Source organism: Pseudomonas sp. GD04015 (assembly GCF_029837675.1).
Lineage (GTDB): Bacteria > Pseudomonadota > Gammaproteobacteria > Pseudomonadales > Pseudomonadaceae > Aquipseudomonas > Aquipseudomonas paralcaligenes.
In genome coordinates, this window is record NZ_JAOEEE010000015.1 from 1 (window position 1) to 55,450 (window position 55,450).

Sequence of the window (55,450 nt, forward strand, 5' to 3'; positions counted from 1 at the left end):
TGCCGTGCCGGTTCCATCCAAGCGCCCGCAACAGCGCCGAAACCACCAGTCGTCTGGTGACTGTGGCGCTAGTCCAGATCCAGATGCTGAGCGATGTGCTCGACCAGCTTCAGGGGCTCGCGACTGTTTACAACAGTAAACATGAGGTCGCGTTTGCTGCGGGAGAGACGTTGGGAACAACGCTTGGCGGTGGCTTGCACTGCTGCATCCGTGCCGTGAATCTTGGCTGCAAGCAGTAGTGCTATCGTTGCGTCAGTGAGGTTCACAGGCGTCTCATTGAACTGGGGAAAGGCGCCCGCATTCTACGGCAGCCATGTTTGACGCGAAGGATTCATCGTCCAGAATTTCTACCGCATGACGTTGATGCTCAGGAGGTCGCGGAGTCTGGATGGGGGTGTGCAAGGTGCTTTACCCGGGGCGGCAAGGCACATGATATCGCCGCTTTTGACCTGAGGTCGCTGTTGAGACAGGCAGCAACCGGCCAAAGTCGGTCCGTAAATGGCGGCTATTGGCTGGCAGCTACCGTTACGCTTCGGAATGTGCGTACGTCTCAGAAACGGCAAGGGCCGCTTTCGCGGCCCTTCGGTATAGGCTGGAAAAGCTTATTGAAGCCAGCTTTCCACTTTCTCGGCACCGTACTGCTCTTTCCAGGCTTTCAGCACCTTGTGGTTGCCGCCTTTGGTTTCCACTATTTCACCGTTGTTCGGGTTTTTGTAGCGCTTGAGAGTTCGTTCCCTGCGTGCACCTTTCACGGAGGCTACAGCGCTCTTCTCGGCCTTAGGATCAAGCAGGGAAATGACGTTACGCAGTGAGTAGTTGTAGTCAGCCAGCAGGGCGCGGAGTTTGGTTTCAAACTCGATTTCACGCTTCAGTTTTTCGTCGCCCTTCAGGGCTTCCAGACGCTTCTGCTGCTCAGCGATCTGAGCTTCGAGAGCTTTGTATTCTGCAATTATCGACATGGCAATTCCTGGTCCGATGCTAAGTGATTCTAGGATACATAGTAGAGGTCATAGAGTTCAACCAGAGGCGAAGTGTAACGACAAGTAATGGGGGGTTACTGAGTGCCTAAATAGCAATCCACATCACCTTCTGAGGGGAGGTTTCCAGGGTTTGATAGCGGCAAAACTTCTTTGTCTAGGAACTCCTCTACGCCGCCTTTGCCTGCCCAGGGTATCTTGTTAAACGAGAATTGGATGAGTTTGGCGGATGCCCAGACGGGGTTGTACTTCTGGAGCTCGCCATTTTCTAGCCATTTCGGGTGTATATCCGCATGGGCGTGATCCTCAGCGATCTGGTTGACGTAGTTCCTGAAGGAGACGATGTCTTTTCTCTCCCTGCTTAAAGGGTTGCAACCCAAGACCCTCTCTGTATGTGCGTCAGAGTAGGAATCTTGCACCATGTGAAGTAGCGAGCCGAGGGCAATGTGCTTGATGCTCGCGGCATCCCTGGGGTCGCTGTAGGTGACCTGTGCTCTGGGCTTTCCTGAGGGCTTGTAGCTGCCAACCTTCCCAGAGAGGAACGAGGATTTCCATTCACCACCTGGTACTGGGTCAAACAGGGCGCCAACAGTCCAGCCCTGTCTCTTGAGAGTGCTGGCAATGTCAGAGAAGGCCGACACTGCTGGGCCATCAATGGTCTCTTTGCCGAGCTTGTTTGAGGAAATGGATAAGGTGTAGGTGAACTCGGCCCACTTCATCATTTTGGCTTTAGTGTCGGCAGCAGTCTCGGACTGATCTGATGCCATGGCATGGATGAACTGGAAGTCTCCAAAGTGGCTCCGATATAGCATCATCGGGGTGTCAGTGATCTTTACGCCTTTGCACTGAGGTTGTGCGCCGTCAACTTTGCACTTGGCTTGCAGCTGGGCGTCCTTGAACAGAGCATTCCACTGCAATGACCGTACGACATTTTGCCGCAGTAATGAGTCAGGATCGTCGTTCCATTCGCTTCCGAGTACCAAGTCTCTGAGTATGCCGCTTTGCTTTAATTTTTCAGCGGTGGTTTGCGCAACTCCACCTCTGGCACCCTCGGGGTTCACGTAGTAGTCGTACGCTAAAAGCGTAATGGTTTCGTGAACCGGGCGCTTCACTCCGGCGCTGAGGTTGGTGATGCGACACAGTGTGTCCTTTCCCCAGCAATCCACGTTGATAGGGTTCATGTCGTACGCGCGCACGCTGCCTGATGCTATGGCAGTGAGAGCAGCCAGCGTCATGGGGAGAATTCGAGTTTGGACAGGGTGGGCAGTGCGGTGTGGCGAGGAGGCGTGTGCAGCACGCTTCATGAGCAGATCCCTCTAGGGTGATTTCCGTTTGGGATGTTTATAGCTCACGAGATGGCAATGTGCCTTCTTTAGCCCAAATTAAGGCTCTGCGCTGGACCACGGCTTCGGAGAAGTGGTTACTGCCTCGCCATGAGCCAACAGCTAAAGATTTCTTGGGGTAACGGCATTGTTATGCTCAATCACCTCAAGTAGAGACAGGGCTGCATCTCGAAGATTTCGATCTGGATATTTAGTGCAAAATGAAATCAAGAAGAGTTCCTTTTGACTTCTGCTGAACATTTTTTGCACCCGATCATTCCACTCCGGTATCTCAGGATGAGAAGCGCTCAGAAATCCTTCAGTCCACACTGTTGAGTCATGCACGAGGGATGGTGTAGGGCTTTCGCTAAGAGTGGAGCAAGATGTGTCGCCTAGATTGAGAGCCGGCTCCTGAGGGCCGGCTATCAATAGTGTTGGCGCCATCAGAAACGCCAATACGATAGATCTCACAGCCAGATTTTTACAGGCGGTGGGTTGATGTTTACCATCATGTTTTGTGTGATACAGGGGAAATACTCAGAAGGGCCTGGGCACATGCGAATCATCGCAGAGGAGTAACCTGCAAATGATGTCGATGGCAAAAGGGAGTATCCCAAAATGGTTGCAAGCAGAACTGCCTTCTTCATAACTTAATCCTTCCTTAGATTTCTTCGTCAAGCGGAATATAGACCTGATTCAGCACGCTGGTTTCGTCGGTGCTCGCTTCCTGGCTCTTCTGTCTCAATGCACTATCAGGCCTCGCTGCCTTGTGAATTTGCTGCATGGCAATCTTCAGGCTTTCTGTCGGCGACTTTTGAATAGCCTCTTCTGCGAGGGAATCCGCACCAGCTTCATCGCCTTGATAGCGTCTAACGTGACTCTTCGCCATCAGAATCTCGACTTCCATAATGGGCCTCAACTCTGGCTTTTCCCATTGGAAGCTCTCATTCGCAGTTAGCGCTTTATTAAGACTTCTTTCGGCAGCTATGAAGTCGCCTTTGAATGTCTGGATTTGCCCCAGTTGAGCATAAAACTGAGGAGCGCCGGTTTTGCCGAGCTTGATGGCGTTGCGCGCGGCGGCCTCAGCCTTGCTCAAAGCCATAGTTTGCTCGGTGGCGTTGAGCTGCGTAGCTTGTTGAGTGTAGGTCAGTGCCAGTTTGCTATAGATTTCTGCAAGCCTGCTCTTGTCGGCACCAGCCAAAGATGCCTCAAGAGTTTCCGTCGCCTTATCGTAGCTGCCTAATCGAATATAGCTCGTACCGAGATACTCGTTGATATCACTATCTCTTTTGGCAGCAGGGACTTTCTTGTTGATATACGCGATTGCCTCTGCATCACGGCGGAGCTCCGAGAGGCAGCCTGCCTTCAACGTGATGTAGGTTTTCCACTCAGGGGACTTTTGTGAGGGCTCAGCGAGAGCAGCCAGTTTGGGCAGGACTTGGTTACAGGACTTGAACCAGCCTTGGGTTTGCACCTCTTTAGCAACGTCCTGAACTGGGCCGGCATAAGAGAGGTTTTGAGCAGCCATAGCTGCAAGTGCAATCGCACTTAGAAGTGGGACTTTCATTACTTCACCTTCCATAGCTGTGCATGATGTCCGTTGGCGCTAACAGAGGGCCAACGGAGCCGACTATAGCAGGGTCATTGATGGCTGCAAATAATGCTGATTCGCATTTATGGTTGTGGCCTTCAGGAGCCGAGGAGGGGGGCGATCAGCATGGGTAGCCGCTCGAATCACCAGAATAATCCCAGGCTTCGGTGCTCGCAGCTTTACTGAAAGCCATGTGGAGGGATCAAGAGCCCAAAGCTCCCAGCCGTGCGTGGTGTAACCGTGAGGCAGGCTGAGCAACGCTACGCAGCAGTGTGCCATCGACAGCGATGAGAAATAGCTTGGCTTGTTAGGGGCGCGAGTCGGGAGGAGATGCTCCAGGTTGTCTTGGACAAGGACTGCTCTCGGCCGATTACGCTTGAAAAATAATGATTAGAGCGGCGCCCGGTCGTCATTGCGATGCAAATTTTTCATGGAGGTAAATGCATTTGCAGCCCCTGTTGCCGTCTTCTGCCAAGCAGTAACGAGGTGGCGCACCAGTACCTGGTGCGCCATGGCAATCGGCGCCACTGGTGCGGGGGCTTTTCGATAGCGCCCCGCCGCAACGGGCAGAGCGCGTTGGGGCTGCGCCCCGGCTTGCTGCGGCAGATCGTGTATGCACGTGCCTTCCTCGACGCTGACGGTTGCTAGCTCCAGGTCACGAAGGACGGGCCACGGGCATGCAGCACGGCCACGCTATGGCGCTTCCAGTCCACGCCTTAAGCCTGTTGCCGCAGGACGTGGCAAGGGCGCTCTCGCCCGTCGTCGGGGTGTTGGTCTTGCCCCGCGTCAAGGTACAGGCCGGTGAAGCCGTCACGCGGGAGACTGAGTCGGCCCTGTCTCCTTCCGGGGAGGTTCGGCCCGGTGCGTCCTTGGCTTGTCGTGAATCCTGGCGGCGGCACGGCTGCGCCTCGAGCTTCATAGCCGCAACCGTCCGGCGCAAACAATTTCCCCTCCGCTGCGCGGATTCCTCGCCCACAAATTCTGTGCGCCTCCCGGTCCTCCACGCTGTTGCGGCCGCTGTGCGGTGCGGCCAGCCCGTCCACCGCCTGCCGGATCACAACAAGGACGCGATGGGCGCGACCTTGGTTACCCCGCAAGGAGAAATCATCATGGCCAACATCGGCACCTTTACCGCTCAGAACGACGGCTTCACCGGCACCGTCCGCACCCTGACGCTCAACGTCAAGGTCAAGTTCGTCTCCAACGACAGGAACAGCGAGAACGCCCCCGACTACCGCATCCAGGCGGCTGGTGGCTACGACATCGGCGCGGCCTGGAAGAAAGTCAGCCAGGCCGAGCGGCCCTACCTGTCCGTGACCCTCGATGATCCTTCGTTCCCGGCGACGATCTACGCCCGGTTGATCGAGGAGGAGGACGGTACGCACAACCTGATCTGGTCGCGCAGCAAGCCGGCGGCCTGACGGCCACCTCGTCGCCCCGCCCGTTGCGGCGGGGCGCTGTCGCGGGACTACGCCCTGGAAGCGGCGAGCTGGCTTTCAGTCGCAGCCATCAGCACCGCTGTACTGCAATCGAGCGCGCCGGCGATCTTGAAGATGATCGCCAGCGTTGGCATGTGCTCGCCACGCTCGACCTTGCCCATGTGCGAGCGCTCGACACCAGCCAGGTTCGCCAGCGACTCCTGCGCAATGCCGCGCTCCATACGCAGCGCGCGCACCGCCGCGCCGAAGGCTTGTGCCAACTCGGCGTCGAAGGTGGTGGTGCCGGCCGGTCGGCCGGGCTGGACGGATCGCTTCTGCATGGACAGAAGCGTCCGATCGAGGGAGAATCAAAACCACGTTATACTTAACTCATTGATGCGATTGCCGGATTTTTCGTGCTTTTACGGAAACCTGTATCGGTGGACTTCACCAGAACAGCGGAGGCGCATCTGTGCCTTTCCTGACTTGCGCAATGTCGATTTCACGCCTTGGCGCCTTTACGGATTTGCCGGCATGCGGATTGGCGAATCTGGACGAATGCACGAATCCGCATCGGCGTATTGGCGAGTCCGTGCGAAAGCACCTCAGCGCATCCACGCCTGCAGGTAGGGCGGGGGTGCATTCCGGCATGCGGTCATGACCCTATCGCTCATCACCGAGATGGAGCACTCACAGATGCTGGCGAACGGTCGTGCTCGGGCGGAGGGCCAGGCCGTCGACCTGCGGCCGGTGGTACGTCTGTTCACCCCCGACGCGCATGCGACCTGGCTTCTGGCTGCGCTCGATCCGGTCGACGGAGACACGGCCTATGGTCTGTGCGACGTGGGGATCGGCATGCCGGCGCTGGGCACCGTGAAGCTGTCCGAGCTGGTGTCCATCGTCGGGCCGCTCAAGCGTCCGGTCATGCGCGACCTGTACTTCCGGGCGACGCGCACGCTGTCGGAGTACACACGGCTGGCGCAGCTCAACGGCTCGATCATGGATTGACCCATCAGGGCTATCCCGCCCAGGTCGTCCTACGGGGCACTGTGACCGATTTGATCTGAATCCAGACCGATGCCATCTCAATCGGCACTATTGCACTCAGGCGCTACAAGCCTGACCCAATCGATCACGATGGCCACCGCTTAAGGCTGCAGGATATGCCTGGCGCCGCACCATTGATGGGCGGCGGCTCTGTCGCATTCGGACGATCCGCGTAACGCTTCGGAGTCAATCGGTCTTGATGCTGTCGTTTGACGTATTTCCACCTACTGCTGTGTCGAGGAGGCGCTGACCTCGCGTTGCGAGCCCGTGGCGACGGACCCTGTGCAAAGGGAGGTTGCCGCATGGCCGATCACAACGCCGAGCAGTGGTATCCCACCGCCGCTTATCTCTACGTCCTGCACCTGGATGACCTCGCCCTGGCCTGGGAGTACCTGCGCCGAAACCCGGAATACCGCCGCGACTGGCGGGATCGCCAGCGTCGGCCCGAAGCGGCGCAACGTTGGGGGCTGCGCCTGCTGGAAGACCCGCGCCTGGACGCGCGTGACGCGCATCCGGCCTGGTTTCCCGACCACCCGGAGCTGATCCACTTGTATCCCGATGTGGATCCCGTGCCCGACTCCGTGGCATTCGACTTCTGGCACCTCCCAGGCAGCAAAAGCCTGGTCCATGATGGCCGGCGCCTGCTGCTGACGACACGCTGGCCGGGCTGCTGCCTGCGGCTGACCCTTGCGCCAGGCCTGGAGCAGGGTATGGCCTATGTCCACGCCGTCCGGGCCTGCGCCAGCCCCTGCGCACGTTTCCGTGCCATCGCGGCCGAGCTGGGCAGGCTGGCCATCACCGCAGATGCCGCGCCGCTCGTGGCGGCTCGCCCTAGCTCGGCCGCACTGCTGGAGCTGCAGACCCTGCAAGCGCTTGATGCCACCCTGGCGGGGGCGTCCTTACGCGAGGTGGCCGCGGGGCTGTTCGGCCCGGCGGCAGTGACCGACGGCTGGCACGCCGATAGCGGCCTGCGCTCGAAAGTGCGTCGCCTGGTGCGGCGCGGCCTGACATTGATGCTCGGCGGCTATCGCCACCTGGCACAGCTCGACGGGCGCGGGAAGGGCCGTTCGACGCAGCCCGTAAAACGACCCTGAGCAGACCTCCAGGCCTTTCTGAGACTGCCTCCATCCGGCTGCGCTGGTGTGGCCGGGCTGCCCTGAACGATGGAGGCTCACCCCATGCGACCCGCTCCCGTGCGACCTGCTGCCGCCCACGCCAAGCCCCTGCAACCCGCCCCCACTGCCCAGCCGCAGCGCTACCTGACCAACGACGAGGCGGCCACCTACCTGCGCCTGTCGCCGCGCACGCTGGAGAAGCAGCGCGTGATCGGCGGCGGCCCGCGCTTTCGCAAGTTCGGCCGGCGCGTCATGTACGCCGTCGCCGATCTCGATGCCTGGGCCGACCAGCACAGCTTCGAGGCCACCTCCGATCCCGAGTACGCCGAGCAGCACTCGGCCGACAGCCGTGCACGCTGATCGGCGGCTCGCCGGAGGCCATCGCCATGTCCAACCCGGCACCGGAGCGGGAACAGCTCGACCTGTTCCGCGCCTTGCCGGGCGACATGGCGCCGCGCGACAGCCAGGACCTGATGGCCTACCCGTTCTTCTCGCTGGCGAAGTCGCGGCGCACCACGCCGATCGACTTCCAGTCCGGCGGCGTCACCGTACGCGTGGAGGGCACGCGGGAACATGGCATCGCCACGATCTGGGATGCCGACGTGCTGATCTGGGCGGCCAGCCAGATCGTCGCGGCGCGCGACGCAGGCCTGCACCCGTCGCGCCTAATGCGCGCCACGCCCTACGAGATCCTGCGCTTCATCGGGCGCGGAGTGTCGCTGCGCGACTACCAGCGCCTCAAGGCCGCCTTGGATCGCCTGCAGTCGACCACGGTGGCCACCTCCATCCGCGAGACCAGCGGCCGGCGCCTGCACCGTTTCTCCTGGATCAACGAATGGAAGGAACTAGCCGACGCCCGCGGCACGCCGCTGGGCATCGAGCTGATCCTGTCGGACTGGTTCTACGCGGGCGTGCTAGACGCCGCCCTGGTGCTGACCATCGACCCGGCGTACTTCCGGCTCACCGGCGGCATCGAGCGCTGGCTGTATCGTCTGGTGCGCAAGCATGGCGGCAAGCAGCCGGACGGCTGGCAGTTCGACTTTCGCCACCTGCATCGCAAGTCGGGCAGCACGGCCAGGTTCTGCGACTTCGCCTGCGACCTGCGTTCCCTGGTGGTGCGGCAGTCGCTGCCCGGCTATGTGCTCGGCATCGAGCGTATACCGGAGGCCAACGTGGAGCTGCTGACGTTCCGGCCCGTGTCGCCCACAGCACGGGGATAAGCGCGGTAAAACCTGTGAATGGGCTCGTGCTATCAGGCGTACGGGGTATCGTGCTATCAGGCGTATCACTATCGTGCTATCGGGCGTACGAAATCCCCTGCAGGCCAGAACCTGCGCGGGCTCCAGCCTCTCTTAACTTCTCTAACTTAAAAGCTCTAACTTTTTGTAGGGGCGCGCCGTTTCGGTGGGCAACCGCGAAACGGCACGGTCAGGCCGGCTTTCCAGCAGGGAGGGCCGCGCCATGATCATCGCCTTGCTCAACCAGAAAGGCGGTGTCGGCAAGACCACGCTCGCCACCCACATCGCCGGCGAACTGGCGCTGCGCGGTCAGCAGGTCGTCCTGTTGGATGCCGACCCACAGGGTTCATCGCTGGACTGGACGCAACGGCGTGCCCAGCAAGGCTTGCCCAGGCTGTTCAGCACCGTGGGCCTTGCCCGCGAAACCCTGCACCAAGAAGCGCCCGAACTGGCGCGTCGCACCGATCATGTGATCATTGACGGACCACCGCGCATCGCCGCCCTGGCGCGCTCCGCGCTGCTGGCGGCCGAGCGCGTTCTGATCCCGGTGCAGCCCAGCCCCTACGATCTGTGGGCCAGTGCCGAGATGGTCGCGCTGATCCGCGAGGCGCAGGTGTTCCGGCCGCAACTGGCGGCGGCCTTCGTCATCAACCGGCGTGTCAGCACCACCATCATTGGCCGCGAGGCGCGCCAGGCATTGGCCGACCAACCACTGCCGGCGCTGCGTGCGGAGGTGCGCCAGCGCATCGTATTCGCCGACAGCGTGGCCGCCGGGCGACTCGCTCGTGAGACGGCGCCGGACAGCGCCGCCGCGCGCGAGATCACCGTGCTGGTCGACGAACTGCTGCGGTGGACAGCATGACCTGCGAGCGCAGTAAACGCACGGCCATCGGCGCGCGTCCGCCGGCGAATCCGCACGCCGAGGCGTGGGTTCGCCAAGGTGGCGCCGGCGGCCTGCAGAAAGGTGACCTTTACACCGCACGCCTGACTCTCGACATCACGCCCGCCATGCGCGCCCGCATCAAGGTCTCGGCGTTCACCCAGGGGGTAACGGTCGCCGATCTGCTGCGCGCGCTGCTGGAGCGCGAGTTCCCGGAGAAATCCCCATGAATGCTCAGCTTTCGGAGACCACGCCTGCGCCGCCGCCATCGCTCGCGGTGCTCGCCGGCCAGAGCGACGCCGCGCAGCTGACCCGCGTTTCGCTCACCTATGTGGAGCAGCGCATCAAGCTCTACCTGCGTTTCGGCGAGCCGGCACGCATTACCCGACTGGATCACTGGCGACGTGTCGCGGTGTTCCTGCCGGGCGCCGTCTTCTGCCGCATCCGCTGGCAGGCCAACGACTACGGCACGATCCGCTGGCAACTCATGGTGATGCAGGCCTGCACGCCACTGGACGCCGTGCAGCGCATCCCCGGCGTGCTGCCTGGCGCGCGCCTGCTGCTGCATACGGAAGGCGATAACACGGTGCGCGCCGTGCTCGAACGCATCGACGCCATCGAGGCGCTGGGCATCGCCCCCGTCGCCGCATCGCCGGCGTACTGGCGCACGCTGGGCAACCGGCTCGTTGCACGCTCGCCGCTGCCCGACTACACCGCCGAGCGGCACGCCGCCTGGCTCGCCGGGAGGTCATTGTCATGACCATCGTTTCCACGACAAGCCCCGCACCGCGTCCTCGCTCGCGCCTGCGCGCTCGTATCGCCCTTGCGGGGCTGTCCGCCGTCGGCCTCGCTGCGCTGGCCTGGGCGTCCGTCGTGCAGCCGCTGCCGCGCCTGATCTACAACCCGTCCGACAGCGTTCCGGTCGGCTGGTATCGCGCCGAACCACTCCAGCACCGGGCTGGCTCGCTGCCACGTCCATTGTCCGTGGGCAGCATCGTCCTGGTCCGGTTGCCTGCCGACGCTACCGCACTCGCTGCGCAGCGCGGCTACCTGCCGGCGCACATCCCTCTGCTCAAGCGCGTGGGCGCGGTTGCGCCGCAACACGTCTGCATCGTCGCCGGCCAGGTACGTATCGACGGCGTGCCGGTGGCCACCGCGTTGCCTGCCGATCGCCTGGGCCGGCCGCTGCCATCCTGGCGGCATTGCCGACCGCTGATCGAGGGCGAGTTGTTCCTGCTGAGCGTGACCAACCCGGCGTCGTTCGACAGCCGCTACTTCGGGCCGGTCAGCACATCCGCCGTGATCGGCGTCGCGCGCCCGATCTGGTCGGAGACACATCCATGATGGTCGCCGATTCGCTGCTGTCGCCGTGTCGTCGCACGTGCAGCGCGGGCGCATCCGCACCACGCTTCGCACAACGTCCGGCGCAGCTGTCCTACGTGCAGCTGTCTTGCCTCGAACGCGTCCGGCCTGCAGCCATTGGTGCATTCGCAGAAAGGCTGGCTGCTGGTGCAGCAGAGCCGCCTGGCCGCCGAGGCCAGGGGGGCAGAGCAGAGCAAAAGCGGAAGGCAAGACAAAAGGGGGCGGCACCTGCTCGCCCGCAACACCAGTCTGCACGTGGGGGAGGAGCGGCACGGCGCGGCTTCATCACCGTGCTGTGTGCGACGCGCAACACGCGCCGATGCCGGCATACCCGTGTGCTTCACACGCCAGGACACGCCCTGGCTCGACGGGGGAACAGCCATGACCGACCGGCGTGACGACGATTTCCGCATTCGGCCCAACGCCCCGAAGAACCGGGGCAAGGGCTTTGTCTCCAAGGTGCTCAAGCAGGTCGGCAAGGCCGGTGGCAAGTCGGCTGTACGGCGTCCGGTGCTGGCCGGTGACAAGGGACAACACGCCGGTCAGCGGCCCGGCTCGCGCCTGGGGCGTGGGCACACGGCGGCGCGCTTCGCGGACGCCTCACTTACGCCATTCTCGCGCCGGGTGACCATCAAGACCCTGCTGGTCAACCAGCGCCAGGCCAGCCCACGGTCGCTGGCCAAGCACCTGCGCTACATCGAGCGCGACGGCGCTGGCCGCGACGGCGAACCGGGCCGCGCTTATGGACCGCAGGCGGACGAGGCCGACCTCGGCGCATTCAGGGAGCGCTGCCAGGACGACCGGCACCATTTCCGCTTCATCGTCGCGCCAGAGGATGGTGCCGAGCTGGACGACCTGCGCACCTACATCCGGCATCTGATGGGGCGCATGGAGGCCGACCTGGGCACGCGGCTGGACTGGGTGGCGGTGGATCACTGGAACACCGATAACCCGCACACCCACATCGTCCTGCGCGGGCGCGACGATACTGGCAAGGACCTCATCATCGCCGGTGACTATATCGCCCACGGCTTCCGCCACCGGGCCGCGGAATTGGCCACCGAATGGCTGGGGCCACGCACTGAGCTGGAGATCCAGCAGACCTTGCAGCGCGAGGTGGAGCAGGAGCGCTGGACGAGTCTGGATCGCACGCTGAAGCGTGAGGCTGGCGACGATGGCCTGATACATGTCGAGCGCCTCAACGAGCCCCGCCTGCAACGTCTGCGCCTGCTGCTGATCGGTCGCCTGCAACGCTTGCAGTGCATGGGGTTGGCCGACGAGGCACAGCCCGGCACCTGGGCCGTCCAAGCGGGCGCGGAAAAGACCTTGCGCGCCCTGGGCGAGCGTGGCGACATCATCCGTACCCTGCAGCGAGCCATGGGCGGTCAGCCGCGCGAGCTGTCGGTGTTCGATCCGGGAGAGGAGGGTCGTACCGTGATCGGCCGGGTGACCGCCAAAGGGCTGGCCGACGAGCTACGCGACCGGGGGTATCTGGTCATCGACGGTGTCGACGGCAAGGCCCACTACGTCGCGCTTAACGCCCGCGATGAACTGGCGAGTTACCCCACAGGAGCGGTGGTGGAGGTGCGTGGCTCAGCTGAGATACGCGCGGCCGACCGCACCATCGTCGCGCTGGCGAGCGATGGCCTGTATCGCACCGACCATCACCTGGCGGTTGCCCGGGGCCAGGCAAAGGCTGGCCGCGATCCGCAGGAGGTCGTGGCGACTCACGTCCGCCGCCTCGAAGCCCTGCGTCGTGCCGGTATCGTGGAGCGTGTGGCTGAAGGGCTGTGGAAGGTGCCGGACGATTTGCCCGAGCGTGGCCGCCAGTACGACGCGCAGCGCCTAGGGGGCGTTGCTATGGAACTGAAATCGTACCTGCCGATTGAACAGCAGGCCCGTGTAATTGGCGCCACCTGGCTCGACCAGCAACTGATCGGCGGTGGGCGAGGGCTGGGCGACTTCGGATTTGCCGGTGAGGTGAGGCAGGCTATGCAGCAGCGCGCCGACTTCCTGGTCGAGCAGGGGCTGGCCGAGAAGCAAGGTCGGCGTGTGATCCTGGCGCGTAACCTGCTGGCGACGTTGCGCAATCGGGAACTTGCTCAGGCCGCTCGGAGTATCGCTGCCGAAACCGGGTTGGAGCATCGTCCGATCCTTGATGGCCTGCGCGTGACAGGCATCTACCGGCGTAGCGTCATGCTCGCCAGTGGACGTTATGCCGTGCTCGATGATGGTAAGGGATTCAGCCTGGTGCCATGGAAGCCGATCATCGAACCATGCCTGGGGCAACAGATCGCCGCGACCGTTCGTGGTGGCGGTGTGTCTTGGGAAATTATTCGATCACGAGGTGTTGGGATTTAAAGTCCAAGAGCCTGATGTTGAGTGAAGGCAACTGGTGAAGACTTGGTGCCATGTAGTCCACCAGATCCCCACATATCCGGTTTCTTAGTGCTTTTAATCAGGACGTTTTGATTCTTGCTGGAGTTGCATCTGCTGGATAAATGAATCCAGGACCCTTTCAGTGACGTGATCAAAGCAACTGAAATCCCCATAGATCCTGCCTACGAGAATCGCTCCTTCGTAATCAGACACTGTTTGCTGTGCATATTCCAAGGCGGCAGCCTTGTTCATTGTTCCCATGAATAACTGCGCTAGGGCCTGAGCCCAGACATCAAGGAACGATCTGATCTGGGGCATCAGATTGGGGAGGGCGTAGGTCGCGTCTATCGCTATCACGCCCATCAGACAGCCGATGCCATCCTCCTTGAACAGGCCTTTGGCTCTCTTTGCCATGTCTTGAAACCTTTTCAGCTCCGGCTGGCTTTGGTCATAGGCGATGCTGAACATTGCCTCGTTGACGCGCTCGTGCGTCCATTTGAGCACGTCGCTCATCAACGACTCTTTGTTCGGGTAGTGGTGGTAGAAGGACGCCTTGGTCAGATCACAGGCGGCGGCAAGTGTGTCCATGGTGGTTCCGTGGTAGCCGTAGCGCCTGAATACCTTGGAGCAACGGCCCATTAGTTCATCACGCGGTATTTTCTGTGGTCGCACTGGCTGAACCTGCAAGGCTTGGGTGGATTATATGATGGTCGTTTGACGGGTTACTGACTGTTTGTTTAGAGTGATTTTTCGACCAATCGTTTGGTTAGCTACTGTGCATCGACCGATAGGTGACTCGCAAGCTGTGATGAAGCTTCGTCGTATCACCTGCCAAGTGCCTGCTTGGTGGTCGATACCACAAGGTGTCACGAAGGAGACCGATAACAATGAGCGGCTTCAATTGGGTTGAAGATCTGGCACCTAGCATCCGCAAGGCACTATTTGAAAAGGCACGAATCAAAACCTTCCCCGATGGGGCGACCATTTATGCCCAAGGCGATCCAGTCTCGGACGTCTTCCAGATTATCTCCGGTGAGATCCGCCAATGCATTCTCACTGAGGATGGGCAAGAGGTCCTTGTCTACATCTATAAACCGGGCGACCTTGTTGGTGACAGCTCGGTGGTCGATGACGATCCCTATTCGGTCACCATCCTGGCTCGCGGAGAGGTGGCGACCAGGGCTTGGTCCATAAAGGACTTTGCAGCTCTCCGCGCTACCCATCACGAAATCGAATCTGCAATCTCAGCCCAGAGCAGCCGGCGTCTGCGTGGTGCTCTCAAGCTGATTGAAGAGTTGCTCACTCAGCCGGTCGCAGCGCGGGTGGCGTCGCGGTTCTTGCGGCTGTCGGAGATGGGAGAGTCCTCTATCGAGGGTGCCGATCTATCGTTGTCGCAGGCTGACATCGGCTTGATGGTCGGTACGACGCGGCAAAGCGTTAACCGGGTGGTTACAGAGCTTCGCAAGCTCGGGCTGATTGAAACGGACTACGGAAAGATCATCATCAAAGATCTGGAAGGCCTCAAGCGCTATATCGGTGAGCACCAACGCCATGGCCGGGGAGAGTCGTCAGAGCACTGACGGATTCCGCAGAAATCTTCAAAACACTGTCTTCTGGAAGACGTTGTTGATTTTGGATGTCACCTAGCATCGGTCTCGAAAAGCGCCCCCCAAAAACAATCAGGGCGCTTCAGGAGACTTGTGATGGCAGAGTTGACTCTGGCTGATATCGCTCGCGCTACAGCCAACACCCGCCCCGATCACGCCGCTCTGGTGTTCGGCGACAAATCTACGACCGTTCATGAATTGGACATCTGTGCAAATCAGGTTGCCAATGGCCTGCTGACCTTCGGTGTGACGGATCAAGAACGTGTAGCAATCTTGGATCACAGCAGCGATCAATTTTTCGAGGTCTGGCTAGGCGCTGCTCGCGCCAACCTGGCCATCGCCCCCCTGAATAGCCGTCTTTCTGCAACCGAAGTCGTACAGGTTGTGAATGATAGCCAGAGTCGCGTGTTGTTCATCGGACTGGCCTTCGTGGAGATGATCGAGCAAGTCCGTTCGCAACTGAAGTATGTCGATCACATCATCGTGATGGGCGATGAGTTCTCCGCGTGGCGAGATAAGCAATCGGCCATGCCGTTTGAATCCACGATGACTCCAACTGATGACTGCCTGCAGATGTACACCAGTGGCACTACTGGTCTTCCGAAGGGTGTGCGCCTGACGAGTGAAAACGTGTTCAAAGGCCCCCTCTCTGCTTTGGAGAATGGCGGAATCAGTCCATGCCAGGAAATCGGCCCTAAGGATGTGATTCTGCTTTGCCTGCCCCATGCTCATGTTGCCGGCGCGATTCTGGGTATTTATGGCCTTGCGATGGGATCGAAGCTGATCATCAGCCGCGACTTCGTTCCGGCCGACATCGTTGCCACTATCGAGCGTGAACAGGTGACGCTCACCATCATGGTTCCAGTGATGGTTCGCGGCTTGATAGCCGCGATGGAGAAGACTGGTCTCGCCTGCAAGAGCTTGAAGACCATCCTCTATGGCGCAGCGCCCATGGCCACCAGCCTGCTAAAAGAGGCCATGAAAGCACTTCCGCATAGCGGCTTCGGCCAGCTCTATGGCCTGACTGAGACCTCAGGTCCCGTGACGTATCTGACCCCGGATGATCACCACTCCATCCTGGCGGGCAATGGCGACCTGGCTCTTTCATGCGGCGCGGCGACAGCAGGTGTTGAGCTGCAAGTGATCAACCATTACGGGCAGCCAGTCCCTGTCGGGGACATTGGCGAAATCATCTGCCGTTCGCCTCAGATCATGAAGGGCTACTGGAATCGCACAGAGGACACTCTGTCGGCAATCCAGGATGGTTGGTTCCTCACAGGAGATGTGGGGTACATCGACGAGAAAGGTTACCTGTACATCTACGACAGGAAGAAGGACATGATCATCACGGGGGGAGAGAACGTTTATCCCGCCGAAGTCGAGAACATCCTCTACAGCCACCCGGAAATCGCTGACGTAGCAATCATTGGCGTTCCAGATGAGCAATGGGGAGAAGCTGTGAAGGCCGTGGTCGTTCGGAAACCCGGTTCTTCCTTGTCGGCTGAAGATCTCATCGCCCATGCAAAAGGCAAGGTGGCGGGCTTCAAGGTCCCCAAATCTGTGGACTTCGTTAATGACTTGCCTAGGAACGCTACAGGGAAAGTCCTGCGGCGCTTGATTCGAGAGCCCTACTGGAAGGCCCAGGGGCGCGGAGTGGCCTGAGCCTCAAAGGCTCCCCTCATGAAAACCATCATGTTGAACAATCCCCGCTACTGCGGGGGCCGGTATCGGCTTGCCCGATAAAACCCAAAGCAGGAGAAGAAAAATGACCGTTAAATTCGAAATGGATGGCCCGCTGGCAATCGCAACTTTCTGCGACGGCCCGATGAACCTCCTGACCTTCAACTCGTTCCGCGGCCTGATGGACGCTGTAGACAAGGCCATCGAGAACAAGGCGCGTGCGTTCCTGACTCTGGCCGAAGGTGATCACTTCTGCGCCGGTGCCCACATCATCGAAAACTTCCTGGGCCAGGACGCTAACTTTGCCCGTCGTATGCTGAACCGCTCCATTCCGGAGATGCAGCGCTTCGAAAACCTGCCGTTTCCGACCGTAGTAGCTATCCGTGGCATGTGCCTGGGTGGTGGCTGTGAGATCGCCCAGATCCACGACATCATCTTTGCTGGCGAAAGTGCGAACTTCGGTCAGGTAGAAGCCCGTATCGGCACCACCACTCTCCTCGGTGGTGCTCAGCGTCTGGTAGCTCGCGTTGGCCTGGCCCGCGCCAAAGAGATGGTCTTCTCGGCTGGTATCTACGATGCCAAAACCATGCAGGATTGGGGGCTGATCAACCGCATCGTTCCGGACGCTGAAGTGGAAGCCAAGGCCCGTGCCTATGCCATGAAGCTCGCCAATGGTCCGACCGTGGCGTACGCCGCTTCCAAGCAACTCATCAATACCGCTGTGGGTCACGGCCAGTCCGCCGCTGATCAGCGAGTCATCGAATCCGGTCCGAGCACTTTCGCTACCCGCGACATGACCTATGCAGTTGACCTGTTCGCCAAGGAAGGTGCGGAACTGCTGGTGAAAGGGGCTCTGGAATTCAAGGGCGAGTGAGGCCAGTCCGATGACAACCTACAAGGCCCCGACCGGGGAATATCAGTTCCTAGCCAGTCATGTGCTGGCTAAGGAGTTCGGCTTCATCGCGAACGAAGAGTCCTCGGTTGAGACCTTGGGGACCGTTCTGGAGAGCCTGGGCAACTTCGTGAATGACCGACTGCTGCCACTAGCAGCATCGGCTGATAGCGCGGGTTGCCAGGTGACCATCGACGGCGTCAAAGCCCCTGCAGGCTACCGCGACGCTTATCAGGACTTCATTGCTGATGGCTGGGGCGGTTTGCACACTGCTGTAGAGGATGGGGGACAGGGTCTTCCGCTGTCGTTTGGCTTCGCATGCGACGAGGTCTTGAGCAGCGGTGCAATGGCTTTCTCGCTTTATACGGCCATTCGCCTTGGCGTCTATTCCGTGCTGAAGCAGATTGGCTCGGACTATCTCAAAGAAACCTACCTCGCAAAGATCGGCAGCGGTGAATGGAACGGCACTATGTGTCTGACCGAGCCCCAATGCGGTACCGATCTTTCGCTGATCCGCACTGTTGCAACAGAGTCGGATGACGGTACTTATCGGCTCTCCGGGGCGAAGATCTTCATCACTGGTGGAGATCACAACCTCACCAGCAACATCGTCCATCTCGTCCTGGCACGCGTCCAAGGTGGGCCTGCCGGGCTTGCTGGGCTGGGACTGTTCATCGTACCGAAGCGCAAGCCGAATGCCGCAGGACAGTGGATTGAGCCCAATGGCGTTGTTTGCCCCCGAGTGGAAGAGAAGTTAGGTATCCACGCGTCGGCAACCTGCGAGCTCCTGTTCGACAACGCTCAGGGCTGGATCGTCGGTAAACCCGGCGAAGGCCTGATGGGCATGTTCAACATGATGAAGCTGGCACGCCTCGGAACCTCCTTCCAGGCCATTGGGGTTGCTGAGATGGCAGCCCAGAAGGCTGTCGACTATGCCTGTGAGCGCCTGCAAGGGCGTGACCTGATCGATGGAGCGAAGGGCGCGATCCGCATTGCTGATCACCCGAACATCCGCCGTGAGATCCTTCGGATGCGCACCCTGACATCATCGGCGCGGATGCTTGCTCTAACTGCCGCCTTGGTGAATGAACAAACATCAGCCGATGACAACGGCCGTCGTATGGTCTCGAACGTGTTACTGCCGGTGCTCATGTCGGTATCAAAAGCCGTGTGCAGTGAGATCGGCGTCGAGGTGGCTACCGCCTCGATGCAGACCCATGGTGGGCACGGCTACATCAAGGACACCGGTGTAGAGGCGCTGCTCCGTGATGTACAGATCTTGCCGATTTATGAAGGCACCAACGATGTTCAAGCGCTCGATCTGGTACTTCGCCGGCTTGATGACGGCCGTTCGCAGCCGGTGGATGCGGTGCTGGGCTGGTTGCGCGGCCAGATTGCCGAGCTGAATGTGCCAGCAGACCTAAATGTCTATACCGAGCGCACCCTGGACACGCTGAACATGCTCGAAGAAGCAGTCGGCCTGCTCAAGGCCGATATGCAGTCTTCGCGGTTTGCTGCATTGCAGTGTGCTCGCGAGTTCCTCTGGCTGATCGGCCATGCAGTCATCTCGACTCTGTGGCTTCGCGCATTGTCAGCGCTGGACGACGCTGATCTGCCCATCGATGCCTCCGCAAAGCGTGCGGAAGCGCAGTTCTATTTCTCCTACTTGCTGCCTGATGCCGCGCTGCGCATCGCTCGACTGAAAGCCTCTGTCGAGATCGAGAGCGCGCTGAAGGCGTACCAGGTCAATCCATAAGCGAGCGAAAACATGACTACTAAAAGCAATCTCTTCGATGTGAGCGGCAAAGTCGCCGTGGTTACCGGTGGCACCCGTGGTATCGGCCTGATGATCGCCAAAGGCCTGGTTCAGGCTGGCGTGAAGACCTATGTGGTTTCCCGAAAAGCGGAAGCCTGTGCCGAAGCCGAAGCCGAACTGAAGCAGTACGGCGAAGCAGTAGGCATCGCAGCTGACCTGTCCTCGATGGAGCAAGTGAACGCCTTCGCGCAGGAATTCCTTCGCCGTGAGACGAAGCTCCACATTCTGGTCAACAACGCCGGCGCGAGCTGGGGTGCCAACTTCTCCGAATTTCCGGAGAGCGGCTGGGACAAGGTTATGGACCTGAACCTCAAGTCGATCTTCTTCCTGACCCAGAAGCTTGGCAGCGCCCTGCAAGCGGCGGGCACCAATGAAGATCCTTCTCGAGTGATCAACATCGGCTCTGTCGACGGTCTTACTAGCCCGGACTTCGGCAACTACTCGTACTCGGCAAGTAAGGCAGCGGTTCACCACCTGACTCGTCACCTGGCAGCCCATCTGTCGAAGGCAAATATCAACGTAAATGCCATCGCCCCTGGTCCGTTCGAAACAAAGATGACCGAGCACATGCTCAAGGTTAAAGGCGATGAAATCGTGAAGGTGATTCCGCGCCGCCGCACCGGCCTGGAGTCGGACGCCGCTGGCACTGCCATCTTCCTGTCCTCTCCGGCTTCCGCCTACATCACTGGCGCTGTCATCCCCCTGGATGGCGGTTTCTCCACCACTCGCTGATGAGCCTCGCTATGCACACCCGTACCGTTTCTGCTGACGAGCTGCGTGCGCTTGTTGGTCAAGACCTCGAGCCGTCCCCTTGGCTGACCCTGGACCAGGAGCGAATCAGCAATTTCGCTGAGGTCACTGAAGATCGCCAGTTCATACATGTCGACCCCGAAAAAGCCAAGGCATCTCCATTTGGCGGCACCATCGCTCATGGCCTCCTGACTCTGTCGATGCTGCCGTCGCTAATCGAGAAGACCCTTCCTGCCCTAGACGGCATGAAGGCCAGCGTGAACTACGGCTACAACAAGATCCGATTCCTTGCGCCAGTGCGCAGCGGCAAGCGTGTCCGCGCCAAGTTCGTCATCGCCGAGTTCAGCGAGACCGGCCCCGGTCGCTTCCAGATCATCACCAACATCACCGTCGAGATCGAAGGCGAAGACAAGCCCGCCCTGATCGCCGAATGGATCTCGATGGTTTTGGTTTAAGGCCGAGGAAAGCAGCTATGACAATTCGATTCGATGGTCGAGTGGCCATCATCACTGGCGCGGGTAACGGTCTTGGTCGTTCGCATGCGCTGGGACTGGCTGCTCGTGGCGCCAAGGTCGTGATCAACGACCTCGGCGGTTCGCGCGATGGCAGCGGTGCCAGCTCCTCTGCTGCTGAAGCTGTCGTGGAGGAGATTCGCGCAGCAGGCGGTGAGGCATTCGCCAATGGCGCGAACGTGGCAAATTTCGAGGAAGTGCAGGCGATGGTGGAACAGGCTCGAGCCAAGTGGGGCCGGGTCGACATCCTCATCAACAACGCCGGCATTCTGCGCGATGCGACGTTCTCCAAAGGCTCGCTTGATGACTTCTGGAAAGTCGTCGACGTACATCTTCGCGGTACTGTGAACTGCACGAAAGCGGTGTGGGATCTGATGCGTGAGCAGAATTACGGTCGCATCGTACTGACCTCCTCGGCGTCGGGCCTCTATGGCAACTTCGGCCAGTCCAACTACGGGGCTGCCAAGGCAGCAATGCTGGGCCTGATGAACGTGCTTCACCTGGAGGGCCAGAAGAACGACATCCGCGTCAATGTGCTGGCTCCTACCGCTGCGACCCGTATGACCGAGGGGCTGATCCCGCCATCGGTTGCGCCGCTGCTCGCTCCCGAAACCATCACCCCTGGGCTGCTTTTCCTCGCGAGCGAGTCTGCTCCGTCGAAGGTGATCCTCGGGGCAGGTGCGGGTGTATTTGCCTGCAGCAATCTCTACGAAACCGAAGGGCTGTTCCTGCACGAGCAAGAGCGCACGCCAGAGGTTATCGCCGATCGCTTCGACGAGATCGCAGCCACCAATGGGCAAATCGCTCTCGACGGCGCTACTTCTCAGACCTTGCGCTTTGTTCGCAAAGCTGCCGGCGCTCTGGGCGTCGTGCTCCCAACGGCCTAAATCAGGAGGGTTTCACCATGCGTGAAGCTGTCATCGTTTCTACCGCCCGTACGCCGATTGGCCGGGCATTCCGCGGTGCCTTCAACGACACCAAGTCGCCCACTCTGATGGCTCATGCTATCCGCCATGCGGTGGAGCGTTCTGGTCTGGAAGGCGGTGTGTTCGAGGATGCTGTGATCGGTACCGTTCTTGCGGCCGGTACCGCTGGTGGCAACCTCGCTCGCAACGCTGTGTTTGCTGCTGGCCTGCCTGTCACTGTTCCCGCTCAGACCATGGACCGTCAGTGCTCCTCTGGTTTGATGGCTATTGCCACTGCTGCCAAGCAAATCACCTTCGACGGCATGGACGCGGTAATCGCAGGCGGCCAGGAAAACATTTCGGCAGTTCAGAACGACTACTTCGGCTGGGTGGGTAAGGAAGCCGATCCGAACGTCGTTGCAGCAGTGAAGAACGCCTACATGCCGATGCTGCACACTGCCGAGTTCGTTTCGAAGAAGTACGGTATCTCTCGCGAAGAACAAGACCGTTACTCCCTCGAGTCTCAAATTCGTACCGCTCGCGCCCAGGAGCAGGGGCTGCTCAACGACGAAATTGTGCCGTTCCAAGCGCGTATGAAGGTCCAGGACAAGGAAACAGGTGTAATCAGCTTCCGCGAGCTGCTGCTTGGTAAAGACGAAGGCAACCGTGCAGACACCACGTACGAAGGTCTATCGCAGCTGAAGCCTGTGCTGGATGGTGGCTTCATCACTGGTGGTAACGCGAGCCAGCTGTCAGACGGCGCATCTGCCTGTGTGCTGACCGAGGCGCGATTCGCAGAGCAACGTGGTTTGGAGCCGCTGGGCATCTATCGCGGCATGACTGTCGCCGGTTGTGCGCCGGAAGAGATGGGTATCGGTCCGATCTACGCCATTCCGAAGCTGCTCAAGCAACACGGCCTGACTGTTAACGACATCGGTCTGTGGGAGCTGAACGAGGCCTTCGCCTGCCAAGTTCTCTACTGCCGCGACAAGCTCGGCATCGACCCTGATATCTACAACGTCAACGGCGGGAGCATCTCCATCGGTCACCCGTATGGCATGACAGGCTCTCGCCTGGTTGGCCATGCACTGCTCGAGGGCAAGCGCCGTGGCGTGAAGTTCGTCGTTGTCTCGATGTGCATTGGCGGCGGCATGGGTGCTGCTGGTCTCTTCGAGATCGTGTGAATCGCAGGTAACTCTTCTGTTTGTCCCGAAAGCAGGAGATTTGGGTGGCTAGGTGCCACGCCACTTGGCCACCCTTTTTTTCTTCACGTCTTGAACAACAAAAACAAGATTCAGGAGTGTGTGAGCCATGATTTCATCCAACCAAATTCCCAGGATCTCAACTCGCAATGTGTGCGCCTCCCTGAAATGGGGAGCACTCATGGCAATCATTTACTGCCCACTGGCCATTTCTGCCGTTTCCGCAGAAAAAGCGAGTGAGCTCGGTTCCAAACTGACCCCTTCAGGAGCAGAGAAAGCTGGCGATACCGCCATAGGACTTCCTGAGTGGAACGGTGGTTTGCCGAAGGATGCCGGAGTGGTAGACAGCAAAGGTTTCCTAGCTGACCCCTTTGCTGGCGAGAAACCGCTTTACGTCATCACCGCCGACACAGCTGACAAATACAAAGAGCACCTGACTCCAGGTCAGCAGGCTCTCTTCAAGCGTTACCCAGATACGTACAAGATGCCGGTTTATCCTTCACATCGGACGGTGAATTTCCCGCAAGAATGGCTGGATATGACCCGCTCTAATGCGACCCAGGTGAAGTTGATCTCAGGCGGAAATGGCCTGGAAAATTACGCCGGAGGTATCCCTTTCCCAATACCGGAAAACGGCCAGGAGGTCATCTGGAATCATCTGACGACCTATCGTGGCCACGGATTTAGCCGACACGTCGTGCAGGCTACACCCCAGCAGAATGGGAGCTTTGTACCGGTTCGCTTCGAGGACCAGGTGCTGCCGTTCTATGCAATGAGCAACCCCAAAGGTGAGCTGCAGTACTACAAGCAAATTGTCACCGCACCCTCGCGCCTGGCCGGTAACGTGTTGCTCGTGCATGACTACCTCAATCAAGTGGTCAGCCCTCGCCAAGCTTGGCTGTACAACGCTGGGCAACGTCGTGTGAGGCGAGCACCTCAAGTCGCCTATGACGGTCCGGGTACCGCATCCGACGGTATGCGCACGGCGGATAACCTGGACATGTTCAATGGTGCCTTGGATCGGTATGACTGGAAGTTGGAAGGCAAGAAGGTCATCTACATTCCGACCAACAGTTACCGACTCGACTCTCCCGAGTTGAAGTACAAGGACATCATCAAACCAGGGCACATCAATCCGGAGTTCACTCGGTATGAGCTTCACCGCGTCTGGCATATCACCGCCACGCTGAAGCCCGGGGCCCGCCATATCTACGCCAAGCGTGATTTCTTCGTGGACGAGGACAGCTGGCTAATCGGTACTGTCGACCACTATGACGGCCGCGATACCCTGTGGCGCGTAGCTGAAGGACATGCCCAGTTTTACTACCACCAGCAACTGCCGTCTTTCACCATGGATGCGCTCTACGACCTTCAGTCTGGCCGATACCTCGCCATGGGCCTGAAGAACGAGGAGAAGCACTCTTGGAACTTCGACTCCAAACCTCAGGAGCGTGACTTCACTCCTACTGCTATTCGCCAGACGGGTATTCGCTGAAGGTTGATTCAGCATCCCATCCATGACGCCAGGAGTATTTGCGTGAATTTGAAATTCGTTGAGGTGAGCTATTCAGGTGCGGTGGCCACTGTCCACCTGAATCGCCCTGATAAGCACAACGCGTTGAATACGCAGATGCTTTTGGAGCTAATCGCCTGCGGTGAACAGCTACGAAGCAACCGAGACATTCGTGCGGTCATCCTCACGGGTAACGGGCAGTCCTTCTGTGCTGGCATGGACCTCAAGGACATCATGACGGGTGGCCTGCTGAAGAGGGTGATGGCATTCCTGCCCCTGTGGAAACCGACGATGAATCGTTACCAGAAGGTTTCCCTAGTATGGCGATCCTTGAGCGTCCCCGTTATCGCAGCAATACATGGCAATTGCTTTGGCGCAGGCCTGCAGGTGGCTCTGGGGGCTGATATTCGAATTGCTGCACCAGGTTCTCAGCTGTCGATCATGGAGTCGAACTGGGGGTTGGTGCCCGATATGGGAGGAACTGTGGTTCTACGTGAGTTGCTTTCCAAGGACGTGGCCATGGAGCTGACGTTCTCAGGCCGGACCATTGAAGCCGAGCAAGCAAAAGCTCTGTGCCTGGTAACTCATATAGCTGACGATCCCTTAGAGGCGGCCCACCAACTCTGCCGAGAGTTCGAGACGCAGTCTCCAGACGCCTTGGCTGCAGGTAAGAAATTGCTGCTCGGGGCCTGGAGCGGCAGCGAGTATTCCGCTCTTCGTCAGGAGCGGCTGTGGCAGCGGCGTGTGATCGGAAAGCGAAACCAGAATATTGCGGTAGCTAGGCGACTGCAGAGTTCGCAACAGAGCTATGAACGTCGGACCAGGTAAACGCTAGGGGCCGGCATGTCCAGATACAGTTCAGATCGAGCAGAAATCACTCGACGTGAGATTTTGGAATCAGCTACCGAACTGTTTCGCCAGCACGGTGTGCACGAGGTGAGCCTTGCCAAGATCATGAGCGAAGTTGGTATGACTCCGGGCGGCTTCTACAAGTACTTCGACTCGAAAGAGGTGCTTGCAGGAGAGGTTTGTACGAGGGCGTTCCTCCAGTCGCATGAAGTCTGGGAGGCCATCATCGATCGTGCCCGGCAGCGATCGGAGTGCCCTCAGCGTGCCTTGATTCGCGAGTACCTGGCGTTGGCCGAAGACGGGCATTGCCCGATCATCGCTCTCAGCCACGATGCCGCAGGAGTCTCGCATGATCAGTCGTTCGCGCAGGCGTATCGGGACGGCTCGAAGGGGCTACTGGATGCTTTGCTTGAGATTTCTTTCGAGCGGAAGAGCGGGGCATCAAGGCAAGAAATTCTGGCGCTCTTTGCAGCCATGCTTGGCATCGGGCTTTTGTTACGTGCAGCGAGTTCCGAGCCATGGGTTAAAGAGATCGAAGGTGCTTTTCTCAGTCAGCTGAGATGAGGCAGAAGAAAAACCAAGCAGTACGTTGGGCATGTAGAGATGGCAACAGTGGGGTTGGAATATCCGTTCAATAAGCCAGAGCGGGGAGCTGTTACCGAGGTTGTACCTGGAGTGCTGTGGATTCGCATGCCGCTTCCATTTCGCCTTGATCACGTGAATCTATGGCTGATTCGCGACGGTGATGGTTGGGCGATTGTCGATACAGGCATGCGCAATGAAACCGTTGAGTCCACTTGGAAGCAGGTGCTTGATGAAGTGGTGGGTAGCTCTAGGGTCACCAAAGTGATTGCTACCCACATGCATGCTGATCACGTAGGCATGGCCGGGTGGCTCACTGACCGGTTCGGGTGCGATCTATGGATGACTTTCCGGGAGTACCACGGTTGCAAGGAGTTGATGCGCCCTGAAGATGGGCCGCCACCTGAGAAACTCACTTTCTATCATCGAGCAGGCTGGAGTCCGGAGGCGCTGGACAACTTCAAGTCGACCTACGGCGGTTTTGGTGAGGCGGTGCATCAACTCCCTTCGGCGTTCCGGCGAATAGCAGATGGCGAGCAGATCACCATTGGCGCCAACGAATGGCAGGTCATCGTTGGGCAAGGGCACACGTCCGAACATGCTTGTCTCTATTGCCCGGAGCTTCAGCTGTTCATCTCCGGCGACCAAGTACTTCCCAGAATCACTTCAAACGTTTCCGTTCCTTCGCTTCAGCCAGATGCGAATCCTATGGAAGGTTGGCTAAGTACGCTGGTAAAGATCAAACGGAAGGTCAGCAACGATGTGCTGGTGTTGCCAGCACATAACGAGTGTTTCAGAGGGCTGCATATACGCCTGGATGACCTTCTACAGCTTCAGCATCGGCTTCTGGCAGACCTGCTGATAAGACTCCAGCAGCCTCGCCGCGCCGTAGATGTATTCGAGTGCCTTTTCGGCCGTGAGATAACCATGTCGGATGGATTTCTCCTGACTATGGCAACCGGAGAAAGCCTTGCAAACCTGAACTATCTGATCGCTTCCGGGAAAGCGGTAAAACGACAGGATGCGTCAGGTGTTGATTGGTATAGCTCAGCTAGCACCTAGCTTGAATGTAGGTCAGCACCGCTCTGTTTCGCCCACATGTCCGTCGATGCGGATCAGCAAAAAACCGAACTGGACTTGGGTATAGATGGCCATAATGGCCATCTTTTTTTGCCTGCATGCAGCGCGCTAGAGCCTCCTGCGCAGATCCCTAGCATCGGAAAATTCAAACGCCATTCTCGATCAAAGTGTCCGCTGGATGACACTGTGGCCGAAGGCACGCCAATAGGATTACGCGCGCCATTCTCAGGCGCGCACTCAGAGTGCTTGGGCTTGGTAGCGACCCTCGTAAGGGCCTATTTCCGTTTCGGAGTCTGAACACGATGTATAAGAAGACCTTTCAAGGCGTAGTCACGTTAGCCGTGTGTGCTTTGACCCTGCAGGCGCATGCCAACGGATTTTCACTCAACGAACAGAGTGCGAGTGGAGCAGGAACTGCATTTGCTGGACGCGCATCGACCGCCCTGGATTCTAGTGTCATCTATGGCAACCCGGCCGGTCTGGTAAAGCTCGAGCGAGCTGAAGTCAGTGGGGGCTTCGGTGTGATCAAGCCAATCATGGATATCAGCAAAGAGAGCAGCACAGCTGCAGGTACCAACGACGGTGACTCAGCTCCTGTTGCGGTAGTACCGTTCGGCTTCATCTCTTCGCCGATATCTGAAGACTTCAGCGTTGGTCTTGGTCTGTACGCCCCATTTGGTCTGGTCAACGACTACGAGTCGAGCTTCCAAGGCCGCTACCACGGCTCGTACAGCGAGGTGAAAGTCGCCACCCTCCAGCCGACCATCAGCTATCGCATCAACGACTTCATCTCAGTCGGTGGTGGCATCACGATCAACCGCATTGAGGGCACACTGCGTAACGACCTCGCGACAGCTGCGCTTAATCCTACCCGGCGCGATACCGAGATCCAGATCAAGGGGGATGACACGGCCTATGGGTACAACCTGGGCGTCATGGTCGACTTGAGTGACTCTGCCACCTGGGGGCTGACCTACCACTCCAAGGTTCGCTACACCCTGGAAGGGCATACGACCGTTTCCGATTCGCCTGCAGCATTTGGGCTCGACGGTCGCTACAAGACCCAGATGGAAGTCACCTTGCCGGAGTCCGTTGATAGTTCTGTGACCTATCGCTTTGACGAGCGCTGGACGGGCTATCTCGGAGCCACGTGGACACGCTGGAGTCGGATGAAGGAGTTGCTTGCTGAAAACAGCGGGGTGCCGGCACTGGGGCAATCGCTTGGATTTGGCACGATCGGCGAGGAGATGAACTGGCACGACACACTAGCCATGGCTATCGGTGCCTCGTACCAGCTGAACCCACAATGGGTACTGCGTACTGGCTTCGCTTACGACCCCTCGCCGACTACCAACGAGCATCGCTCTGTACGTATTCCGGTTGGAAACCGCCATACCGTGACCTTCGGCGCAGGTTACTCGCCATCGGATGACCTTACCTTCGATGTCGCCTATGCCTATCTGTGGGAGAGCACGGCCTACATCCACCAAGAGAATGAGACTGGGCTGCAGCCTGAGTACAGCTCGAAGTACGACAACAGTGCCCACGGCCTGACCGCACAACTGACGTACCGCTTCTAACGAAGTACTCCCTGGAAATCGCCTTCCGCTAGCCGTCGAACAACATTACAAACGACGGGCCGATGGCGATGCTGAGTGACAGATACTTAGTCTCGAGAGCCGGTAAAGGTTTTCAGCAAGAACGCTTGTACGGTCGATAGGATCTCCTGGGATAGCTCATCGTCCGAAACCGCACGCGAAAGCCCCAAAGCACCGACCATAGCGCTGAAGACCACAATCGCTTCAGCTCGCTTGTCCCCTTCTGCGGCTCCCACCAGGGCTGAAATACCCTTGATGTTCGCTTTGAGCTTGCGCGTGTAAAGCTTGCGAGCCTCACCTTCTACTCGGCCGATATCACTCACCAGTGCACCCACTGCGCAACCAGTACCTACAGCATCGCGATGCTCCGGGCTCAGGTACTCGCCTACGAGAGTATCGAAGGTGGCTTTGTAGGTGCGCGCTGGATCCTCTGAGCGCTGGAACGCTACATCGAGGGCCTCGGCTACTAACTGGTCGCGAGACTCGAAGTGCTTATAGAAGCCCCCATGGGTAAGGCCGGCCTGCTTCATGAGGTTAGCGATGCTTAGACCATCAATCCCAAACTCGCAAAAACGCTCAGCCGCGAGACTGACAATGCGATCATGGGTTGCCTGCTTGCTGGCTTGTGAGTGCCCCATCTCTGATGACCTTGATGTTTGCTCCACAGCGGAGGATATCACCCGCTGTGGAGGCCACTTTTTAACTCACCACTTCTCGGCGAAGGGTCGGATTTCTGTCAAGAAGGACCATGCGCTTCTGGGCTGCTGAATTAGGTGGCCCACCTCCGCCGCGATGTCCGACGGTTGTATGAAAAACTCATCAGGAGCGGTTGGTTGCATTTTGCGAGTCCATTCCACGTCGATAACTGCATCGATGACGACGTATGCAACATGAACTCCTTTCGGCCCCAGCTCGCGAGCGATCGACTCGCTAAGGATGCGCTGGGCAGCCTTTGTCGGTGCGAAACCGGCGAAGTGACTCTTCCCTCGCAGGGCTGAGGTGTTGCCAGTGACGATGATTGCGCCTTCGCCTCTTTCAATCATCGCAGGCGCCAGACGGCGGGCCAGGTGCAGCAGCGAAACGACATTTGTCTCAAAGTTAGTGGTAAGAACCTTCGGATCGATGTCCAGGAAGCTCCCAAAAGTCCCGCCGACCGCATTGTGGACAAGCACAGCAGCTTGACCAAGCTGGGACTCGATGCGATCAAGGGTTAATTGGAGCTGCTCGATGTTAGAAACATCAGCAGGGAAGGAGTAGGTATTCGGTAGCTCACTGGCCAGCGCCGTCAGCCGCTCTGCATTGCGAGCGATCATTGCTACATGATAGCCATCGCCAACCAGGCGGCGAACGATTGCAGCGCCGGTACCCGGACCAACACCGGTGACGATTGCGAGTTTTTGGGTGCTCATTGTGACGCTCCGTTTGCTTTCTTCAGAGCCGCCCGAACGAAGTCGAGTCGATCATTGCCGAAAAACATCTCGTTGCCGCAGAAGAATGTGGGCACTCCGAAAACGCCACGCCGAGCTGCTTCTTCGTTATTGGCAGCAAGCTGTTCCCGGACCGCAGGGCTATCTGCGATCTGCCAGATGTCCACATCCAAACCGAGTTTCTGCAGGAACGCAGCTCTTCCTTCTGGGGTCACCAGATCGTCGGTGCCGGCCCATACCGCTTCGAATAGAGCCGAATGCACTATGTCGAAGATACCAACTTCCAGAGCTGCAACAGCCGCACGAGCCAATATGGCACCCTCGACTTGCCCGGCACGCATTGCCTGAAAGAACGCACCGTTTGGGATAAGCGGCACGCCGTAGATTGCTGCCCAGCGACCAGCATCAGTGCCTGAATACTTCGCTTTAGCTGGGCATGCAGGTGAAGGCTGGTTATTCACCTTTTTCATCACTTCCAGGATGTCGACTGGGAAGTAGCTGATGGTGGTATTCAGCTCTGGCAGGCGTGTATTGGCTAGGTACGCATACGGACTTCGGTAATCGAAAACGGACTGGAGGCTCATAGATCTCTCCTAGGAAATGGATTTGGGTGGCGCGCGATCATCTGGATGTTATTCATCATCCACTTTGGATGTCAAATAACATCCTGAGTGTCGGCCAGCCGACCATCACGTTTTTCGGACTGATCTAGGATCAATCACCTTAAGACCTTTCCGCTCTGGGTGGGCGTGGCTCACATGCCCCGGGCAGGGATTCTAGGAGACCCGCTCTATGTCTGCCTTTCAGCACAAGTACGCGTACACCAATGGCATTCGCATGCACTACATCGACGAGGGCGAGGGCCCTGTCGTCGTATTGCTGCATGGCTGGCCTGAATCTTGGTATTCCTGGCGGCACCAGATTTCGTTCTTGGCTGACGCTGGATATAGAGTTATCGCTCCCGACCAGCGGGGGTATGGAGATACAGAGGTTCCCTCGGAAGTTAGCAGCTATCACATCCTCAATCTGGTCGGGGATGTGGTGGGGCTTTTGAACTCACTGGAAATTAGATCCGCTGCTCTTGTTGGCCATGACTGGGGATCGATGGTGGCTGCGGCAGCCGCGCTTCTGCGGCCTGACCTGTTCCACCGCCTTTGCCTGCTTAGCGTTCCCTACGTGCCGCGCCGGAGCCTTCGGCCCAACACTCGCTTTCAACTGGCAACCCAGGGAAAGCACTTCTATCAGGATTATTTCCAGCGTGTCGGCATCGTCGAGCAGGAGCTAGCGGAGGACACGTATCGAAGCATCCTGGGCGTCCTATATTCAGGGTCAGGGGAGGCCAGGAAGCATCCCGAGCACAGCCGAACCGGCTTTATCGCATTCGACAAGAGCACTCGATTCGTAGACAACCTGATCATTCCGGAGCAGCTTCCGGACTGGCTGACGGAAGATGATCTCGATGTCTTCGTGAAGCAGTTCGAGCGTTCGGGCTTCTTCGGCGGCATCAACTGGTACAGGAATATGGATCGTAACTGGGAGCTAACTCCGTTCTGGAACGGGGCAGTTCTGATCCAGCCTTTGTTGTTCATTGCCGGTGAGCTAGACGGTGTCTTAATGATGGCAGGCGAGGAATATGAGGCGTTGGATATAAATGCCCAGCAACTGATTGGAAAGGAGCTAATTGGGGATGCAGGACATTGGATTCAGCAAGAGCAACCAGACCATGTTAACAAGCTACTGCTGAACTTCTTGGGACTGCTATTTGCAATGCCATGAGCCTGCTGTCCCGAAGGTTAGCTGTCTCGTACTGATCTTCCAGCACCTCTGGCAAGGTTAAAAAAGGACGCCTGAACAAACGATGTAACGATCAATAGCGTTGTCGGTTATCCGTCGCTGGAAATGGGGTCGGCGCATGGGACTACAGCTAAGTACCGCGTCGACTAGTGGAGGCCTATCTCCGACCAGTGACATACCGAAGGAGAAAATACACATGGAGTTCAGGCATCTTCGTTGCTTCCTCGCTGTTGCAGAGGAATTGCACTTCGCGCGAGCGGCTGAGCGGCTGCACATCGAGCAGTCGCCCTTGTCGCGTGCGATCAAGGAGCTCGAGGAGGAACTGGGCACAAGGCTTTTCTTGCGAACCACGCGGAGTACGAGGATTACGCATGCCGGGCGACTGTTTCTGGAGCATGTGCCGCGCGTATTCACTGCTTTGCAACAGGCGCGCGACAGCGTGAAGGCCGTCGCGAATGGGTACTGCGGCCAACTGAGGGTGGCTCTCTCGGACGGGATATCTCCCTTGCGCTTCTCTTCGTTTCTGGCGCTATGCCGGCAAGAAGAACCGGAGGTCGAGATTCGCCTGTCTGAAGTGCCGTTGTCGCAGCAGATCAAGGGGCTGCACGACGATCTGTATGACGTGGGGTTCGCCCAGTCGGATGAGGTTGGGGATGGCATCGTCACCGTTCCGGCCTGGAGTGATCCGCTGTTGGTAGCGGTGCCGGAGCGCCATCCCATCCTGTCCCACAAGCGCATTCCGTTGGAGGAATTGCTGCGCTATCCGCTGGTGTTATGTGACCCACAGGCGTGTGAAGGCCATGCGCGCCAGGTCGAGCGCTTCCTGCGTCAGGCTGAAGCGGAGCCGCTGGTCGCGGAACAGGTGGCCTCTTGCGACTTGATGATGGCGCTTGTCGCGGCTGGTTTCGCCCTGGGTCTGACCGGCGAGTCGTGCATCGCGGCTAGCCGCGAATCGGGTGTCGTGGGGCGCGCATTAAGGGGCTCTCCTCAACTTACGACCTATCTGCTGCGTTCGCCGCGTGAACCGTCGGCAACGCTGGCTCGCTTCATCGAGCGGGTACAGACCATCGATTCTTCGGATGACGTCCAGATTGCTAGCCAGACCAATACCAGGGAGGAAATCGAGCCATGAAGAAAATTATGCCGTTTCTCTGTGTCCTGGCCCTTGCGGCCTGCGGTCAGCCTGAAACACCGACGCCGTCGGCGTTGCCCACGGTTGACGAGCTCGCAGCCGATCCCGCGCGGCTGAAAGAGCTGCGTCAGCAGTGCAAACTGGATCGTGCCGCACTGGGTGACGAGCTGTGCAGTCGTGTCGCTGAGGCCACGCGCAAGCGCTTCTATGGCGATGGAACGGTGCCCTATACACCGCCGAAGGAGCCGCCCAAGTTCTGATCGTTGGCGATCTGCTAAATCGTCCACTTGCTTGTTCAGCACGTCGTAATGCGCTCGCGATTGCGGCGGTTTCTCTGCATTCGCTCTCGCATGAATTGATGCTCTCCAGTCCATTCTTGTCCCGATAAAGGTCTTTGACCGGCACTGACCCGGCACCGAATCTCGACCACGCAGCCAGCATTTTTTGCTGCCTTCATAGGAGAAATCGGGAGCCAGGCAATGCAAGGGACGAACGTGCTGTTCGGGCAGATCGCCGCCGTATTCGGCATCGTGATCGCCGGCGTGTGGGCCGCCACACAATGGACAGCCGCCGCCCTGGGCTATCAGGTATGCCTGGGCTCGCCCTGGTTCGACTGCTTCGGCACTCCGGTCTATCACCCCTGGCGGCTGTTCGACTGGTGGTTCTTCTTCGGCGCCTATGCGCCGGAGATTTTCGACACAGGTGGTGCCATCGCCGCTGCCAGTGGCCTGGTCGCCGTGGGCGTCGCCATCGCCATGTCGATCAGGCGTTCACGCCAGTCGCGCCTGGTCACAACCTATGGTTCGGCGCGCTGGGCCGAGGCCGCCGACATCCACTCGGCGGGCCTGGATCGGCCGGCGGGTGTCTTCCTTGGGCGATATGACGACCTGTACCTGCGTCACGATGGGCCTGAGCATGTCCTGGCCTTCGCGCCGACCCGCTCCGGCAAGGGCGTAGGTCTGGTTATCCCCACGTTGCTGAGCTGGCCGGCCTCGGCGGTCATTCACGACATCAAGGGCGAGAACTGGAACCTGACCGCCGGCTGGCGCTCGCGCTTCTCGCACTGCCTGCTGTTCAATCCCACCGATCCGCTTTCGGCCGCCTACAACCCGTTGCTGGAGGTTCGGCGCGGCTCGCATGAAGTTCGCGATGTGCAGAACATCGCCGACATCCTGGTCGATCCCGAGGGCGCACTGGAGCGCCGCAACCATTGGGAAAAGACCTCGCACGCGCTGCTGGTCGGAGCCATCCTGCACGTGCTCTACGCGGGTGAGGACAAGACGCTGCGCGGCGTCGCCAACTTCCTGAGCGATCCGGCGTATCCGTTCGAGGTGACGCTGCACCAGATGATGACGACGCGTCACCTGGGCGACGGCACGCACCCGGTGGTGGCATCCGCCGCCCGCGAAGTGCTCAACAAGTCGGAGAACGAGCGCTCGGGTGTGCTGAGCACCGCCATGTCGTTCCTCGGCCTGTACCGCGACCCCACGGTGGCCGAGGTCACCTCGCGGTGCGACTGGCGCATCGCCGATCTGATCGCCGCCGAACATCCGGTGTCGCTGTATCTGGTGGTGCCGCCGTCCGATATCAGCCGTACCAAGCCGCTGATCCGCCTCATCTTGAACCAGATCGGGCGGCGGCTCACCGAATCGCTCGACGGTTCTGACGGCATCGAGCGCCGCCACAAGCTACTGCTGATGCTCGACGAGTTCCCAGCGTTGGGCAGGCTCGACTTCTTCGAGACGGCGCTTGCCTTCATGGCCGGTTACGGCATCCGCAGCTTTCTCATTGCCCAATCGCTCAACCAGATCGACAAGGCCTACGGGCAGAACCATTCCATCCTCGACAACTGCCACGTGCGCGTGACCTTCGCCACCAACGACGAGCGCACGGCCAAGCGCATTTCCGAGACGCTGGGCACCGCGACCGAGCTGCGCGCACAGCGTAACTACGCGGGCCACCGGCTCGCGCCGTGGTTGGGGCACCTGATGGTATCGCGCCAGGAAACGGCTCGGCCGCTGCTGACGCCTGGAGAGGTGATGCAGCTGCCGCCGGACGATGCCGTGGTGATGGTCTCCAGCGTCGCGCCGATCCGGGCCAGGAAGTTGCGCTACTACAGCGACGCCAACTTCAAGCGTCGCGTGCTGCCACCTCCCGCCATTGTGGCCGGGCGCTACGCCGACGCACCGCCGGCGCGGGCGGACGACTGGAGCGGCCTGGCCATGCCGGCTGTGCCGGCGCCCTTGGCTGAGGACCTGGGCGATGAATTGGCCGCCACCGAGGAGGAGGGTGGCCCACGCCACCAGCCTGAACTGTCCGAGACCGTCGTCTACAGCCCGGAGCGGGCGCCGGCATGCAGCGACCTGGCGCTGCTCGATGACGACGACCTGCAGCCCGTTCTCCCTTGCCAGCTCGATCCGGCCATGCAGCGCGTCGCGCGGCTGGCTTCCCTAGATCCAGACGACGGAATCCAGCTATGAGCCAGTACCGCCTCAACTTGTTCATCCAGCCGGAACACGCCAAGCGCCTTGATGAGCTGGCCGCCAAGAAGGGCGTGTCCAAGTCCTCCATCGTGGCGGCGGCCCTGGCGTCCTGGCTGTCGCCGGATGCGGGCGACCAGCGCGAGGCGGCCATCGCCAAGCGGCTGGATCGCCTGTCGCGCCAGTTCGAGCGCCTGGAGCGCGACCAGGCCATCGAGATCGAGACGCTGGCGCTGTTCGTGCGCTACTTCCTGACCGTCAGCACGCCGGTGCCCGAGGCGCACCAGGAGGCGGCCAAGGCCCAGGGCAAGGCGCGTTTCGAGCAGTTCGTCGAGCAGCTCGGCCGCCACCTGTTGCGTGGGCGCAGCCTGGTACGCGATGTGGTCGAGGAGCTGTACCCGGACGGCCCGCGCATAGATGAGGCAGCGTTGGACGAAGCTCGGGAGCGTGTCTCATGAGTGCCACGGCGGTCTCGTTGGACCGACGCATTCTCATGCTGCGCACAGCGATGGGGCCGGTGATCGCCGCCGCGCTCGAGGACCCGGACGTGGTGGAGATCATGCTCAACCCCGATCGCACGCTGTGGGTCGATCGCCTGTCGTCGGGGCGCGCGCCGCTGGGCGCGGAGCTGTCCGAGGAAGACGGCGAACGCATCATCCGCTTGGTCGCCGCGCATGTCGGTGCGGAAGTGCATCGCGGCCAGCCGCTGCTGTCCGCCGAGCTGCCCGAGACGGGCGAGCGGTTCGAGGGCGTTCTGCCGCCGGTGGCACCGGGACCGGCCTTCGCGCTGCGCAAGCGCGCCGTGGGCGTCATCCCGCTGGAGCGCTACGTGACCGACGGGATGATGACCGTCGCGCAGGCCGAGTTCCTGCGCGGCGCGGTGCACGAGCGGCAGAACATCCTGATTGCCGGCGGCACCAGTACCGGCAAGACCACGCTCGCCAATGCCTTGCTCGCCGAGATCGCCACCACTGGCGATCGCATTCTCGTGCTCGAAGACACGGTGGAGCTGCAATGCGTGGCCCGCGACCATGTGCCGCTGCGGACGCATAGCAATGTGGCCTCCATGCGTGATCTGGCGCGGGCCACGATGCGACTGCGCCCCGACCGCGTGGTCGTCGGCGAGGTGCGCGGCGGTGAGGCGCTGGATCTCGTCAAGCTGTGGGGCACCGACCATCCGGGCGGCATCGCCACCATCCACGCCGGTTCCGCGCAAGGCGCATTGCTGCGCCTGGAGCAACTGATTCTCGAAGTCGCCGCGAACGCGCCGCGTGCGTTGATCGCCGACGCCATCAACGTCGTGGTGCGCATCGCCGGGCGTGGCCGCAAGCGCCACGTTGAAAGCATCACCCGTGTCGTCGGCTTCGACGATACGGGCTACCAACTGGCGGATGCGCTGGAAGCGCCGCTTCCCGAGCTGTCGCCGACTTCCTCCCCGTCCCTTGACTCTACTGGAGAACTGCCATGACGCCCTCTCAGGCTTTGCGCATTTCTGACAATCCGCTTTTTCGTCTTGACCGCCTGCGCTGCGTGGCCAAGTCGGCGCAACAGGGGCTGCTACTGGCGGTCGTGCTCCTGCTGATGGCTGGCTCGGCACATGCAGCCGGTTCCTCGATGCCCTGGGAAGGCCCGCTCGAATCCATCCTCGAGTCGATCCAGGGGCCGGTGGCGCGCATCGTGGCGGTAATCATCATCATCGCCACGGGCCTGGCGCTGGCCTTCGGCGACACTAGCGGCGGCTTTCGCAAGCTGATCCAGATCGTGTTCGGCTTGAGCATCGCTTTCGCCGCGTCCTCGTTCTTCCTGTCCTTCTTCAGCTTCTCCGGCGGGGCCGTCGTATGAGTACGGGAAGCGACCTGCCGGGCTTCGAGGTGCCGCTGCACCGCTCGCTGACCGAGCCGATCTTGCTCGGTGGCGCGCCGCGCACCGTGGCGATCGCCAACGGCACGCTGGCCGCCGCCGTCGGGCTGGGCCTGCAGCTTTGGTTGCCGGGCCTGGCGCTGTGGCTGGTTGGCCACGCACTTGCCGTATGGGGCGCGCGTGTCGACCCGCAGTTCATGCAGGTGTTCGCCCGGCACCTCAAGCACAAGCCGCTGCTGGACGTGTGAGGGGAGGGGGCCACGATGCTGAACCTCAACGAGTACCGCCAGCGCCCGGCCTTGCTCGCCGACTGGCTGCCCTGGGCCGGCCTGGTCGCGCCCGGCGTCGTACTTAACAAGGACGGCTCGTTCCAGCGCACGGCGCGTTTTCGTGGTCCGGACCTGGACAGCGCTACGCAAGGTGAGTTGGTGGCCACCACGGCGCGCCTGAACAACGCGCTGCGTCGGCTCGGCGCGGGGTGGGCGCTGTTCGTCGAGGCTGAGCGCAGGTCGTTGGCGGATTATCCGCACTCGGACTTCCCCGAACCGCTGTCGTGGCTGGTGGACGAAGAGCGGCGCGCGACGTTCGAGGAGTCCGGCGAGCACTTCGAGAGCGGTTACCACCTCACGCTGCAATACCTGCCGCCGGAGGAGTCGCATGCCCGCGCGGCCAGGTTGCTGTACGAGAACACACCAACCGCCGGCGTGGACTGGCGCGAGCGCCTCACGGCCTTTATCGCGGAGACCGAACGCATCTTCGATCTGCTCGTGGGCGTGATGCCGGAGATCGACTGGCTCGATGACGGCGAGACGCTGAGCTACCTGCGCGCGACCGTTTCGACACGGCGCTACCGCATCGCCACGCCGGAAGTGCCGTTCCACCTCGACACGCTGCTGGCTGATACCCCGCTGCTCGGCGGCCTGGCGCCGATGCTGGGCGACGCGCACCTGCGCGTGGTGACGGTGCGTGGTTTCCCGACCTCGACCTGGCCAGGGATTCTGGATGACCTCAACCGGCTGGGCTTCGCTTATCGCTGGAGCACGCGCTTCCTCTGCCTGGACAAGGCCGAGGCGGAAAAGGAACTTGGCCGTCTGCGCCGCCAGTGGTTCGCCAAGCGCAAGAACATCCTGGCGCTGTTGCGCGAAACCCTCTTCCAGCAGGAGAGCCCGCTGGTCGACACTGACGCCAGCAACAAGGCGGCCGACGCGGATGCCGCTCTGCAGGAGCTGGGTAGCGACCAGGTCGCCTTCGGTTTCGTCACCGCCACCGTGGTGGTGCTCGATGCTGACGCTGCCGTGGCCGACGAGAAGCTGCGCAGGGTGGAGCGTGTCATCCAAGGGCGGGGCTTTGTGACCATCCCGGAAACCCTCAATTCGGTGGAGGCGTGGCTGTCGTCGGTGCCGGGCAATGCCTATGCCAACGTGCGCCAGCCCATCGTTTCGACGCTGAATCTTGCCCACCTGATGCCAGTGTCGGCGGTCTGGGCCGGGCCAGAGCGCAACGCTCATCTCGATGGTCCACCGTTGATCATCACCCGCACCGAGGGCGCGACGCCCTTCCGGCTGGTGACCCATATCGGCGACGTGGGACACACGCTGGTCGTCGGCCCGACCGGCATGGGCAAGTCCGTCCTGCTCGCCACGCTGGCGATGCAGTTCCGCCGCTACCCCGGTTCGCGCATCTTCGCTTTCGACATGGGGCGCTCCATGCGGGCGACGGGGCTGGGCCTGGGGGGCGAGCACTATGATCTGGGCGCCGATGGCGCGATCGCCTTCCAGCCGCTCGCGCGCATCGACCAGGCGGGCTACCGCACCTGGGCGGCCGAGTGGGTGGAGGGCCGTCTGGCACACGAGGGCGTGGTCGTTGGTCCCGACGAGAAGGCGGTCATCTGGTCGGCGCTCGGCAGCCTCGCCGGCGCGCCGGTCGAACAGCGTACGCTCACCGGCCTGTCGGTGCTGTTGCAGTCGAACGCGCTACGTCAGGCGCTCGCGCCCTATGTGCTCGGTGGGGCGCACGGCAAGTTGCTCGACGCCGACCTCGACTATCTGGGCATGGCCGACGTGCAGTGCTTCGAGATGGAGGAGCTGATGCCCAGCAAGGCGGCGGTGCTGGCCGTGCTGGGCTACCTGTTCGCGCGCTTCGAGGAGCGTTTCGACGGCGCGCCGACGCTGCTGATCCTCGACGAGTCTTGGCTGTTCCTCGACGACCCGGTGTTCGCCGCGCGTATTCGCCAGTGGCTGAAGACGCTGCGCAAGAAGAACGTCAGCGTGATCTTCGCCACGCAGTCGCTCGCCGACATCAAGGACTCGACCATCGCCCCGGCGATCATCGAGAGCTGCGCGAGCCGCATCTTCTTGCCCAACCCGCAGGCCACCGAACCGCAGATCCGCGCGATCTACGAGGGCTTCGGTCTCAACGGCCGGCAGATCGAGATTGTCGCCACCGCGCAGCCCAAGCGCGATTACTACTACCAGTCCCGTGCTGGCAACCGCCTGTTCGACCTCGACCTGGGGCCGGTCGCGCTGGCGTTCGCCGGCGCCTCGATGCCCCAGGACCAGCGCGCCATCGACGACGTGCTGCGCGAGGTCGGGGTGCCGGGTTTCGCCGCAGCCTGGCTGCGTCATCGCGGCCTCGACTGGGCGGCCGAGCTGCTGCCGTCCGCACCATCCGCCGCGTCCTTTCAGGAGGTTTCGCCATGAAAACCCGCGCGCTTTCCACGTCCCTCGCCGCCATGCTGTCGGTCTCGTTGCTGGCTGTTCAGCCCGTGTCGGCATTCACCGTCATCGACCCGACGAACCTCGTGCAGAACACCTTGATCGCGATCCGCACGCTGGAGCAGATCAACAACCAGGTGGAGCAACTGCAGAACGAATCGCAGATGCTCATCAACCAGGCGCGCAACCTGGCGAACCTGGACTTCAACATCGTCAACCGGCTGCGCTCGTCGTTGGCGAGGAGCGATCAACTGATCGCCGAGGCGCAGGGGCTGGCCTATGACGTGCAGAACCTCGACCGCGAGTTCGCCCGGTTGTACCCAGCGGAGTACGCCGCCACCGTCAGCGGCGACCAGATGTACCGGGATGCCCGCGAGCGCTGGCAGCACACACTCGACGGCCTGCATACCGCGATGCGCATGCAGGCGCAGGTGTCGCGGAACCTGGGCGAGGATGAAAGCGCCCTGGCCGACCTGGTGGGACAGAGCCAGTCGGCCACGGGTGCTCTGCAGGCCATGCAGGCGACCAACCAGTTGCTGGCCCTGCAGGCCAAGCAGTCCATCCAGGCGCAGCAGCTGCAGCTCACCCAGGATCGCGCGGCCTCGCTGGAGCTGGCGCGGCAGGCGGCGGCGACCGAGCGCGCCCGCGAGGTTCGGCGACGCTTCCTGGGCGAGGGCACGCCGTACACCCCGCAAACGGTCCGGTTCTACGGGAACTGAGGTGGCCGGCATGCGCAGTCTTCTCGTGCTCTCGATCGTCTTGTCGGCAGCCTGCGATCGGCCGTCCTGCAGGGATCTGGCCGAAACGCTGGCCACCCATCCCGCCCGGCTCGCGACTCTGCGTGCGAAGTGTGCGGCTGACTGGCAGGCGGTGGGCGAGGGGATCTGCAGGGCCGCCGCCGTGGCGTACCAGCGCCGCTTCTTCGCCGGCCACTCCGGCCCGGACGAGTATGTCGTCCTTGAGGAGTTACCGCCGATTCCACCGACCTTCGATGAGCCTGGCGACGAGGTGGCCGAAAGCGGTGCGCGGCGGGTTGTCGTCAAGGAGGACGCGCCATGAACGATGTCACGGTCATCGACCGCTTCCTCGATACCTTCTCGCGCTACATCGACTCGGGATTCGGGTTGCTGCAAGGGGAAGTCGCCTACCTGACCGCCACGCTTATAGCGATCGATATGACGATTGCCGGGCTCTACTGGTCGCTCGGTCACGCCACCGGCCAGGGCGAGGACGTGATGGCGAAGTTGATCCGCAAGGTGCTCTACGTCGGTGCCTTTGCCTACATCATCGGCAACTTCAACTGGCTGGCCGGCATCGTCTTCCGCTCCTTCGCCGGGCTGGGCCTGACGGCAACCGGCGCGCTCAGCATGGAGACTTTCCTGCAGCCGGGGCGGCTGGCGAAAACCGGCATCGACGCCGGCGCGCCGATCCTGGAGCAGATCGGCGAACTGACTGGCTTCCCCGAGGTGTTCGTCAACCTCGACCCCATCGTCATCCTGTTCCTGGCCTACCTGGTGGTCATCGTCTGCTTCTTCGTGCTGGCGGTGCAGCTGTTCATCACCCTGATCGAGTTCAAGCTCACCACGCTCGCGGGGTTCGTGCTGGTGCCGTTCGCGCTGTGGAACAAGACCGCGTTCCTGGCCGAGAAGGTGCTGGGCAACGTGGTGTCCTCCGGCGTCAAGGTGCTGGTATTGGCAGTGATCGTCGGTATCGGAACGGGGTTGTTCGCCGAGTTCCAGGTGCACCCCGACGAGCCCTCCATCGACCACGCACTGGTGGTCATGCTGGCTTCGCTGGCGTTGCTCGCCCTAGGCATCTTCGGCCCGGGGATCGCCGCCGGACTGATTTCCGGCGGCCCGCAGCTGGGGGCGGGGGCAATGGCGGGCGCCGCACTCGGCGCGGCGGGTACGGCCGTCGCCGTGGGCGCCGCTGCAACGGGTGTCGGTGCTGCGGTTGCGGCCGGGGCGCGTATGGCGCCGGCCGCCGCCAGGATTGCTGGCAGTGGCGTGCGTGCCGCCACCTCGACAGCTAGCAGTGCGCGTGCCGCATTCCAACTCGGATCTTCCGCTGCCGGTGGCGGCCTCAAGGGCGCCGCGGCCGGCTTGGGTAGCGTTGCCAAGGTCGGCACGCAGGCTGCGGGACAGAGGGTTGCCGCCGGTATGCGTTCACTCAAGTCACGCGCGGCTTCCGCCTTCCAAGCCGAAGGGGCCGGTGCCACTTCTGGCGCCGGCAGGGGCATTCAGGGCAATGCGACCCAGGGCGAGTCCGTCGACGCTACCCCCGCGGCAACGGCGCAGCCGGCCTGGGCCAGGCGCCTGCAGAGGCGTCAGCAGATCAGCCATGCCGCCACCACCGTTGCGCACACGTTGCGCAGTGGTGATGGCGGTGGATCGGGCAGTGGTCCGAGCCTGCGGGATTCGGACTCATAAGGAGGGTAAGCCATGCGCTTCAAACGACCGTGGGTGCGTTTCGCCGAGACGCCACAACCCGCGACCCCGTACCAGGCTGCCGCCCAGGCATGGGACGAGCGCATTGGCTCGGCCCGCGTGCAGGCGAAGAACTGGCGCCTGATGGCCTTCGGCTGCCTGGCGCTCGCGCTGCTGATGGCGGGCGGCCTGGTCTGGCGCTCGGCGCAGTCCATCGTCACGCCCTACGTGGTGGAGGTGGACCGGACCGGCCAAGTGCGCGCGGTTGGCGAGGCCGCCACCCCCTACCGACCGGCCGATGCCCAGGTCGCCTACCACTTGGCGCGCTTCGTCACGCTGGTGCGCTCGCTGTCGATCGATCCGATCGTAGTGCGGCAGAACTGGCTCGAGGCCTACGACTACACCACCGACCGTGGTGCGGCCGTGCTCAACGACTATGCGCGCACCAACGATCCGTTCGTTCGCGTGGGCAAGGAGTCGGTGACGGTGCAGGTCAGCAGCGTCGTGCGGGCCAGCGAAGCCTCCTTCAACGTGCGCTGGACGGAGCGGCGTTTCGTCAACGGCGCGCCTGCCGGCACCGAGCGCTGGAACGCAGTCATCTCCACGGTTCTGCAGACCCCGCGCACCGAACAGCGACTGCGCAAGAACCCCTTGGGTATCTACGTCAATGGGCTGTCGTGGAGCCGCGAGCTCGATGTCTCTGAAGGAGCCAAGCCATGAACGCACGACCCAGCAACCCCACTTCGCACCATCCGCGCCAGTCCGGTTCGCTGCCGCTTTCCTCTACGCAGCGCCAAGCTATGGAGAACGAGTATCGCCAGCGGGCTGCCGAGATGTGCCGGCTCATCTTTCCGATGTTTTCGCCTCGTCTCGAACTGGACTCGCGCACTCTTCAGAGAGTGAGCCTGCTTGCATTGGTTGCCGCGTTGTCGGGCTGTGCGACGCACGGCAAGCCGCCGCCGCGCATCCCGCTCGACGAGCCGGTGCGGGTGCAGTCGCTGCCTGAGCCGCCGAAGCCGGTGGAAGTGGTGGCGGTGCCGAAGGTGCTACCGATGCCAGGGCAGATGAAGCCATTGCCGGACGAGGCTGGTCCTGCTCCGGAGCCGGCCGACGAGAAGGTGAGGGTGTCGCGTGCGAACCAGGAGGCGAGGGTGGCGCCCACCCGTGAGGGTTACGTCAATGCGATCCAGGTCTGGCCCTACAGCGACGGCGCGCTGTACCAGGTCTATGCCGCCCCAGGGCGGGTGACGGTGATCACGTTGCAGGCCGGGGAGGAACTGGTGACGGTGGCTGCTGGCGACACGGTGCGCTGGATCGTCGGCGACACCTCCAGCGGCGCCGGCGATGCGCTGCGTGTCAACGTGTTGGTCAAGCCGATCCGCTCGAACCTCAAGACGAACCTGGTGATCACGACCAGTCGGCGCACCTACCTGGTCGAACTGACCTCGACCGAGAAAGCCTGGATGGCCTCGGTGTCCTGGGATTACCCGAAGGACCGGATGCTGGCCCTGCAGCGCCAGGCGCAGACCGCGCAGGCGAGTGCGCCAATCGATACCGGCCTCTCGCTGGAGAAGATCCGCTTTCGCTATGCGATCAGCGGCAGCAAGCCGCCGTGGCAGCCGTTGCTTGCCTTCGATGATGGCGAGAAGGTCTACATCCAATTTCCCTCCGGTATCGCCCAGGGCGAGCTGCCACCGCTGTTCGTGATCGGCGCTCAGGGCGATGGGCAACTGGTCAACTACCGCTTCCGCTCGCCGTACTACATCGTGGACCGGCTGTTCGGCGCGGCCGAGTTGCGCCTGGGCGGTGACAAGGGCGACATGGTGCGCATCGAACGTACGGATGGCGTGGCGCGGGGGAACTGAGCATGAGCCAGGACGATACTCCCGACTTGGCTGCGCCGCCCGCCGGCAAGGTTCCGCCCGAGTCGGTCGTGCTGCGTGCCCAGCCGCGCCCGGTCACGCGGTTGAACCGGCGTACCCTGGCCGTGCTTGCCGGTGGGCTCTCCGCCGCGGTGCTGGGAGCTACCATCTGGTCCCTGCAACCACCGAAGCCACGAGGTGGCAGCGATCCGGCCGAGCTGTACAACGTCGACCGGGTTTCGCGTTCCGAAGGGCTCGACCGACTGCCCTCGGACTACTCCAAGCTGCCGCCGCCGGCGCAGCCACCCGGACTGGGGCCGCCGCTGCCGGGCGACCTTGGCCCGGCCATCGTGCAGTCGCAACGACCTGCGGCACCCAGCTACACCACACCTGGGCACGATCCCGCCGAGGCTGAGCGGCTGGCGCGGTTGAAGGAGGCGGAGGAAGCAGCAGCCTCGTCGGTGTTCTTCCGCACAGGCGGCCAACACCCAGCCATGGCTGCGCCTGCACATCCTGCCGCGAATGCAGCAACACTGGCGGGCCTCGATCCGCTGGCCGCCGGCCCCACCTCGACGGCGGCGCAACCCCTCGATCCGACAGCCGTGCAGAACCGGCAGGAGCAGAAAGAGGCGTTCCTGCAAGCCGGCTCTACAGAAACCCGCAATTCCGGGAGCCTGCAGCTACCGGCGTCGCCGTACCAGGTCATGGCCGGCACGGTGATCGCCGGCGCGTTGGTCACGGGCATCAAGTCGGATCTTCCGGGTGACGTGATTGGTACGGTGACGGAACCAGTCTACGACACGGCGACCGGCAAGCACCTGCTGATCCCGCAGGGCTCACGCATCCTCGGCCGCTACAACAGCCAGGTCAGCTACGGGCAGAGCCGCGTGCAGGTGGTGTGGAATCGCATCATCCTGCCGGACACATCCTCGCTGACGCTGGACAACCTCGTGGGCACCGATCCGGCCGGCTATGCAGGTCTGGAGGACGGCGTGGATTGGCACTGGGATCGCGTTTTCGCCGGTGCTGCGTTGACGACGTTGCTGGGCATCGGCGCCGAGCTGGCCGCGCCCGAGAACCGCCAGGATGGCGATAGGATCATCATCGCCGGCCGTGACGGCTTGCAGGACAGCGTGAACCAGGTCGGACAGGAGATGACTCGGCGCAACATGAACATTCAGCCCACATTGACTGAGCGGCCGGGCCTTCCAGTGTGGATCATCGTCAATCGGGATCTGGTGTTGCGACCCTACCAACCGCTGTTCTTCAATCGGGGGACTTCGCAATGAGTACAACACGCAAGCTACGACTGGGGCCGTTGCCCAAGACCGCGAGCATCAAGCTGACTTTCGCGTGCCCGGCCAGCCTGAAGGCTGACCTTGACCGTTACGCAGTGCTACATGCGCAGATCTATGGCGAGACGGTTGATGCTGTAACGCTGGATCCCGTATATGCTGGAGGCATTTATGGTTGGGGATCGAAGTTTCAAGAAAGCTTTGAACTAAACACTATCCCTAACCTAACCAGAAGGTGATCAGCTGTTATCCGTAAAGCCTAAATCCACCTGCCGCCTTATCTATGAAGCGAGAGGAAACTCAGGTTCTGATTGACCGTGGGTTCCACTGCATAGCACCTTGATTTCGTGCTGGAGCGTTTAGCCATATGTCCCTGAGTGCATCAGCTTTCTCCTGACTCAAACTCTTCCAGTAGATATAAAGCTGCTGATCCGGCTAGGTTCACACAGAAGCCTGCCTCGCTCTTTGTCGGAGGGGTGTTCAATGTCGTGCCATGTGCATCTCCGTGTTTATTTCTCATGTCACCTATGCCCCAAATTATTGAGTTTAGACCTTCAATGGTTCTCTCAATAGGCTTTCCATTGACCTCTACTCCAAGGAGGTCAATCGCTCTGTTAAATAGTTCCTTGTTATTTTCAATGGGTTTTCCGCCACGCTGTTCAATAATCCATTTTAGCGTGGTTTCAAGTAGACTTCTTGCGGCCGTGATGGCTCCGCTTGGGTCTGTTATGCGACGGTGAAGCGCTTTTTCCCATTTTTCCCGAATGCTATAACTTGAAATTCGGTCAAACAGTTCAGCTAAATCTCCGTCGACTGGCGTTGGTTTCCCAGAAAAATTTTGTAGGACGCGCTCACCCTCGTAGGTAAGACCACCACTTACGAGTATTGCAGCATAGTATCCGTTGCCAGACATGGACTCCTTTCTGGTGATCACCTTTTCTATATAGCCTTGGTTGTAAGCATAAACTGCTATTTTTGCAATGCTCTGAAATTTCTCTAGGTCATCAAGTGATGAACTGTCTGGGCTAAATGATTTTTTTCCTGCTTGAATCTTGCGAAGTGTCTCGTGTAACAATATATCCATGCTCGCTTTCTCCGCTCCTAAGCATATCCAATGTCATAAATTTCAACCGGATTTTTGATTTTATGTAGCGTATCATATCATTAGTGATTAAGGCGGTGGAGCTTCGGGGTAGTGAACTCATTGGTTGCAATCCGGCCTCGGTCAGGTTGACGTGCATCCAATTGTACGGCTGGTCGATGGGGCTACCAAGGAGCAAGTAACTGGACAGTCACGATATAAAAATCAAGCGGAGCGAGCATTGATGCCTAGTTTGACCAGTGCATGGATGACTGGAGTGTCACTGAACTCGCACATATGCGAGTCATCATGCACGAAGATTGTATCGAATACAGAGAAAGCGCCGATGTCCACCAAGAGTGGCATTAAGTATAGTGCTGATTTAGTGTAGTTGATGGCTGGTAGCGGCCAGTTGTCGTAAACGATCAGCCAGTTGGTCGGGTGGTGGACAAAACCTTCCGCCGCCGCCTTCGACATCTTTTCCTTGACGTGGTGCACCATCGCCGCAGCCCATTCGCGCTCCGGCGAGTCGCCACACCAGCCTGAGCCAGGCTCATCGGCGTCGATCTCACAGCGGAGTTCAGCAGCAGTCTTCCTGGCTTCTCCAGGTGATGCATGGGGGGTGAAATAGACATCTGGTCCCAAGCCTTCCCTTCCACGAAGGGCGTCAGCGCGGGCGATGTTCTCCGGCACAGCTTCGGTATGTTCGATCCCCACTTCGACACCAGGCATTGCCAAAAGGAAATCCGGCTTATCGGAATGGGTCAGGGTCAGTGGGAACGAGAGCTGTTCAATCGGCAGCGTTGCGAGCAGATGTGCGATGCAATAGCGCTCCGCATGGTAGTTCCGGCGCCCCTCCGAGCGTGTGGGGACACCAATATCCAGTCCGGCAAGCCTAGTCCTTAGTTCCGCGGGAGTGTCTACTCGCAGGATGATTTCCGGCATGAGATGGTCACGCCTCTTGGCTGGCTATCACATTATTGCGATGTAGGTCCGAAACCACCGCGATCAACCTATTGATTGGTTCAGCCAGTCGCTTCGGCAATACGCGGTGCTGGGTATGGGTTTTCAGATCGGAGATCCAGCGATGTGCAACCCACACGTCTTCTTCGGGGTAGTCGTTGTCCAGGCCGTTGCAATACTTGTATCCAACGAGCGCATCAGTGCGTGAAAGAAGGATGCGTGCCATCGTCATGTGAAAGCGATGGGCCTGGAGATCCGCCGGCCCTTTGGGACGTGGAAGGGTCAGTCGTAGGCATCGCTGGTCGTTGAATCTACTCCAGTCGGGGCCGACGACCTGTCCTGCTCGTTCCAGTATCTTGCGTGATTGTTCGTTCTTGCCATTGATCAGGGCAACGGCCACCGCACCCCTTGGGTATTCCAGTTTTTCGGCTAGCAAGTTCATCCAGCGTACCAGCTTGTTCAGGGTCTCATTGTCGGCGAATACAAGGAACTGGTGGCGCTGCTCATCGTCGAGGAATGCCGGTAACTGCGCGTAGAGTGGGTACAGCAGATCATGGAGATAGATATAGGTCTGCCGGCGCCCTTGCTCGTGGTTCCGTGTGGTCGCGGTCAAGACCCTCTGTGCCCACTCCTGCGTAAGCTCGTCCAGAGTCATTTCGGTGATGTCGATGGAGATTAGTGGAAACCCAAGCGACTTCCCGATCAATGCCTTGCGTCCGTCGAAGGCGTGGCCAAGTTCGATTTCAACGCCGCCTAGCACCATTGGTTCGGCCTGTACCGGCGGTCCGAGCACAGCAACGTCGAGCCGAAATTTGCTGCCGAATGGCGTCTCTAAGAGATGCTCGGTCGTCACCAAGTCGGCGCCGAGCAACAAGTTGCCTTCCAGCGGATAGTCCGACGCATCTGCGTCCTTGAAGGCCCACGGCATCGCAAGCCCAGCATTCAAGCGTCGGAAGAGTTCGGCCGCGACAAGCTCTTTCGCTCGCCGGTGTTCGGGGCTTTCCTGCACGGTGTGCCACCGGCTGGCTTCTTCATTGTCGAAGTGTACTTTGGGATTAAAGGTGTGCTGAGCAGGAAGAGCCCGGAAATGGGACCGCCGCCGTAACTTTCCGTTTTCAAAGGAAGGACTGACCCATGTCACCATCTGCCGTGATGCGCCGGGAGATACTAGGGGCCACAGCTTGCGCGCATGCTCCCTGCTGCGAATGTCGCGCGCGATGATCGTGGTCTGGAAAATCCCTTTCCGAGAGAAGACAACGATCGCCTCGTCCATTCTGGTCTTTTCCTTATGACGATACGGCAGCTACTTTTGTGGTGCGATCCAGCTTACGGTGAATCAACGATACTAGCGTCAGGATGTCCAGTGCATCCTGTTCGGAAATGGGCCAAGTCGTCTTAGGTGCATGGGCCAGCGGATTGCGCACTGCGCCGAACAGGCCAATCAGCAGGTTGGCAAAGCCCTTTTGCTCGCTCTTTTCGGACTCGGAGGTGAGTGGTCCCAAGGCGAGAACAGGCTGCTGGCCCGCGAATGCCTTGTTCACTAGGTCGGCACCGTCTCCGGTAAGCCCCGACAGCCCCCGAACCCGCTCGGCGACACCCTTGGTCGCCTCGAAGACCGCGTGGAAGTAGTTCTCGTCCATCAGCTCGGCGCGGCAGTAGTTCAAAACTTCCGTATGTACAGCGCGGCTTTCCAGCGCCGCCTTGAGCCGCCCGGCACGCGCACGGGCCTCGTCCAGTGTGGCCGCCTTGTCAGCATGGACAACCTTGCCATCCTCACGCACGGAAAAGCCCGAGAACGCGAGCACGACATTAAGCTCATCGCGCCGCGAAGCGAACGTCCCAGGATCGTTGGCGTAACTGACCGGACTCATCGCGCGGTTAATGAACATGATGAGGTGGTTGCCGGCCTGATGCTGGTTCTGCGCGCCCGCCAAAGCATTGAACAGCCTCTTCCATTTGGTCATGCCGGGCGATGTATCGGCCACCTTGATCTCTTGGAGCAGTCGCTCGATCTGAGTACCGCTCAGACCTTGCGCGGTATCGGCAAGAACACGGCAGGCGGCTTCAAGGTGTTGTGAGCTAAAAGGGGGAATTCGTGCTGCCACTACCGAGTCTCCGTTGATACGGCTCAGATGATGGCCTGCAAGCCCTTGTCGGCGATGACATTGAGCAGCTTGAGGGCCGGCCCGGTGGGGTGGGTGTCGCCTTGCTCCCACTTGCGTACGGTTGAGGCCGACGTGTGTAAATGAAGAGCGAACACCGGCTGGCTGAACTTTAAGGATTCGCGCAGGCGTTTGATGTCTGCAGCGCTGAACTCCCGTACTGGCGGCGGGCAGATAGCGTCGAACTCGCGCATTGTCACCTTGTCGATCGCTCCTACTTCGTGGAGCTTAGCTAGGTCGTCACGCAGGGACTCAATGATCTTGCTCACAATGCACCTCCAATAACACGCCTGCATGTAGCGCCTTCGACAAGGCCTCGGCGGATAGCTCAAGAAGCAATTTGCCTGCGAATTGCAACGCCTTCTTCTCGTCCTGAGTGATGTTTGCCTTGTCGCTCTTGGGGAACCCATGCAGGAACACGTAGCGACTGCCGATTCGAGCCGATAGCAGGGTGCGGTAACCACCGCTTTTACCCCCGCCGGGACGAGCAACCCGCTTCTTGTAAAGGAAACCACCCAAGTCCGCGTCAATCAGGCCGCTTTCCATCTCCTGAGCCGCTTTGCACAAGGCATTGTCGGGCAGCTTTTCGCTTGCTTGCCAACGTGCAAAGTCCTTCAGCTTCAGAATACGGGGCATCTGAATCTCCAGACTATACCCGTTGCGGGTATAGTTTCTAGGTGCTTGCGTGTAGTGCGGTCAGGGAAGACCGACGTGACAGTGTCATGGGACGCAGCCCTGAACAACCTGCTCCAGCGTGCTTGATCGTAGCTGTCGATCCTGCTGTGGCGTGCTTCAGAAGGGGTTGGCGAAGGTCATCCAAATACGCCAACACACGCCTAGATATGGCCTGATTTGATTGGGTGTTTTATGGGGCAATTCTGGGGCAAATTGTCCGCCAAAACATGCCATTTCAGGCCCATTTCGCGCTCGGTCGCAGTCGGGCGTATGTTTGGTAAGTATTTGAAAGTAAAAGACTTAAATCTGGATTTCTGAGAGCATCTTAGAGGTTTTCTATCACAATCGGAGTGTGTGCGGAGAGATCAGAGTTTTCCTTGGCCATCAGTCGCTTACAGAAATCCGTGAAAGTGGTGGGGCAGGCATTGGCGGCGCTGGTCGGCCTGGAGGATGCCCGCATGGCGATGGCGAAGATTATCACGCCCCACTGGGCGCCAGCAGATGAGCGGTTGCGTTCCGTGCTTCAGACCGCAGCTGTCATTTATGGCGTAGGAGGGCGGCATTCTCGGCCGCCATATAAGGCGTTTCGCTTGTCTGGGACGGGGTTTCGATACGGTGGCACAGCCCGACAGATGGTCCTGGGCTTTGTGAACCATTTATCAATCCGGCGTCCAACAGGGGGTGGTTAAGGACGATCCTAAAGTGACGTGATTGGGGTCGGCCTATCGAGCGGTGGGTCGGCCACTTTTTATGGACGACTGCAGCTGGCTTCGCGAGTCTCAGCCGTGGTGGATGCTCCCCTTCTTCCTCTGAATACCTTCCCAATCCTGTTTCATCGCACGCTGCACCGTCGTGGCGTTGCGAACGACATCCGAATAATCCGTGATCCGACTGAAATCGTCGCAGCCCGTGGTGTAGGGTTGGCGCTCCCGTCCGTTTACCGGAGAGCCCATGGACCCCATCACCCGCCAGGCCGAGATGCTGGGGGCGCAGCTTCTGCGCCTGAAGGCCCAGGTCAGCACCGCCGAGTCCTGCACCGGCGGCGGCATCGCCGAGGCCATTACCCGCATCGCCGGTAGCTCCGCCTGGTTCGAGGCCGGCTATGTCACCTATTCCAATGCGCAGAAGTCCGCCCAGCTAGGCGTGCCCGAAGAACTGTTTCCACGGGTAGGCGCCGTCAGTCGCGAGGTGGTCGAGGCGATGGCCCGGGGGGCGCAAAGCCGCAGCGGGGCGCGTTTTGCCGTAGCGGTGAGCGGTATCGCGGGGCCGGGGGGCGGTTCGGTGGAAAAGCCGGTCGGCACCGTCTGGCTGGCCTGGGCCGACGGCGAGCGGCGCTTCGCCGAGCGTTGCCTGTTCAGCGGTGATCGCGAGTCGGTGCGCCGGCAGACGGTGCAACGGGCGCTGGACGGACTGCTCCGACTGACGGCTGGAGAAAATCCCCTGCAGGGGTAGGCGACTGACTTGCCTTGTGGAATACTACTGTCTACTTATACAGTTGTTGGCGAGCGACAGGCTCCCTTTGATCACGTGAGGATGGAAATGGACGAGAACAAGAAGCGCGCGTTGGCGGCTGCCCTGGGCCAGATCGAGAAGCAGTTCGGCAAGGGTGCCGTGATGCGCATGGGCGACCACGAGCGTCAGGCCATCCCGGCCATTTCCACCGGCTCTCTCGGCCTCGACATCGCGCTCGGCATCGGCGGCCTGCCGAAGGGCCGTATCGTCGAGATCTACGGCCCGGAATCCTCCGGCAAGACCACCCTGACCCTGTCGGTGATCGCCGAGGCTCAGAAGGCTGGTGCCACCTGCGCCTTCGTCGATGCCGAACACGCACTGGACCCGGACTACGCCGGCAAGCTGGGTGTCAACGTCGACGACCTGCTGGTGTCACAGCCGGACACCGGTGAGCAGGCCCTGGAAATCACCGACATGCTGGTGCGCTCCAACGCGGTGGACGTGATCATCGTCGACTCCGTGGCGGCCCTGGTGCCCAAGGCCGAGATCGAAGGCGAGATGGGCGATGCCCACGTCGGCCTGCAGGCCCGCCTGATGAGCCAGGCACTGCGCAAGATCACCGGCAACATCAAGAACGCCAACTGCCTGGTCATCTTCATCAACCAGATCCGCATGAAGATCGGCGTGATGTTCGGTAACCCGGAAACCACCACCGGCGGCAACGCACTCAAGTTCTACGCCTCCGTGCGCCTCGACATCCGCCGCACCGGCGCGGTGAAGGAAGGCGACGAGGTGGTCGGCAGCGAGACCCGCGTCAAGGTGGTGAAGAACAAGGTGGCCCCGCCGTTTCGCCAGGCCGAATTCCAGATCATGTACGGCAAGGGCATCTACCGTACCGGCGAGATCATCGACCTGGGCGTGCAGCTTGGCCTGGTGGAGAAGTCCGGCGCCTGGTACAGCTACCAGAGCAACAAGATCGGTCAGGGCAAGGCGAATGCCGCCAAGTACCTGGAAGACAATCCGGAAATCGGCGGCGCCATCGAGAAGATCATCCGCGACAAGCTGCTGGTGTCCAGTTCCGCCGGCCGCACGGTCGAGGAAAACGAGGACGACCTCGTCGAAGCCGGCTCCTGATCATGAACGAGGACGACCTCGTCGAAGCCGGCTCCTGATCATGAGCGCTGAAACGTGACCGGCATGCTCGATACCCCGGTTGCTGTGCGCCGCGCCGCGATGGACCTGCTGGCCCGGCGCGAGCATGGCCGGGTCGAGCTGAGCCGCAAGCTGCGTCAGCGCGGCGCCTCGCAGGAACTGATCGACGGCGCCCTCGACCAACTGGCGGCAGAGGGGCTGCTGTCGGAGACTCGCTATCTGGAGAGCTTCATCGCGAGCCGCGGCCGCGCCGGATATGGTCCCGCGCGGATACGCGAAGAGCTGGCCCAGCGTGGCCTGCCCAGGCCCGATATCGAACAGGCGCTCGGCGAGGCGGGCATCGACTGGGGCGAGCAATTGCGAGAGTTGTGGTTGCGCAGGTTCTCCGGTCAGTTGCCGGCGGACATGCGCGAGAAAGCCAGGCAGGCGCGTTTCCTGGCCTATCGAGGTTTTTCCCAGGAACAGATCGGCCGCCTGTTGCGCGGTGCCAGCCTGGACTGATTTCCCCTTGAGCCCGGAGCGCTCCCCTCTCCGGGCTCTGTTTTTTTCACCAGTGCGGTTCCCTTTTTTCCGTCTCGCCTGGCTCCAGATGCAGAAGGGCGATTTCGCCCACCCGCTCACGCAGACCCAGGGGAATTTCCATGCGCACCACCCATACTCAACGCCCGGCCTCCCAGGCCCTGCGCCGCGCCATTCGTGCCGCCGCGCTGGCCATGCCGCTGGCCGCCCTGCAGCCGGTCCTGGCCGGCCTGGCTCACGCCGCCGACGCAGAGCACAGCCTGCGCAGCTACGACATTCCGGCTGGCCCGCTGTCCGGCGCCCTCAGCCGCTTCGCCGGTGAGGCGCGCATCCTGCTGGCGGTGGACGGCCAGCTGACCGCCGGCAAGCGCACCGCTGGCCTGCAGGGCCAGTATTCGGTGGACGAGGGCCTGGCCCAGCTGCTGCGCGGCAGCGACCTGCAGGTGGTGCGCGACGCCAGCGGTGGCTACTCGCTGAGCCCGCTGGCCGAGGGCGCCAGCATGGCCTTGCCGGCGACCCTGATCGACGGCTTCGCCCTGGGCAACGCCCTGGGCAGCATGGACGGCTACAACGCTACCCACAGCAGCGTGGCGACCAAGACCAGCAAGGAGCTGGTGAAGACCACCCAGGCCGTGTCCGTGGTGACTCGCGAGCAGGTCGAGCGACAGGGCTCGCGCACCGTCGCCGAGGCCACCCGCTACACCGCCGGCGTGCTCACCAACCCCTACGGCAACACCCACCGCTACGACTACCTGGCCATGCGCGGGATCAACGACGGCTCGGTGGACAACATCGTCATCGACGGCCTGAAGTCCATGGGCGACCCGGGCTCATTCACCAGCCTGCAGATCGACCCCTACTTCATCGAGCGTATCGACGTGCTCAAGGGGCCGTCCTCGGTGCTCTACGGACGCAGCAACCCGGGCGGCCTGGCGGCGCTGACCACCAAGCGCCCGGACTTCGAGCAGGCGGCCCGCATCGACCTGTCCTACGGCAGCCACGACTACAAGCAGACCGCCTTCGACGTGACCGGCCCGATCAGCGACCGGGTCGCCTACCGGGTGGTCGGCCTGGCCAAGGACTCCGACGTACAGGTCGACCACGTCGAGGAGACCCGCTACGCGCTGATGCCCAGCCTGGCGCTGAACCTCGACGACGACACCCTGCTCAACCTCTACGCCTACCTGCAGCACGAGCCGAACGGCGGCTACCACGGCAGCGTGCCGGCCTCCGGCACCCTGCACAAACGCGACGGCGAGCGCATCTCCGGCAGCTTCTTCGAGGGCGACCCGGCCATCGAGGAATTCACCCGCACCCAGCAGATGCTGGGCTACGAGCTGGAGCACCGCTTCAACGATACCTGGAGCGCGCGGCAGAACTTCCGTTACCTGGACGCCAGCACAGAGAACAGCCAGGTCTGGGCCAACGGCTACCTGGGTGGCGACAGCAACGAGCTGTACCGCGGCTACAGCGGCGGCGAGGAGCAGCTGCACGCCTGGATCGTCGACAACATGCTGCAGGCCGACTTCGCCACCGGCGCGGCGCAACACACGGTGGTCGCCGGCCTCGACTACCAGTACTCGAAGAACAAGGTGCGCTACGACCGCGACTACAGCAGCGTCGGCCCGATCGACGTGTTCGACCCGGTCTACCGTCGCAACGACCTGGCCGGCCTGGCCACCGTCAGCGACGCCCTGCGCCGCCAGAAGCAGGCCGGCCTGTACCTCCAGGACCTGGTCGAGCTGGGCGGCTGGAACCTCAGCGTCGGTCTGCGCCAGGACTGGTACGACGTGTCCATCGACGACGGCCGGCAGAACACCAAGGACGCCAACACCGGCGAGAAGCTCAGCGGCCACGCCGGCGTGCTCTACGCCTTCGACAACGGCCTGTCGCCGTACCTGAGCTACTCCACCTCGTTCAACCCGACCTCGAACTACTCCGACGGCGCGCAGATCCTCAAGCCGACCACCGGCGAGCAGTGGGAAGCCGGCCTGAAGTTCCAGCCGCCGGGCACCGACGACCTGTATACCCTGTCGTTCTTCACCATCGAGATGGAGAACCTGTTCGCCAAGGAGAACAGCTTCACCGACAGCTACGAGTACAAGGGCGTCGGCGGCATCGATTCACGCGGCGTGGAGCTG

At 60.9% G+C, this 55,450-nt stretch carries 58 protein-coding genes and 1 pseudogene (1 of these 59 cut by a window edge); 44 read left to right on the top strand and 15 right to left on the bottom strand.

The features are described 5' to 3' along the window. The coding region (locus N7640_RS25525; protein WP_347881135.1) for a hypothetical protein at positions 1-239 on the top strand (239 nt) is incomplete at its 5' end. Between the two features lie 363 nt (positions 240-602). Here the strand turns inward: N7640_RS25525 and N7640_RS14260 are convergent. The 4 genes from N7640_RS14260 to N7640_RS14275 all read right to left on the bottom strand — a co-directional run bounded on the left by N7640_RS14260 (position 603) and on the right by N7640_RS14275 (position 3,866). Next, positions 603-959: a histone-like nucleoid-structuring protein, MvaT/MvaU family gene (locus N7640_RS14260; RefSeq protein WP_220814349.1), complete on the bottom strand. Its 357-nt coding sequence runs from the start codon at positions 957-959 to the stop codon at positions 603-605. A 95-nt stretch (positions 960-1,054) separates the two neighbouring features. Continuing rightward, positions 1,055-2,212 (bottom strand): hypothetical protein, encoded by a 1,158-nt coding sequence (locus N7640_RS14265; protein WP_279904020.1) that lies wholly within the window; start codon positions 2,210-2,212, stop codon positions 1,055-1,057. A gap of 554 nt (positions 2,213-2,766) precedes the next feature. Beyond that, positions 2,767-2,946, bottom strand: coding sequence for a hypothetical protein (locus N7640_RS14270; RefSeq protein ID WP_279904019.1), 180 nt, complete (start codon positions 2,944-2,946; stop codon positions 2,767-2,769). A 14-nt stretch (positions 2,947-2,960) separates the two neighbouring features. Continuing rightward, entirely contained in the window at positions 2,961-3,866 is a 906-nt protein-coding gene (locus N7640_RS14275) for a hypothetical protein (RefSeq protein WP_279904018.1), read from the bottom strand. 1,133 nt (positions 3,867-4,999) lie between these two features. Between N7640_RS14275 and N7640_RS14280 the strand changes: the two genes are divergently transcribed. Next, a complete protein-coding gene (locus N7640_RS14280) occupies positions 5,000-5,311 on the top strand; it encodes a DUF736 domain-containing protein (RefSeq protein ID WP_279904017.1) in 312 nt (103 codons plus the stop codon). Positions 5,312-5,358: 47 nt separating this feature from the next. Here N7640_RS14280 and N7640_RS14285 read toward each other — a convergent pair whose 3' ends face one another. Next, positions 5,359-5,649, bottom strand: a complete 291-nt coding sequence (locus N7640_RS14285) for a helix-turn-helix transcriptional regulator (RefSeq protein WP_043545592.1) — start codon at positions 5,647-5,649, stop codon at positions 5,359-5,361. Between the two features lie 316 nt (positions 5,650-5,965). On the opposite strand from N7640_RS14285, the gene N7640_RS14290 reads away from it, so the two are divergent. From N7640_RS14290 to N7640_RS14330, 9 genes are all read left to right on the top strand, one after another. Next, positions 5,966-6,316, top strand: a complete 351-nt coding sequence (locus N7640_RS14290) for a DUF2958 domain-containing protein (protein WP_279904016.1) — start codon at positions 5,966-5,968, stop codon at positions 6,314-6,316. A 341-nt stretch (positions 6,317-6,657) separates the two neighbouring features. Continuing rightward, positions 6,658-7,449 (top strand): DUF2285 domain-containing protein, encoded by a 792-nt coding sequence (locus tag N7640_RS14295; protein WP_279904015.1) that lies wholly within the window; start codon positions 6,658-6,660, stop codon positions 7,447-7,449. 84 nt (positions 7,450-7,533) lie between these two features. After that, positions 7,534-7,830 (top strand): helix-turn-helix domain-containing protein, encoded by a 297-nt coding sequence (locus N7640_RS14300; RefSeq protein WP_279904014.1) that lies wholly within the window; start codon positions 7,534-7,536, stop codon positions 7,828-7,830. Between the two features lie 26 nt (positions 7,831-7,856). Then, positions 7,857-8,690, top strand: coding sequence for a replication initiator protein A (locus N7640_RS14305; protein WP_279904013.1), 834 nt, complete (start codon positions 7,857-7,859; stop codon positions 8,688-8,690). 241 nt (positions 8,691-8,931) lie between these two features. Beyond that, positions 8,932-9,570: a ParA family partition ATPase gene (parA, locus tag N7640_RS14310; protein ID WP_279904012.1), complete on the top strand. Its 639-nt coding sequence runs from the start codon at positions 8,932-8,934 to the stop codon at positions 9,568-9,570. Continuing rightward, positions 9,567-9,818 (top strand): chromosome partitioning protein ParB, encoded by a 252-nt coding sequence (locus tag N7640_RS14315; RefSeq protein ID WP_279904011.1) that lies wholly within the window; start codon positions 9,567-9,569, stop codon positions 9,816-9,818. Before parA ends, N7640_RS14315 begins: the two co-directional genes overlap by 4 nt. Next, positions 9,815-10,348 carry a DUF2840 domain-containing protein gene (locus N7640_RS14320; RefSeq protein ID WP_279904010.1) on the top strand — a complete coding sequence of 178 codons (534 nt, stop codon included), beginning with the start codon at positions 9,815-9,817 and terminating at the stop codon, positions 10,346-10,348. Before N7640_RS14315 ends, N7640_RS14320 begins: the two co-directional genes overlap by 4 nt. Then, positions 10,345-10,932: a S26 family signal peptidase gene (locus N7640_RS14325; RefSeq protein WP_279904009.1), complete on the top strand. Its 588-nt coding sequence runs from the start codon at positions 10,345-10,347 to the stop codon at positions 10,930-10,932. The genes N7640_RS14320 and N7640_RS14325 overlap by 4 nt, the downstream gene beginning before the upstream one ends. 399 nt (positions 10,933-11,331) lie before the next feature. Next, the gene (locus N7640_RS14330) at positions 11,332-13,311 is read left to right on the top strand and encodes a relaxase/mobilization nuclease and DUF3363 domain-containing protein (RefSeq protein WP_279904008.1); all 1,980 of its coding nucleotides are present in this window, start codon (positions 11,332-11,334) and stop codon (positions 13,309-13,311) included. A gap of 93 nt (positions 13,312-13,404) precedes the next feature. On the opposite strand, the gene N7640_RS14335 is transcribed toward N7640_RS14330, so the two are convergent. After that, positions 13,405-14,001 (bottom strand): TetR/AcrR family transcriptional regulator, encoded by a 597-nt coding sequence (locus N7640_RS14335; RefSeq protein ID WP_279904007.1) that lies wholly within the window; start codon positions 13,999-14,001, stop codon positions 13,405-13,407. A gap of 215 nt (positions 14,002-14,216) precedes the next feature. On the opposite strand from N7640_RS14335, the gene N7640_RS14340 reads away from it, so the two are divergent. The 13 genes from N7640_RS14340 to N7640_RS14400 all read left to right on the top strand — a co-directional run bounded on the left by N7640_RS14340 (position 14,217) and on the right by N7640_RS14400 (position 28,297). Next, the gene (locus tag N7640_RS14340) at positions 14,217-14,909 is read left to right on the top strand and encodes a Crp/Fnr family transcriptional regulator (RefSeq protein ID WP_279904006.1); all 693 of its coding nucleotides are present in this window, start codon (positions 14,217-14,219) and stop codon (positions 14,907-14,909) included. Positions 14,910-15,032: 123 nt separating this feature from the next. Beyond that, positions 15,033-16,598 (top strand): long-chain-fatty-acid--CoA ligase, encoded by a 1,566-nt coding sequence (locus tag N7640_RS14345; protein ID WP_279904005.1) that lies wholly within the window; start codon positions 15,033-15,035, stop codon positions 16,596-16,598. Between the two features lie 103 nt (positions 16,599-16,701). Next, the gene (locus N7640_RS14350; protein WP_279904004.1) at positions 16,702-17,490 is read left to right on the top strand and encodes an enoyl-CoA hydratase/isomerase family protein; all 789 of its coding nucleotides are present in this window, start codon (positions 16,702-16,704) and stop codon (positions 17,488-17,490) included. A gap of 10 nt (positions 17,491-17,500) precedes the next feature. After that, a complete protein-coding gene (locus tag N7640_RS14355) occupies positions 17,501-19,264 on the top strand; it encodes an acyl-CoA dehydrogenase (protein WP_279904003.1) in 1,764 nt (587 codons plus the stop codon). A gap of 12 nt (positions 19,265-19,276) precedes the next feature. Beyond that, on the top strand, positions 19,277-20,056 hold the full coding sequence (locus N7640_RS14360) for an SDR family NAD(P)-dependent oxidoreductase (protein WP_279904002.1): 780 nt from the start codon (positions 19,277-19,279) through the stop codon (positions 20,054-20,056). An 11-nt stretch (positions 20,057-20,067) separates the two neighbouring features. After that, on the top strand, positions 20,068-20,529 hold the full coding sequence (locus tag N7640_RS14365; protein ID WP_279904001.1) for a MaoC family dehydratase: 462 nt from the start codon (positions 20,068-20,070) through the stop codon (positions 20,527-20,529). 17 nt (positions 20,530-20,546) lie between these two features. Beyond that, the gene (locus N7640_RS14370; protein ID WP_279904000.1) at positions 20,547-21,473 is read left to right on the top strand and encodes an SDR family NAD(P)-dependent oxidoreductase; all 927 of its coding nucleotides are present in this window, start codon (positions 20,547-20,549) and stop codon (positions 21,471-21,473) included. Between the two features lie 17 nt (positions 21,474-21,490). Continuing rightward, positions 21,491-22,675 carry an acetyl-CoA C-acyltransferase gene (locus N7640_RS14375; RefSeq protein ID WP_279903999.1) on the top strand — a complete coding sequence of 395 codons (1,185 nt, stop codon included), beginning with the start codon at positions 21,491-21,493 and terminating at the stop codon, positions 22,673-22,675. 199 nt (positions 22,676-22,874) lie between these two features. Further along, complete coding sequence (locus N7640_RS14380; RefSeq protein WP_279903998.1) at positions 22,875-24,188, top strand: DUF1329 domain-containing protein; 1,314 nt, start codon at positions 22,875-22,877, stop codon at positions 24,186-24,188. Positions 24,189-24,230: 42 nt separating this feature from the next. After that, complete coding sequence (locus tag N7640_RS14385; protein ID WP_279903997.1) at positions 24,231-25,034, top strand: crotonase/enoyl-CoA hydratase family protein; 804 nt, start codon at positions 24,231-24,233, stop codon at positions 25,032-25,034. A 15-nt stretch (positions 25,035-25,049) separates the two neighbouring features. Further along, positions 25,050-25,619, top strand: coding sequence for a TetR/AcrR family transcriptional regulator (locus N7640_RS14390; protein WP_279903996.1), 570 nt, complete (start codon positions 25,050-25,052; stop codon positions 25,617-25,619). 48 nt (positions 25,620-25,667) lie between these two features. Continuing rightward, positions 25,668-26,699: an MBL fold metallo-hydrolase gene (locus N7640_RS14395; protein ID WP_279904025.1), complete on the top strand. Its 1,032-nt coding sequence runs from the start codon at positions 25,668-25,670 to the stop codon at positions 26,697-26,699. A gap of 320 nt (positions 26,700-27,019) precedes the next feature. Beyond that, a complete protein-coding gene (locus N7640_RS14400; protein WP_279903995.1) occupies positions 27,020-28,297 on the top strand; it encodes an outer membrane protein transport protein in 1,278 nt (425 codons plus the stop codon). Between the two features lie 86 nt (positions 28,298-28,383). Here N7640_RS14400 and N7640_RS14405 read toward each other — a convergent pair whose 3' ends face one another. The 3 genes from N7640_RS14405 to N7640_RS14415 all read right to left on the bottom strand — a co-directional run bounded on the left by N7640_RS14405 (position 28,384) and on the right by N7640_RS14415 (position 30,326). Beyond that, positions 28,384-28,953 carry a TetR/AcrR family transcriptional regulator gene (locus N7640_RS14405; RefSeq protein WP_279903994.1) on the bottom strand — a complete coding sequence of 190 codons (570 nt, stop codon included), beginning with the start codon at positions 28,951-28,953 and terminating at the stop codon, positions 28,384-28,386. A gap of 66 nt (positions 28,954-29,019) precedes the next feature. Beyond that, on the bottom strand, positions 29,020-29,724 hold the full coding sequence (locus tag N7640_RS14410) for an SDR family NAD(P)-dependent oxidoreductase (RefSeq protein WP_279903993.1): 705 nt from the start codon (positions 29,722-29,724) through the stop codon (positions 29,020-29,022). Continuing rightward, on the bottom strand, positions 29,721-30,326 hold the full coding sequence (locus tag N7640_RS14415; protein ID WP_279903992.1) for a 2-hydroxychromene-2-carboxylate isomerase: 606 nt from the start codon (positions 30,324-30,326) through the stop codon (positions 29,721-29,723). The genes N7640_RS14410 and N7640_RS14415 overlap by 4 nt, the downstream gene beginning before the upstream one ends. A 208-nt stretch (positions 30,327-30,534) precedes the next feature. Here N7640_RS14415 and N7640_RS14420 point away from each other — a divergent pair, with 208 nt between their 5' ends. The 16 genes and pseudogenes from N7640_RS14420 to N7640_RS14495 all read left to right on the top strand — a co-directional run bounded on the left by N7640_RS14420 (position 30,535) and on the right by N7640_RS14495 (position 45,515). Next, positions 30,535-31,518: an alpha/beta hydrolase gene (locus N7640_RS14420; protein ID WP_279903991.1), complete on the top strand. Its 984-nt coding sequence runs from the start codon at positions 30,535-30,537 to the stop codon at positions 31,516-31,518. A gap of 214 nt (positions 31,519-31,732) precedes the next feature. Then, positions 31,733-32,668 carry a LysR substrate-binding domain-containing protein gene (locus tag N7640_RS14425; RefSeq protein ID WP_279903990.1) on the top strand — a complete coding sequence of 312 codons (936 nt, stop codon included), beginning with the start codon at positions 31,733-31,735 and terminating at the stop codon, positions 32,666-32,668. Continuing rightward, positions 32,665-32,928, top strand: a complete 264-nt coding sequence (locus N7640_RS14430) for an EexN family lipoprotein (RefSeq protein ID WP_279903989.1) — start codon at positions 32,665-32,667, stop codon at positions 32,926-32,928. Before N7640_RS14425 ends, N7640_RS14430 begins: the two co-directional genes overlap by 4 nt. Before the next feature lie 219 nt (positions 32,929-33,147). Next, positions 33,148-35,148 (top strand): conjugal transfer protein TraG, encoded by a 2,001-nt coding sequence (locus N7640_RS14435; protein ID WP_279903988.1) that lies wholly within the window; start codon positions 33,148-33,150, stop codon positions 35,146-35,148. Beyond that, positions 35,145-35,606 (top strand): CopG family transcriptional regulator, encoded by a 462-nt coding sequence (locus N7640_RS14440; RefSeq protein WP_279903987.1) that lies wholly within the window; start codon positions 35,145-35,147, stop codon positions 35,604-35,606. The genes N7640_RS14435 and N7640_RS14440 overlap by 4 nt, the downstream gene beginning before the upstream one ends. Beyond that, a complete protein-coding gene (trbB, locus tag N7640_RS14445) occupies positions 35,603-36,616 on the top strand; it encodes a P-type conjugative transfer ATPase TrbB (protein WP_279903986.1) in 1,014 nt (337 codons plus the stop codon). Before N7640_RS14440 ends, trbB begins: the two co-directional genes overlap by 4 nt. Next, entirely contained in the window at positions 36,613-36,990 is a 378-nt protein-coding gene (locus tag N7640_RS14450) for a TrbC/VirB2 family protein (RefSeq protein WP_279903985.1), read from the top strand. Before trbB ends, N7640_RS14450 begins: the two co-directional genes overlap by 4 nt. Further along, positions 36,987-37,256 (top strand): VirB3 family type IV secretion system protein, encoded by a 270-nt coding sequence (locus tag N7640_RS14455; protein WP_061338602.1) that lies wholly within the window; start codon positions 36,987-36,989, stop codon positions 37,254-37,256. Before N7640_RS14450 ends, N7640_RS14455 begins: the two co-directional genes overlap by 4 nt. 15 nt (positions 37,257-37,271) lie before the next feature. Further along, positions 37,272-39,707: a conjugal transfer protein TrbE gene (trbE, locus tag N7640_RS14460; RefSeq protein ID WP_279903984.1), complete on the top strand. Its 2,436-nt coding sequence runs from the start codon at positions 37,272-37,274 to the stop codon at positions 39,705-39,707. After that, positions 39,704-40,441 (top strand): P-type conjugative transfer protein TrbJ, encoded by a 738-nt coding sequence (trbJ, locus tag N7640_RS14465; protein WP_279903983.1) that lies wholly within the window; start codon positions 39,704-39,706, stop codon positions 40,439-40,441. The genes trbE and trbJ overlap by 4 nt, the downstream gene beginning before the upstream one ends. Before the next feature lie 10 nt (positions 40,442-40,451). Next, positions 40,452-40,781 carry a hypothetical protein gene (locus N7640_RS14470; protein WP_279903982.1) on the top strand — a complete coding sequence of 110 codons (330 nt, stop codon included), beginning with the start codon at positions 40,452-40,454 and terminating at the stop codon, positions 40,779-40,781. Further along, positions 40,778-42,151: a P-type conjugative transfer protein TrbL gene (trbL, locus tag N7640_RS14475; RefSeq protein WP_279903981.1), complete on the top strand. Its 1,374-nt coding sequence runs from the start codon at positions 40,778-40,780 to the stop codon at positions 42,149-42,151. The genes N7640_RS14470 and trbL overlap by 4 nt, the downstream gene beginning before the upstream one ends. A 12-nt stretch (positions 42,152-42,163) precedes the next feature. After that, positions 42,164-42,868, top strand: coding sequence for a conjugal transfer protein TrbF (gene trbF / locus N7640_RS14480; RefSeq protein WP_279903980.1), 705 nt, complete (start codon positions 42,164-42,166; stop codon positions 42,866-42,868). Positions 42,869-43,002: 134 nt separating this feature from the next. Continuing rightward, positions 43,003-44,013, top strand: a complete 1,011-nt coding sequence (gene trbG / locus N7640_RS14485; protein ID WP_279904024.1) for a P-type conjugative transfer protein TrbG — start codon at positions 43,003-43,005, stop codon at positions 44,011-44,013. A gap of 2 nt (positions 44,014-44,015) precedes the next feature. Then, a complete protein-coding gene (locus N7640_RS14490) occupies positions 44,016-45,299 on the top strand; it encodes a TrbI/VirB10 family protein (RefSeq protein ID WP_279903979.1) in 1,284 nt (427 codons plus the stop codon). Next, positions 45,296-45,515: pseudogene (locus N7640_RS14495) on the top strand (DUF2274 domain-containing protein). Before N7640_RS14490 ends, N7640_RS14495 begins: the two are co-directional and overlap by 4 nt. A 172-nt stretch (positions 45,516-45,687) precedes the next feature. On the opposite strand, the gene N7640_RS14500 reads toward N7640_RS14495, so the two are convergent. The 6 genes from N7640_RS14500 to N7640_RS14525 form a co-directional block, all read right to left on the bottom strand. Further along, positions 45,688-46,389, bottom strand: a complete 702-nt coding sequence (locus N7640_RS14500) for an abortive infection family protein (RefSeq protein ID WP_279903978.1) — start codon at positions 46,387-46,389, stop codon at positions 45,688-45,690. Between the two features lie 222 nt (positions 46,390-46,611). Continuing rightward, positions 46,612-47,331, bottom strand: coding sequence for a hypothetical protein (locus N7640_RS14505; protein WP_279903977.1), 720 nt, complete (start codon positions 47,329-47,331; stop codon positions 46,612-46,614). Between the two features lie 7 nt (positions 47,332-47,338). Continuing rightward, positions 47,339-48,622 carry a hypothetical protein gene (locus tag N7640_RS14510; protein WP_279903976.1) on the bottom strand — a complete coding sequence of 428 codons (1,284 nt, stop codon included), beginning with the start codon at positions 48,620-48,622 and terminating at the stop codon, positions 47,339-47,341. Positions 48,623-48,635: 13 nt separating this feature from the next. Next, on the bottom strand, positions 48,636-49,454 hold the full coding sequence (locus N7640_RS14515; RefSeq protein ID WP_279903975.1) for a TIGR02391 family protein: 819 nt from the start codon (positions 49,452-49,454) through the stop codon (positions 48,636-48,638). Between the two features lie 23 nt (positions 49,455-49,477). Then, positions 49,478-49,780: a DNA-binding transcriptional regulator gene (locus tag N7640_RS14520; protein WP_279903974.1), complete on the bottom strand. Its 303-nt coding sequence runs from the start codon at positions 49,778-49,780 to the stop codon at positions 49,478-49,480. After that, positions 49,764-50,147, bottom strand: coding sequence for a type II toxin-antitoxin system RelE/ParE family toxin (locus tag N7640_RS14525; RefSeq protein WP_279903973.1), 384 nt, complete (start codon positions 50,145-50,147; stop codon positions 49,764-49,766). The genes N7640_RS14520 and N7640_RS14525 overlap by 17 nt, the downstream gene beginning before the upstream one ends. A gap of 990 nt (positions 50,148-51,137) precedes the next feature. Here N7640_RS14525 and N7640_RS14530 point away from each other — a divergent pair. The 4 genes from N7640_RS14530 to N7640_RS14545 all read left to right on the top strand — a co-directional run. Further along, entirely contained in the window at positions 51,138-51,638 is a 501-nt protein-coding gene (locus tag N7640_RS14530) for a CinA family protein (RefSeq protein ID WP_220814393.1), read from the top strand. Positions 51,639-51,725: 87 nt separating this feature from the next. Further along, complete coding sequence (gene recA / locus N7640_RS14535; protein ID WP_220814394.1) at positions 51,726-52,772, top strand: recombinase RecA; 1,047 nt, start codon at positions 51,726-51,728, stop codon at positions 52,770-52,772. A 54-nt stretch (positions 52,773-52,826) separates the two neighbouring features. Beyond that, positions 52,827-53,291 carry a recombination regulator RecX gene (gene recX, locus N7640_RS14540; RefSeq protein ID WP_279903972.1) on the top strand — a complete coding sequence of 155 codons (465 nt, stop codon included), beginning with the start codon at positions 52,827-52,829 and terminating at the stop codon, positions 53,289-53,291. 140 nt (positions 53,292-53,431) lie between these two features. Continuing rightward, a protein-coding gene (locus N7640_RS14545) for a TonB-dependent siderophore receptor (RefSeq protein ID WP_279903971.1) crosses the window boundary here: on the top strand, positions 53,432-55,450 show its 5' portion. Its footprint extends 459 nt past the window's final position; the window shows 2,019 of its 2,478 coding nt (coding positions 1-2,019); it begins with the start codon at positions 53,432-53,434; its stop codon lies off the right edge, out of view.

What these genes read in the sequence shown, in the direction of transcription:
- N7640_RS14260 (WP_220814349.1), bottom strand. Translation starts at nt 959, where the DNA reads ATGTCGATAATTGCAGAATACAAAGCTCTCGAAGCTCAGATCGCTGAG.
- N7640_RS14265 (WP_279904020.1), bottom strand. Translation starts at nt 2,212, where the DNA reads ATGACGCTGGCTGCTCTCACTGCCATAGCATCAGGCAGCGTGCGCGCG.
- N7640_RS14270 (WP_279904019.1), bottom strand. Translation starts at nt 2,946, where the DNA reads ATGAAGAAGGCAGTTCTGCTTGCAACCATTTTGGGATACTCCCTTTTG.
- N7640_RS14275 (WP_279904018.1), bottom strand. Translation starts at nt 3,866, where the DNA reads ATGAAAGTCCCACTTCTAAGTGCGATTGCACTTGCAGCTATGGCTGCT.
- N7640_RS14280 (WP_279904017.1), top strand. Translation starts at nt 5,000, where the DNA reads ATGGCCAACATCGGCACCTTTACCGCTCAGAACGACGGCTTCACCGGC.
- N7640_RS14285 (WP_043545592.1), bottom strand. Translation starts at nt 5,649, where the DNA reads ATGCAGAAGCGATCCGTCCAGCCCGGCCGACCGGCCGGCACCACCACC.
- N7640_RS14290 (WP_279904016.1), top strand. Translation starts at nt 5,966, where the DNA reads ATGACCCTATCGCTCATCACCGAGATGGAGCACTCACAGATGCTGGCG.
- N7640_RS14295 (WP_279904015.1), top strand. Translation starts at nt 6,658, where the DNA reads ATGGCCGATCACAACGCCGAGCAGTGGTATCCCACCGCCGCTTATCTC.
- N7640_RS14300 (WP_279904014.1), top strand. Translation starts at nt 7,534, where the DNA reads ATGCGACCCGCTCCCGTGCGACCTGCTGCCGCCCACGCCAAGCCCCTG.
- N7640_RS14305 (WP_279904013.1), top strand. Translation starts at nt 7,857, where the DNA reads ATGTCCAACCCGGCACCGGAGCGGGAACAGCTCGACCTGTTCCGCGCC.
- parA (WP_279904012.1), top strand. Translation starts at nt 8,932, where the DNA reads ATGATCATCGCCTTGCTCAACCAGAAAGGCGGTGTCGGCAAGACCACG.
- N7640_RS14315 (WP_279904011.1), top strand. Translation starts at nt 9,567, where the DNA reads ATGACCTGCGAGCGCAGTAAACGCACGGCCATCGGCGCGCGTCCGCCG.
- N7640_RS14320 (WP_279904010.1), top strand. Translation starts at nt 9,815, where the DNA reads ATGAATGCTCAGCTTTCGGAGACCACGCCTGCGCCGCCGCCATCGCTC.
- N7640_RS14325 (WP_279904009.1), top strand. Translation starts at nt 10,345, where the DNA reads ATGACCATCGTTTCCACGACAAGCCCCGCACCGCGTCCTCGCTCGCGC.
- N7640_RS14330 (WP_279904008.1), top strand. Translation starts at nt 11,332, where the DNA reads ATGACCGACCGGCGTGACGACGATTTCCGCATTCGGCCCAACGCCCCG.
- N7640_RS14340 (WP_279904006.1), top strand. Translation starts at nt 14,217, where the DNA reads ATGAGCGGCTTCAATTGGGTTGAAGATCTGGCACCTAGCATCCGCAAG.
- N7640_RS14345 (WP_279904005.1), top strand. Translation starts at nt 15,033, where the DNA reads ATGGCAGAGTTGACTCTGGCTGATATCGCTCGCGCTACAGCCAACACC.
- N7640_RS14350 (WP_279904004.1), top strand. Translation starts at nt 16,702, where the DNA reads ATGACCGTTAAATTCGAAATGGATGGCCCGCTGGCAATCGCAACTTTC.
- N7640_RS14355 (WP_279904003.1), top strand. Translation starts at nt 17,501, where the DNA reads ATGACAACCTACAAGGCCCCGACCGGGGAATATCAGTTCCTAGCCAGT.
- N7640_RS14360 (WP_279904002.1), top strand. Translation starts at nt 19,277, where the DNA reads ATGACTACTAAAAGCAATCTCTTCGATGTGAGCGGCAAAGTCGCCGTG.
- N7640_RS14365 (WP_279904001.1), top strand. Translation starts at nt 20,068, where the DNA reads ATGCACACCCGTACCGTTTCTGCTGACGAGCTGCGTGCGCTTGTTGGT.
- N7640_RS14370 (WP_279904000.1), top strand. Translation starts at nt 20,547, where the DNA reads ATGACAATTCGATTCGATGGTCGAGTGGCCATCATCACTGGCGCGGGT.
- N7640_RS14375 (WP_279903999.1), top strand. Translation starts at nt 21,491, where the DNA reads ATGCGTGAAGCTGTCATCGTTTCTACCGCCCGTACGCCGATTGGCCGG.
- N7640_RS14380 (WP_279903998.1), top strand. Translation starts at nt 22,875, where the DNA reads ATGGCAATCATTTACTGCCCACTGGCCATTTCTGCCGTTTCCGCAGAA.
- N7640_RS14390 (WP_279903996.1), top strand. Translation starts at nt 25,050, where the DNA reads ATGTCCAGATACAGTTCAGATCGAGCAGAAATCACTCGACGTGAGATT.
- N7640_RS14400 (WP_279903995.1), top strand. Translation starts at nt 27,020, where the DNA reads ATGTATAAGAAGACCTTTCAAGGCGTAGTCACGTTAGCCGTGTGTGCT.
- N7640_RS14405 (WP_279903994.1), bottom strand. Translation starts at nt 28,953, where the DNA reads ATGGGGCACTCACAAGCCAGCAAGCAGGCAACCCATGATCGCATTGTC.
- N7640_RS14410 (WP_279903993.1), bottom strand. Translation starts at nt 29,724, where the DNA reads ATGAGCACCCAAAAACTCGCAATCGTCACCGGTGTTGGTCCGGGTACC.
- N7640_RS14415 (WP_279903992.1), bottom strand. Translation starts at nt 30,326, where the DNA reads ATGAGCCTCCAGTCCGTTTTCGATTACCGAAGTCCGTATGCGTACCTA.
- N7640_RS14420 (WP_279903991.1), top strand. Translation starts at nt 30,535, where the DNA reads ATGTCTGCCTTTCAGCACAAGTACGCGTACACCAATGGCATTCGCATG.
- N7640_RS14425 (WP_279903990.1), top strand. Translation starts at nt 31,733, where the DNA reads ATGGAGTTCAGGCATCTTCGTTGCTTCCTCGCTGTTGCAGAGGAATTG.
- N7640_RS14430 (WP_279903989.1), top strand. Translation starts at nt 32,665, where the DNA reads ATGAAGAAAATTATGCCGTTTCTCTGTGTCCTGGCCCTTGCGGCCTGC.
- N7640_RS14435 (WP_279903988.1), top strand. Translation starts at nt 33,148, where the DNA reads ATGCAAGGGACGAACGTGCTGTTCGGGCAGATCGCCGCCGTATTCGGC.
- N7640_RS14440 (WP_279903987.1), top strand. Translation starts at nt 35,145, where the DNA reads ATGAGCCAGTACCGCCTCAACTTGTTCATCCAGCCGGAACACGCCAAG.
- trbB (WP_279903986.1), top strand. Translation starts at nt 35,603, where the DNA reads ATGAGTGCCACGGCGGTCTCGTTGGACCGACGCATTCTCATGCTGCGC.
- N7640_RS14450 (WP_279903985.1), top strand. Translation starts at nt 36,613, where the DNA reads ATGACGCCCTCTCAGGCTTTGCGCATTTCTGACAATCCGCTTTTTCGT.
- N7640_RS14455 (WP_061338602.1), top strand. Translation starts at nt 36,987, where the DNA reads ATGAGTACGGGAAGCGACCTGCCGGGCTTCGAGGTGCCGCTGCACCGC.
- trbE (WP_279903984.1), top strand. Translation starts at nt 37,272, where the DNA reads ATGCTGAACCTCAACGAGTACCGCCAGCGCCCGGCCTTGCTCGCCGAC.
- trbJ (WP_279903983.1), top strand. Translation starts at nt 39,704, where the DNA reads ATGAAAACCCGCGCGCTTTCCACGTCCCTCGCCGCCATGCTGTCGGTC.
- N7640_RS14470 (WP_279903982.1), top strand. Translation starts at nt 40,452, where the DNA reads ATGCGCAGTCTTCTCGTGCTCTCGATCGTCTTGTCGGCAGCCTGCGAT.
- trbL (WP_279903981.1), top strand. Translation starts at nt 40,778, where the DNA reads ATGAACGATGTCACGGTCATCGACCGCTTCCTCGATACCTTCTCGCGC.
- trbF (WP_279903980.1), top strand. Translation starts at nt 42,164, where the DNA reads ATGCGCTTCAAACGACCGTGGGTGCGTTTCGCCGAGACGCCACAACCC.
- trbG (WP_279904024.1), top strand. Translation starts at nt 43,003, where the DNA reads ATGTTTTCGCCTCGTCTCGAACTGGACTCGCGCACTCTTCAGAGAGTG.
- N7640_RS14490 (WP_279903979.1), top strand. Translation starts at nt 44,016, where the DNA reads ATGAGCCAGGACGATACTCCCGACTTGGCTGCGCCGCCCGCCGGCAAG.
- N7640_RS14500 (WP_279903978.1), bottom strand. Translation starts at nt 46,389, where the DNA reads ATGGATATATTGTTACACGAGACACTTCGCAAGATTCAAGCAGGAAAA.
- N7640_RS14505 (WP_279903977.1), bottom strand. Translation starts at nt 47,331, where the DNA reads ATGCCGGAAATCATCCTGCGAGTAGACACTCCCGCGGAACTAAGGACT.
- N7640_RS14510 (WP_279903976.1), bottom strand. Translation starts at nt 48,622, where the DNA reads ATGGACGAGGCGATCGTTGTCTTCTCTCGGAAAGGGATTTTCCAGACC.
- N7640_RS14525 (WP_279903973.1), bottom strand. Translation starts at nt 50,147, where the DNA reads ATGCCCCGTATTCTGAAGCTGAAGGACTTTGCACGTTGGCAAGCAAGC.
- N7640_RS14530 (WP_220814393.1), top strand. Translation starts at nt 51,138, where the DNA reads ATGGACCCCATCACCCGCCAGGCCGAGATGCTGGGGGCGCAGCTTCTG.
- recA (WP_220814394.1), top strand. Translation starts at nt 51,726, where the DNA reads ATGGACGAGAACAAGAAGCGCGCGTTGGCGGCTGCCCTGGGCCAGATC.